Origin of the sequence: Streptococcus suis (genome assembly GCF_002964045.1) — a bacterium.
Classification (GTDB): domain Bacteria; phylum Bacillota; class Bacilli; order Lactobacillales; family Streptococcaceae; genus Streptococcus; species Streptococcus suis_U.
The window spans coordinates 1-55181 of sequence record NZ_POPB01000355.1 but is presented as its reverse complement, the minus strand read 5'-3'; the positions used below and the strand labels follow the sequence as shown (position 1 = coordinate 55181).

Genomic DNA, 55181 nt, shown 5'->3' with positions numbered 1-55181 from the left:
GCCACATAGTGCAGTACCTTATCCAAGATTATTTCCATTACTTCATGGTTGATAGATTGGAAAAATGTGACTTCCACCTTTCCGAGGCGAATTTTCATCAGAATATCGTTTCTACCTTTCTTCTCAAAGTGTCTAGTTTTGGGAACAGTCAATGGGACGATGGGCTGTGACATAATAAATCCTCCAGTTTTGTTTTTCTAACAGTATACTGGAGGAGGGAGTGAGTAGATAGATACCTTGTTATTGGGCGGTTACAGTCAATGGGACGATGGGTTGTGACATAAAAAAATCCTCCAGTTATGTTTTTCTCACAGTATACAGGAGGAGGGAGTGATTGGGGAGGTACCTTGTTATTGGGCGGTTACGATTTTGATTGCCTTGAACATAAAGAAAGAGAGAACGAATTTCGTCCTCTCTAGGTGTTAACTTTTCATCTACCCACTACAGTTGACAAAGAGCCATTTTTCAGTACAATTTCAATTCACTAAATAATAGCCAAAGTTCAATATTATAAATTTTTAAGAAGTTTTTTTATTTTTAAATCAGGCTCGGTGAAGACCACAGGTAATTCTTTCACAGATAATTGATTTTTGTGTACCCACACGTTAATCAAACGCTCTGAAACGAACCCTATCATCCTTTTATTATAGTTATCATACTTAGACAAATCAATGTTTTTTTCCAACTCAAACAATATATCAAATAACCATTTTGAATAATTGTCAAAAATTTCTCTGTTTGAGATTAACATGTTATAACAATAGCCTTCTTTTTCATTTTCAAACCATTCGAATGAACTTAAATACTCTGGGCAATTATTTCTAATTAGCTCTCTACAATTCTCCCATACATCGGGATCGTGAAAATTATAAAAAAATTCTTTAGCTGTTTGACCATCTTTGTAAAATTGTCTTTTGACTGGCAATATAATATCGTATTTTGACAAGAAATCTAGTATTTCTGTTTCTGAAGGTACGAATGATTTCGAAAAAAACTTACTATTTTTTGTGAAATATCGTCTATAATGACATAAACCAATTACATCGTCCTTACTAGATTTCCAAATCCAATATTGACCTGTCAATTCACAAAAGGATTCATTTTTATTTGAAATATTATCCTCTATTGAGTTGTCTTTTAGATAATGATCTGGTCCCGAATTTTTATTTGCACCAACAAGTAATGGTTTATAGATTGGTGTCTTTAAGTAGTCATTAAATTCCTTGTGAGTTATTACATAAATGCTCATTTCTATCTCCCTAAAATTTGGTATCTAGTTTTTCTGTAAAACGTTTTCAAATACAATAAGAATTTATTTGTAGGCCATTTCCCAAAAAGGGTATAGATGTTATCAAAGGAATTATATAAATTAGCTACATTACGTATAGTATCAAAATAATTTAAATTAAGAGATTTTCCCTCAGATAAGTGCCAAAGACCAATTGGTAATATTAATACTCGATTCCCTAAGGATAGCATTTTCAGGCTATAATCAGTACCGTAGAGATGCCAAGTATTTCCAAGATTAGAAAATTTATTTTTCTCAAATATATTCTTAGGAATTATTAATAAACATTCATCTAAACTTAGTGCATTAATTGGTTCAGTAAATTCATAATTTTTGGCAGAGTACTCTTTATGGCTTCCATGTCCAATCCTTGAAAATGATTCTAAATTCACTCCTATTCCAGCAACTCCAGCAATGCCAAACTCATACTCTTTTGAGTGCTTAGCAAGTTCTTCTAGAAAAAATTTAGAGGTTAGCTGAATATCTTGATGAACAAAAACAATGATTTCACCTTTAGCTTTCTCTCCTCCATAATTAAGCGCCTCAGCTGCAGAATTGAAAGCTCGTTGGGTAGTATCTACCAATATTAGCTCGTAATCTTTAAAAGATTGTTCCCTAAGAGTCTTTAAAAGATTCTTTTCCAATACTTCTTGATCATTATGTACACATATAATTGATAGCATTCTTTCCCTTTCTATTGTACAAGAGTCCCATTCCAACTAAAATAAGGAATGGGTTAAACCATAACAAGAATAATTGTGGATCTACTGAAGCTCGAATAGCCCAAATCCACAATACCAAAGTTAAAGCTTCATTATTAGACTTCTTGATTATGAATCCATAGATAGTATATCCTATAATGACAATTAAGAAAACGATTATCCCATACGAAACCAACATATTTATGTAAGAGAAATCTACATAATTGTAATTCGTTGCATCACTATTCCACGTGATACTAGTACCAAACAAGCTAATTCCCCAATTTTGGAGTCCTTGTTGGGCAAATCTAAGACGCTGACTTAGAATAAAATTTAACTTTACAAATATAGTATTGGTAGGCGAATATAATACGGTAGCCAAATATGTAATTACTGATAACAATATGAACGAGTATGGTACACTCTTGACAAATATATTAGAATAATTTCTCAATACTCTTTCAAAGACTATTATCATAAACACCAGAATAAAAGTTAGACGAGTTCCAGTTTGTTGATAAATATATATATTGAAAACAAAAATTAGAAGAACTTCTAACCACGAAACTTTTCGAAATCTTAAATAAACATATTCAATAACTATTGAACAAAAATAATTTGGTACAAAAGTCGGAAAAGTGTATCCTAAACTATATCTGTTCCTAAGAAACCCACCTGCAGATGATACAAACAAGTCATTTGGAATCATATGAAGAAGACTCATAGAAACAGTCAGTACTAGTGAAATAATTTGTAGATACATTGACCACTTTACTATTCTATCAAAATCTAAATCTACTGCTGCAAAAATAAGTAAAAAACTATAAAAAACAAATGATGCATTACCATTGTCTTTTGACACAAAAAATGAAATAATAATTGCCGTTGGGATTAGTACTAAACTTTTTAAATCAACTTTTTTACGGAAACAAAATTTCAAAATTATACAGAGTACTCCTATATACTCCCATATATTTATTATCCCATAGGGATGGAAAACATCTTTCAAATACGTTGATGTAAACATCCAAGAGAATATCCAGGGATAATAAGCCACAGAGAAAAGAAATTCATTTATTTTAATCTTCATATATTAGTCTTCCTTCCCTCTTACCATAAAAAAGTATATATCCGCAAGATAAGTTCTATATGAGTAATAGCACTTGATATATCTCACTAATTTTAATGCATCCAATATTTTTCTATTTTTGACTAATCTTACACGGAGCTCAATCCATTTTTTAAATTGATAGTACTTTTTTAAATCATCTGGATGTATTTTTTCTGATTCATTATTTACAAGTGAATCCATTCTCTGGATAAAATCATTATAATATAGAATGTTTTCTTTTTGTCGCCCTATGTTCAGTTGAGTTTTACGAGTTGCATTGCTAGAGTGCCTCCTGAAACGAATCGTAGAGGCATTATATAAATAGAGTGACCCAAGTAACATCGAAATTCGCCATAAAAAAGCATCGTGACCGTCTTCTGAACTAATATATTCTTGAAGATACTTTATCAATCCCTTTTTAAATCCATAGACACAACCTGGTCTCATAACATAAAAAAAATATTTATAGGTTTGTGGACGATAAATACTAAAATCGTTATTAGTTTCATCTTTTCTTAGGGACAACTTTTGACCATCTTCATCATAAAACGGAGTATAATTAGAAGCTAATAACTGTATTTGGGGATTATTATCCATTATTGAGGACATTTTCTCAATTTTATCTAATTCCCAAATATCATCTTGATCACATAAGAATACAATCTCTCCATTTGCAATCTTAATCAACTCAGAAAAATTAATTTTCCATCCCAAATTAATTTCATTTCTAAGAACTGTCCAATTCGATAGAGAATGTCGGGAAATATAGTCTTTTATGAGTTCAAAAGTTCCATCTGTTGAACAATCATCTCGGATGATTATTTCATCTGGTGTTAGTGTCTGTAATCGAATAGAATCCAATTGCTCAATTAGATACTTTGAACCATTATATGTTGACATTATTAAACTAATCATTTTACCTCCAGTCCAGTTTGATCAATCACTAATGATTTTACTATAATAATCATATAGTTGTTCACTGTTATTATGTAAATCATATCCTAGTGTTCGCATTAAATTTGGATTTTGACAACGAGCAAAATTCATTGTTGATATTTCATTACACCATTTGGAAACATCTAAAGGTAAAAAAGTTATTTTACCAAATAAATCAACTTCTTTTGTTACAAAATCACTAGACACAATAGGGAGTCCAGCTGCCTGAGCTTCAATAAGAACAAATGGTAGCCCTTCAAAATAGGATGGCAAAACAAAAATATCAATTGCTTGGAGATACTCTCCTACATTATCCAATGCTCCAAGTAAAGTAACACTTTTTGACAATCCATACGATTCAATCAAATTCTGAATAGTAGAAAATTCTTCCCCATCACCTATTAAAAGAAGGTGAAACTCTTCATCTTTATCTCTTATATAGAATTCTTTTATCAGTTCTATCAAAAATCGTTGATTTTTTTGATGATTGAAACCTCCAACATGGCCAAGTACAACCTTATTAGAGATGTTCAATTTTGTACGAATTGAATCACGAATAGTGATATCAAATTCATAATTCTCCAATCGAACTCCATTCCTAATAACTGTAAAATCTTGACTACCAAATAGCCACTTTCCAGCGTCATTACCACAAGCAATTCGATTGGTGGTCAATGTTTTAAATGGAAATTTAAGTAACTTATGAATAAATATGTGATCAGTGCTTGTATTATGACTATGAACAATCCTATGACGACAACCAGCTAATAAAGCCGGTAACAACTCCAATAACATCATATTACTGCTACCATGTACATGAATCGCGTCATACTTTCGTTTTTTTATTATGTTATATAATCGAATCATGTAGCCAATAGGGTTTCTTTTCCTAGTCTTAAAAATAAAGTATTCCCCATCCGTAGAGTCAATATACTTTCTAAATTCATGGTCCTCAAAACTAGGTGCAATTAAATCTATTTTGATATCTTGTTTACGAGATAGTGCACAATAATAATTTTTTATCCAAGTATGTATTCCATTTTTTTCCAATCCTACGGTACTAACCATAAGTATTTTAAACTGTTGATTCATTTAACCCCTTGAATTTTATTCATTTAAAGTAAAGTATTCAAAATTAGCATTATTGCATTAATTTATTTATCTCAGCCGAGAATCTTTCACAAAAATATTTATTATTTCCACCCTTATTTGAATATTTTGATTTATTCTGTAGAGCAATATCTAATTCTGCAATATTCTCAATGACAATTAAACTATATTCTTTGTCAACAATTTTTTTAACAAATTCTAACTGATGATTGTTCACATGTTCCCCAAATTTCTCTAATCTAGGAACCACAATTGGAACTTTTCCTTTTGACAATGCAGCCATAAAAGTCGCAGGACCTCCATGTGAAACTACAGTATCTGCCTGGGAAAAATATTCTTCCATTTCTTCATACGACAACATTCTTTTCCAATCACAATATTCTGGTTCATATGTTGAAAAACCTATTTGGATGAATACATCATCTTTAATGATTTTGTTCTTTTTTAAGTTATCTATTCTTTCGATTAGACGATTAAACGATTGTTCATGGGTCCCCACAGTCACGAAAATCATTAAAAAATCCCCCCTATATTAATAGATTTAGGATATACTTTTTTCATTTCTTCCCATTGTACAAAAAATTTATCTGTTATTGGGTATACTAATTTTCCAGTAAGTGTCGGACTATCAACCCTGTCAAACACTTCTATATAAACAGTCTTTGCTCCATAAAGTTTACCGATGTAGAAGAAGGGAACTGCAACTGCTGCTCCTGAAGATACTATTATATCCGGTCGTTCTCGATGTATTATTTTAAAGGCTAAAAAAATATTGCGAAGTAAATTAATTATATTTCGGTTAGTAGGGTAATAACATGAATACATCCGTTCATATTTCAGTACACTTCTTGCATCCTCTTTATCAAATGTTACCCAAAATCTCTCTTTATCTCTCCAAAACGGCTCCAATAACTTTAAATGTGTCAAATGTCCGCCAGAAGATCCTACTAAGCAGATTTTCATACTAGAATTACCTCCTTACATCTCATTAATATGGACCAAAATCAATTTTAATGCGATTGTGGTGATTCCTATTATTTTCCTTCGGTGGAATCATATAATCTCCATAAAAATATGATAAATATTCATCACAAGCTTCAATTCCTGGAAATTCAGATTTTTCAAATTTATATACAGTCGTATTGTCAACCCATTTTGCTTCTATTGTTTCTTTTTCCAATCCATATGTTCCATCACTTACAATTACTTTTTTACTAATTTCTGAATTAGCACATTTTATTACAGTCTCTTTCATATATTTTAAAAATTGAACAGAAAATAGACTAGCAACTATTCGCCCAAATGTATAGAATTTTTTTGTTTTTTCTCCGTACCCTAGCTTAATTAACAAGAGGTTTCTAAAAAGCCAAAATAATCTCATTTGAAAAAATGCTTTAATATTATTATCTGAAACATTATCAACTGGAAAAATATCTATAAAAATTCCGTTATTTTTCAACTTCCCCTTTGAAAATTCTTCTATAATTGATGTACCTTTTAGAGTAATTTTAACAAAATTAAATGGATATTCTTTTTCTGTATACATAGTTTGAAGTTGAAATTTTTCTGAATTTAATTCATATGAGCAAACTTCAACGAATCGTTCAAATTCAACACGTCTCATACCAAAATCCATATCATCATCCCAAGGAATAAATCCCCTATGTCTCACAGCGCCTAATAATGTACCCGCTATCATGAAGTATTTAATTTTGTGTTTTTCGCAAATTCTTTTTAGCTCTTCAGCAAGAAGGATATCTAAAGTGTGTAGTTTCGATAATTCTGTATCCATGTAAACTACTCCTTTAATTCTTTTTTTATTTGAGTTGTGCTAATTTCTGGTGTGCGTTCTAAATAAACTACTTCAACACCTTCGTCAGCTAAAAAATCAAAATGACCTTTCCAATCATCTCCCATCACGAATGTATCAATGTGGTATTCGTGGACATCCGATTTCTTTTGTTCCCAATTTTCTTCTGGAATAACTAAATCTACATATCGAACAGCTTCAACTAATGCTTTTCTCTGCTCAAATGTAAAAAAACATTTCTTTTGTTTTTCCTTCCAATTAAATTCATCCGTAGAAATGACAACAACTAAATAATCTCCTAATGCTTTTGCTCTTTTTAACAAATTAATATGTCCATAATGAAGTAAATCGAAAGTCCCATAAGTTATTACTCTTTTCATGCTATTCCCCCATTTCATTTCTGACACACTGCAAGGCAGCGCCGATAACCTGGTGCATATCGTAGTAACGATAGTGACCCAGACGGCCGCCGAAAATAACATTTTCTTGTTGTTCTGCAAGGCGTTTGTAGGCAGTATAGAGCTTATTATTACGGTCATTGTTAACTGGATAGTAAGGCTCGTCGCCACGCTTCCAAGTCTTCGAATACTCGCGTGTAATAATGGTTTTTGGTTGTGTACCAAACTCAAAATGCTTGTGTTCAATGATACGAGTATAAGGTGTTTCGCTATCAGTGTAGTTAACAACCGCATTACCTTGGTAGTTTTCCATATCCAAGACTTCCGTTTCAAAACGAAGGCTACGGTATTCCAATTCACCCAGTTCGTAATCAAAGAACTCATCAATCATACCTGTAAAGACAACTTTTGGATAGGTTGCCAAGTATTCTTCTTTATTGGCAAAGAAGTCAACATTAGTCTCTACATCGATGTTTTCATGATCCAACATTTTTTCAACAATCTGCGTGTATCCACCGATTGGAATACCTTGATAGGTATCATTGAAATAGTTGTTGTCATAAGTCAAACGCACTGGTAAACGACGGATGATAAAGGCTGGCAACTCCGTACATGGTTTTTCCCATTGTTTCTCGGTGTATGATTTGATCAATTTTTCATAGATGTCTGTACCTACAAGGGAAATAGCTTGCTCTTCCAAGTTCTCAGGTGTTTTTCCACCCAACACAGCACGCTGCTCTGCAATTTTAGCTTCAGCTTCAGCAGGAGTCACAACTCCCCAGAGCTTGTTAAAGGTATTCATATTGAATGGAAGATTGTAAATCTCACCCTTGTAGTTGGCAACTGGTGTGTTTGTGTAGCGGTTGAATTCTGCAAATTGGTTAACATAATCCCAAATTTCCTTTTCAGAAGTGTGGAAGATATGTGCACCATACTCATGGACCTGGATGCCTTCTACTTCTTTGGTATAGATATTACCGGCGATGTGGTCACGTTTTTCAATCACTTTCACCTTTTTACCTTTTTTGGCTGCTTCGTGGGCAAAAACTGCACCAAACAAACCAGCACCAACTACTAGATAGTCGTAAGTTTTCATTTTAATCTCCTATTTTCTTACTTTTGATAAAACCATTTGCGCTATTTCCGTCACAAATTCTTCTTTTTGGAGGAAAAGACTAATGCCATAAAGGGCAAAATACAAGCTAGCTGAAATTGCTAAAGTCCAAAAAACATTGATTTGTAGGACCGTAAGCAGACCAAGTGTCGCGATTGTTGCGAGTAATAAACTAATTACCATCTTGCTAAAATGAATCTTTTTCAAGATTGGCAAGATGAATTCTTTCAAGAAATAAAATTGGACGATGGTTACTGAACATTCCGCAATTGTACCTGCTATTGCTGCACCACTTGCTCCAAGAAGTGGAATGGCAAAACTATTGACAAGTATATCAACCACTGCTCCAGCAATTGTAGAATAGACAACCAATTTTTCCCTGTTTGTAGGAACTAGTATCTGAATTCCCATTAGGTTTGATAGTCCTATAAACAAAACAGTAGGCATAATCAGCTGCATTGGTAAAACAGCTGGTAAAAAACTCTCTCCTGATAAGAACAGAATCGCCTGCTCACTGACTAAGATAAAGTATGTAACCAAGGGAAGTGAAATCAGAAAGACGAAATTAAGTGCTTTCTGTGTCAGTCTTTCAAATTCCTCCATTTTACCCTGTTCGTAGTAATACGATAATCTTGGTAGTAAAACAGCACCAAGCGAAGTTACGACGCTGACTAAGATTTGTTTCACTTTTACAGCTGCTGAGTAGTATCCAACTTCTTCACTTCCCTTGATAAAGCCTAGCATTGTTGTATCAACATTCAAGTAAATAGTTGTTGATACTGTAAGAAGAAAGAATGTCAAGGTCGGTTTTAAATGTTGGAAAATATCCAGTTCCTTCAAAGGTCTCCAAGAAACGATTTTTCTCAAGTTGATAAAGTTCAGCAAATTTGAGCCAACTGCGGCAAAGACACTGATTGCTCCATAGATAACGTAGTCATCAGATGTCTTGACTAGTAAAAACATCAATATTACTGATAAGAACTTGAATACAATAGAACGAATCGTAATATAAGAATATCTTTCTAAGGAACGATATAACCAATCCACACCTAATACATTAAAAATTAATGTAGATGATAAGACAAGATAAAGTATTTTTTCACTATACAGTTTATCGATAGTCATGACACAAATGAATAGTAGTACCAAGGAAATTCCCATTACTAAACTATTCAAAAGCATGATTTCCATAACGGTTTTATCTAGTTTTTCCTTATCATCACGAACTTTGGCACAAGCTCTAATTCCATATGTTGGAATACCAAGCATTCCAATCATTGAAAAATAAGTGACAATTGATGTTGCAAAGTTTATGGTACCAATCCCATCTGCCTGCAATACCCTGGAAACATACGGAAATGTAATCAGTGGAAAAATAAAGTTTGATATCGTTAAGATAAAATTCATAATGAAATTTATCTTAACGGAACTTACTTTTTTCATATTTTATCATTTGTGTAAATTTTCAATTTTATGCCCTGAAAACCTACTTACTTCCCTCTCTCTTAATAACAACTTGAACAGTTTTTAACAAAATCTTGATATCTGACCAAATGTTCCAATTATCAATATATTCAACATCAAGTTTGACAACTTCGTCAAAATCAGTAATATTGCTTCGACCACTGACTTGCCATAATCCTGTGATGCCTGGTTTAAAACTTAAACGGCGTTTTTGACTTGGTGTGTATTTTTCAAATTCATCAACAGTTGGCGGACGAGTGCCAACTAAACTCATATCTCCAATTAAAACATTGTAAAACTGAGGTAGCTCATCCAAGCTAGTCTTTCTAATGAAATGACCAATTGGAGTTATGCGAGGATCGTTATCCATTTTGAACATACCACCTTGCATCTGATTTTGAGCCATTAATTCTTTTTTACGCTCCTCAGCATCAATATACATCGAGCGGAATTTATAGAATTTGAAAATGCGACCATTTTTTCCTACACGTTTTTGGACAAAAATAGCAGGGCCGCCATCACGTCTGATAAGTGGTACCAAAACTATTGAAGCCAATCCACACATAAGCAAGCCCACAATAGCTCCTACAATATCCAAAATTCGTTTCATAAGGATATGACTAGGCTTATAGAAATTGGTAGAAAACGTTACAATACTATGGTCACCTAACAGTTGAATTTTTTTATTTTTCAAAGCACGGAAACCAAATGAATTTACATCAACACTCACATCGATGCCTAGAATCTCAAATTCTGAAACAATTTGATTTAAATCAAAGTGTTCACTTGGTAAGTTAATGAAAACCTGGTCAACAACTTCTCGAGTTGCAAACTCAATTGCCTCTTCTTCTGTTTTGAAAAATGGGATTGAAATTCCAAAATAATCCTTTTTTGAATCTAAAATAACAAGAGCTACTAAATTATTTTTAAAAACTTGCTCAGTTTTCAATAACTTCTTCATACTCGCCCAGCGTTCTTCAGTTGTAATGAGAACGGTTTTTCTGTTGATATTAGAAGTAAATAAAAGAACATGTTTAAATTGACGTATAAAGCAATTAATCAAATAAATAAACACTGAATTTAAAAGTGTGAAATAGATTAATCCTCTCCTAGAAAATTCAAAATTATCTTCTAAGAAAAATGAAAAAACAGTCAATAATACGCCGAAAACTAAACTATACCAAAATGTCTTTTCAAATTCTTTGATAAAACCCCGATTTTCGAATTCATAATCCATTCTAGATAAATAAAAGGCAAAAAAATGTACCATTAAAATGATAAATATACCTGAACGACTTAAATCACTATTTGGAATTTGACTGGTTATAGTTGCAGCTAAAAAAACTGAAAGTAATTCTAACAAAACGAGGCTAACTTGACGATATCCTGTTTCAAAATTCATAACATCTCCTGTACTTTCTCAAATTTGTTAATACAATGACATTGGAAATTTAGTCGTAATTACCAAACTTCTTTATCAGAATTTACCATATAAATATCCTATAAATTTTATTGGCATTAGTTTATATTATAGTAAATTCTAAATAAATGATTGAAATCTAACTTTTAGTATTGAAAGGCTATTTTATTCATTAAAAAATGTAGATGCTGTTAGATTTTTTGTCATTCTCACAGCTGATGCATTTCAACCTTCCAAGAATCTAAAAGATATTTTAAACTCTTGGAAAGTAAAAATAACTTTTACTTTCGTTGCTTAAAGATCACTACTCCAATAGTTGGTTCTTCAAGATCGATAGAGGATTTTTCTTAAACAAAGCTTTTGCTCTATCTTCTCCATATTCCTCTTTAACAATAGCATATGCTTCCTTCAAAAATGGAGGGCGTGTTGTTGTGTTATGCATATCACTAGCCACACAATGAACCAAGTCATTCTCAAGGAAGAACTGTACTCTTTTCTTAAATTCTTTCGAACGGTCACCAATCAAAGTAGGCTTCAAGACATGACTACTATTTACTTGGGTCAGACAACCTTTTTCAATAAGTTCTTCCACACGAGTTGCATCAAAAGCAAGCGAATCATAGCGTTCAATGTGAGCAATTAATGGAGTTAGTCCCAAAAGGCTAACCTCATTAACTGCTTTTTGAATCTCTTTCCAAGGAGTATTCATACTGAATTCCAAAAGAATATACCGAGAGCCATTGATTGTCGGAACCTTTTTCTTTTCCAATTTTTCCATCAAACTTTTACTATAGTAAAGTTCCCCACCATAACACAGTCTCAGTTCAGGAAAAGATTGTTTTACAGCTTCTTTTAACTGGCTAAAATGACTTGCAATAACTTTTTCAGGAGTTTCGAACATCCCTTTTCGTCTATGTGATGTCGCAACAATCATTCGAATCCCTTGACTTCGTGCTAGTTTGATGAGCTCTAAACTTTCTTCTATCGTTTTCGGACCATCATCGACCCCAAAAATGATATGGGAATGTATATCAATCATAGTACACCTTGATTATATTTTTTTTGTTTTCATGCTTGAACTAGGCTTTTTTACCATAGTTCCCATAATTACCGTAGTTACCATAGTCTCCATAATTTGCCGCTGTGACATCATATTTGTTTAGAATCACACCCAAGAATGGAGTACCAGTTTGTTCCAACTGCTCTTTTACTTTTTTAACAGCAGAGCGTTTTACAGTTCCAGCTTCCACTACAGTGACCATCGCATCACATTTTTGAGCAATAATCGCAGCGTCAATAACCATCCCGAGTGGAGGACAGTCAACAATGACATAATCATAATAGCGACGCAGCGTTGCTAGAAGATTTTCAAAGTTTTTACTTTGTAATAGGGCAGTAGGGTTTGGAGAAACTTTACCAGACTCAATAACTGTCAAATTTGGAATATCCGTGTCACACAATCCTTGAGAAAGGTCTGTTGTACCAGATAGATAGTCCGTCAAGCCCGTAATTTTTGCCGTTGGTTTGAAGAAACCGGACATAACAGAATTACGAATATCAGAGTCAACCAAAACTGTCTTATAACCTGTACGAGCATAGGCCATGGCAAGGCTGGCAGCTGTCGTACTCTTCCCTTCGTTAGATTGTACTGAAGTAATACCAACAACTTTAATATCTGATCCACTCAACTGAATGTTTGTTCGAATAGCATTAAAGTATTCTTCTGTCTTACTTACTAATTCCAATTTAGTACGTGCAATTTCTAATGTTGCCATTTTTCACTCCTATTTCAATTTTTTCGAATCTGGTACTACACCTAGCAAGGTCAAGCCCATTACTTCTTCGATATCTTGAGGTCGTTTTACTCGATCGTCCAATACTTCAAATACCAATACAAGTCCGACCGCTAGTAAACCTCCAGCTAAGAAACCAATAGCTAGATTTCTTTTGGTACGTGGTGTAGAAGGCTCATCTGCTGGAACTGCTTCTTCTAATGTTGTTACATCATTAACTTTTGTCACTTCAATAATTTTCTGTGCTGCAGCTGTTCGAAGACTATTAGCAATTCGAGCCGCCTCATTTGGATCTGCATCTCTTACAGTGATCGAAACAATACGTGTATCAACAGGAATCGAAACAGAAATTTTATCAGTGATACTATCTAAAATTCCAAGCTCCGTTTGAACTTTAGTCAATACGTCTTGAGAAAGGATGATTTCCTTGTAGTCTTTAACAAGATAAGTACCAGCCTGAAGTTCTTGGTTGGTCAAACCCGCACCAGCTTCAACATTTTGACTAACTACATAGATACGTGTCGTTGCATCATACTGTGGTGTAACGAGAAATACGCTATAAATAAAGGCAATCCCCGCACCGAGTAAAGCTGTAATGATGATGACTAACTTTTTTCTCCAAAGTGATTTCAACAATGACAATACATCAATTTCGATTGTATTTACTTCTTGATTATTCATAATCTCTCCTTTTATTTACCGTCCAATACAGACTGAATGGCTGATTTTACATTTGTTAAACTGTTTTGATCAATTTCCATCATGTAAAGCTGTGAACTTGGCATAGCATATGAAGGTAAATCCATACGTCCTGAACCAGTTAGGGCTTGGGATTCCACTGTAAACTGGGTGCCTGATTCTAATTGTGAATTGACCAAACTCATTATTGTTTCCAAACTAAGGTCTGTTTGAATAGAACCTTCAAGACCAGATAAAATAGCTTGGTAGTTTTTAAGATTTTCTGGCGAACTCAATTTTTTAATTAAGGCTGCAATGACCTTCTCTTGGTTCTTACCACGATCATTATCACCATTTGCTAAGGAATATCTTTCTCTTACAAATGCAAGTGCCAACTCTGAATTTAAATGCAGATTTCCAATTGGAAATTGATGACTACCAATATGACTCGTAAATTCCTGATCATTGTAGACATCTATTCCTCCAACCAAATCAATCAACTGTAAGAAGGAGGTAAAGTTCAATCGGACATAGTTGCTAATATCAATCCCATAAAGATTTTCTAGGGTATGGATAGAGGCATCTACTCCGTATATCCCTGCGTGAGTCAGTTTGTCATATTGATTTTGACCACCATCAGCAATTGCGACGTAAGAGTCACGAGGAGTGGTCGTCAGCAAGATTTTATGGGTTGCACGATTGACTGTCATAATGATATTGACATCAGAACGAGAAACGGAAGAAATTGGTCCATAGGTATCAATCCCGCTAATATAGATATTAAAACTATCTCCACTTGCCTGCTCTACGGTTGTCTCCACTTGCTTTGTGACTTTAAATGTATAGAGCTTTCTGACTTTATTGGAAAAATCAGGATCTTCTGATTCTAGAATATTGGTAAAGACACCATTAAATACCATAGCTTGAGTCTCACCATTCATCATGGATTGATAAGCTGTTAGGTATGAACTAGTTGGAGTCTTCGATAACTGAACCGATTTCATCTTCGAAACGTCATCTAGTAATGCAGTAACATTTTCTTGGTCATAATCAGATGGTGCCATGACAGAGGATAATTGACTAATATCTGTAATGTCACTGGTTGCGGGAACGATGATGCTCATTTCATACTCAGCAAATGCTGAATTCGAATTTAAGCGACTTGAAAAATTAACGACTTCCCTCATCCCATAAACGCCCACAGAGGTTGCAATCAGGGATAGAACAAGTAAGACCGTCGTCAACACACGCGCCTTTCTCCTCCACATTAGCAGCACCGACAGAATGACAATACTAATCGATATAACTGTAATAATATGATTTAAGAACCGAAAATCTAAAATGTTATATCGGTACATTGTAAATAAGAAAAGAGCAAGAACTATGACATAGAGTATCCATAAAGCCCAGTTTATAAACTTAAGCTTTGAAGCCCTTCTACGTCCATTTCTATTTTTCATAACGAACCTTCCTTAAAATGATAACCCTTCTATTTTACCACATAAAAATCTTTATAGCTAGCTTTTATACTTTCTTCGGTCAATATTATGTGTAATTCGTCACAAATTTGTCATAATTTTAAACCTTACGCACAAAAACAAACACCTTTTCTGTTGACTCTGAAGAAAAGAATTGGAATCCGTCGACATCAAACTCTTTTAATTCTAGTATGTTTTTGACTTCATTATTAACCAGCCAAGAAAGCATTCGCCCACGCCCTTTTTTAGATATGGTAGAATGAACCTTCAACTGATCAGCTTTTTCTTCCTTAAAGACCACTCGAATTAGTTTCGACTGAATCTCTGGAGAAAAGACTTGTTCAAATTCCGAGGAAGCCAGGGACAAAATCCAATCTTCTCCAGCTACTTCCTGGTCAAAGAAGGGCCGCCAATATTGCTTTAAGGATTGCCCACCAATCTTCAAACTTCCTTGAAAATCCAGACGATGAGGCGAAATCTGTTCTAGGGGTTGAATCAGACCGTACAGTCCAGTTGCCAATCGGACATGCTGCTGCAGATAGGCTACCTGTTTCTCATTCAGGTCTCGCCTGTCCATGTAACGATACATCAAGCCGTCGTACAATTGCCAAGCTGGATAGGATTTGGCTTGACCGGTCTTTATCCTCTGCCAACGGTCCCATTCCAACTGAGCCTTTTCCTCAGACAGTTTATAAAAACTTGCAAGCTCTTTTTGAGATTTTGTTCCAATCGCTTCCAAGACAAGCTTACTGTTTTGGGGTAATTCCTGAAAAGGCTGATTATCGAAATGTGTGTTTAATTCTTTCGCATTCGGAATAATGATTCTCATTCTTTCATTATATCATATTATGCATCAAACAAACTTTTGGAACTCGAATGTTAAACTTGTTTTTATGGGATAAATTCATTATACTTATAGCATCAATTCTGTGGGGGGACAGTTTCTATGAACAAATACCAGGTCATCATCAGAGATATTTTAGAAGCCATCGAAAACAACAGCTATAAACGGGGCCAAAAACTGCCATCCATTCGCAAACTCAGTCAAGAATATAATTGTAGTAAAGATACGGTTCAAAAGGCCTTGCTAGAATTAAAATACCAAAATAAGATTTACGCCGTTGAAAAAAGTGGTTACTATGTCTTAGAAGATCAGGCTTTTAAGGAAGAGGCTCTTGAATTAAACCCTGCTGATTTTCAAGAATTACCCTACGAAGATTTTCGAATCTGTCTTCATGAGAGTCTGATTGGTCGAGAAAACTACTTGTTTAACTACTACCATCAGCAGGAAGGGCTGGCAGAATTGATTGCATCTGTACAAGAACTCTTGATGAATTATCATGTCTATACAAAAAAAGACCAGCTAGTTATTACTGCTGGTAGCCAACAAGCCCTCTATATCTTGACCCAGATGGATTTTGGACCTGGAAAAACAGACATTTTACTGGAAAACCCGACCTATTCGAGGATGGTGGACCTGATTCAGCACCAACATATTCCTCACCAGACCATCGAACGCGACTTTTCAGGTATTGATCTAGAAAAACTGGAAAAAATCTTTCAAACAGGACGGATTAAATTTTTTTATACCATTCCTCGTTTGCACAATCCACTCGGAACCACCTACGATACCAATACAAAGGCTGCGATAGTCAAGTTAGCCCAGAAATATAAGGTCTATATCGTAGAAGATGACTACCTGGCAGATTTTGACTCCAGTCACAGTCTTCCCCTACATTATCTTGATACGGATCAACGTATTATCTATATCAAATCATTTACACCGACGCTGTTTCCAGCCCTTCGTATCGGTGCGATTAGTCTTCCTAGCCAGTTAAAAAACGCCTTTATCACGCACAAGAGCCTGATTGACTACGATACCAATTTAATCATGCAAAAGGCTCTCTCGCTCTATATCGATAGCGGGATGTTTACTCGAAACACACAGAATCTTCATAATGCCCACCATGTCCAATGGTCTGACATGCAGGAACTGGTTAAAAATGCGAGTCTGCCACTAGCCTACGCAATTTCAAAAGGCAGTGTCACCTTTCAGCTGGCCAAGGGACGACTCCGTCCTTCTATCACAAAGCAAATCACAGCAAGTTCATTCTTCCAAGGTGAAGAATTCGACTTCCTACAGCTACAATATGATTCACATTTTTCAACAAAATTGAAAGTTTTGAAAGACATTTTTGTAAAAGAAAATCTGTGAAGACCTACCCTCACAGATTCGGATAATCAAATAAATACAAGTTGCAACTTCAGCCCACTGTCAATTTCCAAGCGGTTCTTGATTGTGGTCTGATTTTTATTTTTAATGCGTATTAGTTTTTAATCTCATAGCCCATCAAGAGTCCGCCATCTTCTGCGTAGAAACTACAAAGTCCAGATGTTGCGACTTGGTCAACAATTGCATTTGGGAAAGTAGATTTAACCAGTTCCGAAAATTGTTGGAAAAATTTGTCATTATTGCGGTGGGCCATGACGATACGACCTCCGTTATAGCCTGCCTTTTTCATTTCTTCAAATGTCGCTACAACGGATTTCTTATGACCACGCGCCTTTTGGAGCAATTCCAACTTGCCTTCAGAACTTGCTTCACCAACCATACGGATATTAAGTAGCCCGACAACTGTTCCAACAAGTTTGCTGAGACGGCAGTTCTTGACTAGATTATCTACCTTTGCCAAGACAAAAAGCAGTTTGCTATTTTCTTGATAGGTGGTAATAGCTTGTACCAATCCCTCAAATTCTAATCCTGTCGCAATTAGACGATTGATTTCATCCACGATCAAGTCCATCTCCCCACCAGCTGACAGGCTATCAATCAAATGGATATTGACTTCTGGATGCTCCTCGACATACATGTCACGGGCTACTCGCGCCGCATTAAAACTACCAGACAAACCACCGGTAATGGTCATCACGATAATATTTGCTGCACCTTCAAAGGCTGCTTGATAGGCTTGTGGACTTGGGCAGGCTGATCCCGCTGCGGATTTGGACGCTTCCATGACTTCCATCATGTGGTCAATGTCCAAATTCGCATCATCCACAAAGGCCTGGCCCCCCACTTGAATGGTCAATGGTACACTGATAAACTCTGTATCTGGTGCAAGATTCTTCAACTGACGGTAGTCACAACCTGAGTCAACAACAATTTTCCATTTAGGCATAGGATTCTCATTTCTACTTGTTTATTCTACTGTTTTATTTGACAATAAATCTCTATTTACTTACAATTATATCATTAAACTATATCATCTGAAAACATTTACTTTCCGATGTGACACATGTGAGAGGAAATCTATGGCAGAACGGAAGATTTCACCAAAATCATTAAAAAATCTCTACCAATCCAACAAGGAAGCCAATCAATTAACCAAGGAATCCATCGAAACAGCTCTGCTATTTCTCCTAGAAAAAAAAGACATCAAGCAAATTTCCGTTTCTGAATTGGTCCGAAAAGCTGGAGTATCGCGTAATGCCTTCTACCGCAATTACAAGTCCAAGGAAGAAATTCTTGAGGACTACTACGAACGGACTTCCAGCAACCTCAAGAAAAAATGGCAAGATCTGCAGGATAAGGTCCAGAAAGACGGTGTCAAGCAGAGTTTTGCGGAATTTGTCCACGAACAAAAACGCAAGGCCGGACAAAGCAAGGCCCTGTCCAACGTCAGCCAATGGATCAAAGAAAAAACAAAACGGGATTAAAAGTCCCGTTTTTTGCTGTCTTCTATTTTTTCCCTAATTTCTTTGTCTTTTTGAGGGCTGCGGCGACCGCCTTGATAATAGCGTAACGGAAGCCTTCTTTTTCCAGTGCCACCACGCCTGCGATGGTTGAGCCGCCTGGCGAGGTCACTTCCTGTCGGAGTTGGGCTGGGTGCTTGTCGCTCTCCAAGACCATCTGAGCAGTACCTGTTAGGGTCTGAGCCGCCAGAATCTTGGCATCCTGAGCCGTCAGCCCGTTCTGCACACCGGCATCGGTCAGGGCCTCGATCATCTGATAGACGAAGGCAGGGCCGCAGCCTGCGATAGCCGTTGCTGCATCGATCAGGCTCTCTGGCACTTGCTGAACCTTGCCTGATTTTTCTAGGATTTGTTCCAATAGCGGAGCGAAGTCTTGATTGACCAAGCTATAGGTTGTCATGCCTTGGCCGATAGCGACTGGTGTATTGGGCATGATCCGAATGAGTTTGTCTGCCGACACAAATTCTGCTAGGCTATCAAGAGTCACTCCTGCTGCCATGGAAATCCAAATGGCCGACGGATTCTGGCTAATCTGGGCCTGTAAGGTTGACAAAACGGACTCAATCAGGTGAGGTTTGACCCCAAGGAAAATGACCTCGGCCTGCTCTGCTATTTCCCCATTAGAAAAAAGTTGACCGCCTACCTTCTCTTGAAGAGCCTGGGCTTTTGCTGGGTTGTGGTTGCTGAGTAGGAGCTGGGTGTCTGGCTGCTGGCTGACCGCTTGGGCCAGGGCCGCTCCCATGTTGCCCAGTCCGATAAATCCAATCTTCATCTTGTCCTCCTAACGAATGTGACCGTCGCCTGTGATGATGTACTTGTAGGTGGTCATCTCACGCAGACCCATAGGACCACGAGCGTGCATCTTCTGGGTGGAAATGCCCAACTCGCAGCCCAGACCGAACTCGCCACCGTCTGTGAAACGGGTCGAGGCATTGACATAGACTGCTGCCGAGTCCACATGGAGTGTAAAAAGTTCTGCCGTTTGGCTGTTTTCCGTCACAATAGCCTCGCTGTGCCCTGTCGAGTGTTGAGCGATGTGGCTGATAGCCTCTTCTACGTTTGAAACGACCTTGACAGCCAAGATATAGTCCAAAAATTCTGTATCAAAATCTTGGTCGCTTGCTGGTGTGGATTGGTTTAGAATAGCCTGGGCCTGACCGTCAGCACGTAATTCCACCTGACCAGAAAGAGCTTCTTCCAAGCGAGGTAGGAATTGGCTGGCAATAGCTTCATGGATCAACAAGACCTCTGCCGAATTACAAGCTGAAGGACGGTTGACTTTGGCATTGACTGCAATTTGTAAAGCCTTGTCCAAGTCCGCATCCTTGTCCACATAGACATGGCAGATGCCCGTACCTGTTTCGATAACAGGAACTGTTGCATTTTCTACAACGGCTTGAATCAAGCCCGCACCACCACGAGGCACCAATAAGTCAATCTTACCTTTTGCCGTCATCAGCTCTGTCGCAGAGGCTCGGCTGGTATCTTGAACCAATTCGATAACCTTGGGTGACAAGCCGACCTCTTCCAGTCCAGCTTTTAATGCCGAAACAATGGCCTGAGAAGAATGAAAGGCTTCCTTTCCTCCACGCAAGATGACCGCATTACCACTCTTGATGGCCAAGGCTGCGGCGTCTGAGGTCACGTTTGGTCGGCTTTCGTAAATCATTCCCACTAAGCCAAAGGGAATGGATTTCTTGCGAATATGTAAGCCGTCTGCCCGAGTAGATTCTTCCAAGACTAAACCGACAGGATCTGGCAAGCCAATCAAGGCCCGAATGCCATCCGCCATGGCTTCAATCCGTTCCTCTGTCAGCAGCAAACGGTCCTGCATCACCTGGCTAATCTTGCCTTGGGCATGTTCCATGTCGATGGCATTGCCTGCTAGGATTGCCTCCGTCTGAGCAATCAACTGGTTTGCCATAGCCGATAGGGCCTGGTTTTTCTGGTCTGTTGTTGCAAGGTTGATAGAAGCCTTGTGGGCCAATAAACTATCTAATAATGCTTGTGTTGTTGTCATAATTTTCTCCTATGTTAGTCTTTCAGTTTGCTCGTTCGTTACAATAATAAAAGAAAAACTGAATGACTATAAGCTCACCCAATCGTTGCGGTGAATAAGCACGCCCTCTGCTCTGCCATTTGCCAACTGGTCCTGCAAGTCCTTGGAGGACAGTTTGACCCGCCCTTTACCAATCAAACGGTGGTCCGCCTGGCTGTAAACTTCCACAACCTGCCCCACTTCAAAGTCGCCTTCAAGGGCTTTGACACCCGCAGCTAACAGACTACGACCTTGGTGCAACATAGCCTCAACCGCACCAGCATCCACTTCAACCGCTGCGTCTGTCCGAGCGTAGAAGGCCATCCACTGCTTGCGCTGGTTCATGGCATGGTCATCTGCTAAAAAGAGAGTGCCACGATTGGCCTGGGTGACTGCCTGTAAGAGAGCGGTATCCTCTTTTGAAGAGCAGATAAAGACAGGTACCCCTGACTTGGTCGCAATCTGTGCCGCCTGCAATTTGGTGGTCATGCCACCCGTTCCGTTGGACGAGCCTGCTCCTGCTGCCATTGCAAACAAATCTTCCGTAATTTCCTTGATTTGAGGCAAATGCTGGGCAGTCGGATCACTGTTGGGATTGGCCGTGTAAAGTCCATCCACATCCGTTAAAAGCACCAAGAGGTCTGCTTTCAAGAGAGAAGCCACCTGGGCAGATAAGGTGTCATTATCCCCCACCTTGATTTCCTCAATGGCAATGGTATCATTTTCATTGATAATGGGAATGGCCCGTTGCTTGAGCAAGACCTGCATGGCCTGAGAAGCATTCTGATAACGTCTGGCATCCGCAAAATCATCCTGGGTCAGCAAAATCTGAGCCGATACGATGCCGTCTTTCATCAGATTCTGCGTATATTCCTCAATCAGCAAGCCCTGACCCACAGCCGCAGATGCTTGCTTTTCCGCAATCTTGGTCGGTCGCTTGTCAAATCCCAATCTCCGAAAACCAGCAGCAATCGAGCCCGAAGTCACCAACACAATCTGGTAGCCCTTCTGATGCAACTGAGCTAGCTGATTGGTAATCCGAGCAATCTTAATCCGATCCAAACTCCCGTTTTCTTGTGTCAGTGAGCTGGTGCCCACCTTAAATACGATCGTTTCTTCTGTCATAATCTCTTCTCACAAAAACTAATATTTGGAAAATTATACCATATTTTAGGTATAAAGAAAATCAATGTTATTCGATAAGGAGTGAGAGAATCTGAGTAGCATTAAAAAAAGCTCGAAACAAAAGGAAGCCTAGCCGCTTCCTTTTTATCTATTCAAAAAATTCCTGTGCGATTGCTACCATCTCACTTTCACTAGGTTGCAATACTTGATAGTCTTTCTCAAAGAAGGACAGAATTTGCTGTCCATAGCGTTTGGTATGGATGCGAGGATCTAATACCAAAACTAGAGAATCTTGGTTGTCATGCCGATTAGTTCGACCGATGGCTTGTTTGAGCTTAATCATCATCATAGGCAGGCTGTAATCGTAAAATGGATTTTTTTCTTGCTCGCGTAGATGATGATTGATTTTCTGGACAAAACGGTCCTTGGGATTATCGAATGGCAGTCTCGTAATGACCTGAATCAGTTGGTGCTGACTGGCAAAATCAACTCCCTCCCAAAAGACACCTGTACCCAGCAAAATCTGACATTCCCCTCGTTCAAATTTGCGTTTGAGAGTCATTTCCTGGCCATGCTTGTGCTGGGCTAGGTGGGGAATATCACTTTCATCTAACAAATCCGACACCTGCAAGAGCAGAGAAATAGAGGTAAACAAGACCAAAATCGGTCGTCTCAGCTCTGCTATTTCTCCTAAAGTAGTAGCCAAATAAGCTGCATGCTCCTCCTTGGTCCAAGCGAGGATATCAGGGAGGTGGGTTGGAAAGAATAGCTGCTGGTTGGTCACTGCCTGCGTTGGAAGCAAGTCCATGGTGACCTGCTCAAATCCAAGCAAATCTGCTAGGCTAACCTTTTTACTGATGGTCAAGGTAGCGCTGATGCAGAAAATCTTGGTGTCTGGCAAGTAGTTGGTCACATTCAAAAGGCTGTCCTTGGAACCACGCAGATAAGCAATCCGCTTGTCCTCAAGATTCTTCTCCTCCAACCAAAAATGATCATACCTATCAAGGAGATGGTCCAGGTCCTGTAGGTCAATATCCTGTAACTCAGCCAGATTCTGCTTGACTTGGCCAAGTTCTTCTTTTGAAATTTCCCGCTGCCCATGCTGTCGAAAACGGGTCAAGAGATGGTTAAGCTCAAACTGGCAGGATTCATAAAGGCGCTGGTCTAAGAGCTTATCGGCCTTGTCTTTCTTGCTCTGCAATGCTTGCAAAAGAGCCGTTATATCCTGTGAATCCGTCGCGAGATTTTCAGCAGCCAAAAGAAATTTCTGGGCCTCGTCGATGACCACCAAGCGATTGTTCATCAGTGGATCTTGGTCCTTGAGATGACTGAGGAAATAGGCATGGTTGGTGACGAGCAACTTGCTGGTTAAGGCTTGCTTGTTCAAACGTTGCCAAAAATCCCAGCCCCAGAAAAGACTTTCTGGCTCCAAATTGCCATCATGGGCAATCTCATCAAAGTAGGCTTGATAGCGTTGTTTCTGCTTGAGTTCGTCCAAATCGCCTGTTTGAGTTTCCATCAACCAGACAAGGATATGCATCTTGAATTGATTGACTAGGCGATTGTCATCCTGTCTTTGCAGGGTTTTCCAATACTTATCCAATTTGATAAAATGCTTGGGCGACTTGAGGGATGCCATGGAAATATGGAAAATCTCTCGCAGCTTGCTTCCCTCTTTTTCCATAATTTGCTCTTGAAGGAGCTTGGTCGGTACCGTAACTAGTAGGGGTTGGTCCGACTTTGCAAGTAAGGGCAGTAGATAACCATAGGTCTTGCCCAAACCTGCCTGTGCCTGTATAAAATGCACTTTTTCTGCTTCTGCCAAGCGTTTTTCGACAACTTGAGCGAAGGCTGTTTGTTTTTTGCGTTCGTGTAGACCGAGTAGGGCAAGATTGGTCACAAAATCTTCCGATAGATGGTAGGCTGGCTGGTCTTTTACTGGCTTTTTCAAGACCAAGCCATGAATACTTTCTAGACTGGTCGACAAGGTTTCGGATAGATAGGGCACCAGCTCATCAATGACCAAACGGGATTCAAAGAGTAGATTATCCGCCAAATCAAGAATCTTTTCAACAATAGACCTGGGTAAGCTCTTTATTTTCTCTTGAATTTTGATGAGGAGACGAGCCGTTGCCATGGCATCTGATATGGCTGTGTGAGCCTGGTCCAAGCCAAGTTCCAAATGCTCTGCAAGATTTCCCAGACTATATTTGTCAAAGGTTGGGAAGAATAATTGAGATAGCTCCACCGTATCTACACGTGGCGTCAACAGTTCATAGCCTTCAAAAAAGAGGGCTTCCGCCAAGAGATTGGCATCAAACTTGACATTATGGGCGACGAAAATAGCATCACCAATCATGTCATAAATGGTACTTGCTACTTGACCAAAATCAGGTGCCTTACTTAGCTGTTGGTCTGTGATACCTGTCAGATTCTTGATATGGTCATCCAGTAGCTCATAGGGATTGATGTCCGTTGCGTAACTGTCAATGATTTCTCCGTTTTCAACCAGAACAATCCCGATTTGAATGATTTTTGCATCGGCTCCTGTACCAGTTGCTTCCAAATCCACAACGGCATACCGATTGCTTGTTCTTGTGTCTTTCATACTGTTCATTATAGCACATTCGCTCCCACTGAAAAAGCCTCAAACAAAATCCATGAATTCACTGGATTTTTTTGTTAGACTACTTGTATAAAAACTGTTTCTGGTAAGGAGAAGTATGATGTTCATCCATAAATCTGTCAACCCTGTTGCCTTTCAAAATACCTACTACATTGAAAACGATAGCCACCTGCTTGTCGTTGACCCAGGAAGTGACTGGACCAAAATTCAAGCAATGATTGAAAAAATTGGCAAGCCCATTTCAGCCATTCTCTTGACCCATACCCACTACGACCATATTATGAGCTTGGACATCCTGCGTGAGACCTACAATTTCCCGCCAGTCTATGTGGCTGAAAGCGAAGCCAGCTGGCTATTTACACCTGAGATGAACTTGTCTGGCCTACCTCGTCACGATGATATGGAAAATGTAGTCTGCCGACCCGCTGAAAAAATCTTCCAATACCAAGAGGACTACCAGTTTGACGGTTTTCGTTTCAAGGTTGTGCCAACACCCGGCCACTCCATCGGTGGGGTATCCTTTATTTTCCCAGAAGCTGAAGCGGTCATTACAGGTGATGCTCTCTTCCGTGAAACGATTGGGCGTACAGACCTGCCAACCAGCAATTTTGACGACTTGATTGCAGGTATCAGAGAACACATTTTTACCCTACCAAACCACTACACTATCCATCCCGGTCATGGTCAAAATACCAGCGTTGGACATGAGAAAAATTTCAATCCATTTTTTAGAATGTAAAACAAGTACTGCCCAGTTCTGATTGAACCAGGCAGTTTTTTATTATGATTCATCCAATGTATATTCGGCTATGACGATTGTTTTTCCAGCCAACTCTTTGACCTCACCAGTTGGGCAAAATCTGACCTTGGACCAAAAATGACTGGACTGGGGATTGCTTTCTACATAGCCAAGACGCACCTTTTTGAAGCTTGTTGCTAACTGGGGCAGAAGCTCTGCTATAATCTTTGAACCAAGACCTTGTCCAGAAAAATGAGCATCTACCATAAAAAGTCCGATATAGTAGGTATCTTCTGTCGGATAACCGTCAATTAGGTCTAAGATGGCAACTAATCGCTCTTTGTCCCAAAATCCTAGAAAATACTTATCTGATAGCTCCTTACCTGGTGGACAATCTATCAGGTCATTGGCCAAACTTTCCAGACTAGGTAGGGACGGAAAATGTTCAAAATAGAGAGGATTAGTCTGGTAGAGGGCCAAAACCTGCTCCAAATCAGCTTCAGTTAGCTTTCGAACTTGAAAGCGGGTGGATAAATTGGAAATTATCATAAAATCATCCTGCATTCTCAACATTCATTTTGGAATAGGTAAGTCCATCATAGATTGCTACCTTTCCTTTACCAAATAACCATTCTTTCTTCGGGTGCCCTATACATGGGGTCTCCCTTTTGAATAGTGTAAACTTCATAAAAATCATCCATCTGCTGTAACTGGATATTGACCCGAAATTCCTCCGGAGAATGCGTATCTACCTGAAGTTGATAACGGCCATAATCAACCGCAACCATTTCACGACGGCTACGGGCATAATTCTCAAAAAATTCTTTTAGGTTAGCTGACGGTTCTTCTTTTTTGAGCGTAGCCAAAGCAATCTGTATTCCTCCCAAATCCGCAAGATTTTCAGACAAGGTTAGGTGACCATCTACTCTACCACCATAGACTTCCTGACCATCAAATAAGTCTACTAGTGCTTGATTTTTTTCTTCAAACGCTAGTCTATCTTGCTCTGTCCACCAGTCTTTTAGACTACCAGTCTCATCAAAATTTGCTCCTATAGCATCAAAAGCATGAACAAATTCATGAGCAATAATTTTGCCAATCCCGCCATAATTCTCGGCCACAGATTGATTTTTGTCATAATACGGAGCTTGTAAAATAGCCGCCGGAATATAAATCGCATTCTGACTAGGAGCGTAGGCGGCTGTTACTTCACTTGCCGATACATTGCTAGCCCAAGTCTGTCTATCTATTGGCTGGCTATAACGCTCGAAAACTCCTGTTCTAGCTTGAATCGTAATTGCCAAAATATTTTCAATATAAGACAAGTCTTCACGAACCTTTAATGACTTGGTCCAGTCGCTCAACTCCCTTGGATAGCCGATATGATATGTGATATTTTCTAATTTTTTAATTGCAGCTTGCTTGGTGGTTTGACTAAGCCAATCATTGGCTAGAATCCTTTCCTGATAGGTCCTAGAGATTGCCTTAGCCATCTCCTGAATGGCAAGTAAGTCCGTTTCATCGGCATAGTTTCGACCATAATAAACACCCAAACTTTCCTTGAACATTCCAGTCACATCTAGATAAGTCATGTAATCATTCGGATAGGAGGCTGAAAGTCCTTGGACTTCTGCATGAAATCTCCCTGCTGTCTGCATGATTTCCCCAGTCAAATAGGGGGCTAACTTCATTGCTTGACTAACTAAAGCCCATGAACGATATTCTGAGAAATTTTCTTCCTTGACAATGTGGGATAATTGTTCAAAGTAGCTTGGATTAGAAACATAAACTTCCTCCGGTTCCAAGCCCACCAATCCTACCAATTGTTCTCCAATTGATAAAGTTGGAGAGTAGTTTTTGACCTCTGAGAATGTTCTAAGTTCTTCTGCGTTCACAGGTCCCAAATCATTATTCACATTCTCACTAGCTGGTAGAGTGTCAACGAGTCGATTGTCAAAAGTAATGGCTCCTTCAACCAAAGCAGTGGCCTCCTGGTCTGAGTAGCCACATTTTTCCAAAATATGGCTCGCAGATATACGGTAAGAATTCATGAGTTTCTCACGAACAGTCCTGTCTTCATAGTAGGACTTATCTGGTAGAATCGTCTGAGGTGGCAGCAAAATCAGCATTCTTTCAGATGTATTTCGTGGATTGGCAATCACATCAAGACCATAGGGCAATGGATAGTCCTTACGAATCCAATCTTGACTAAGCGATTTCAGCTCGGAAAACGAAGCAATTCCCAACATTTCATCCAGTATCATTCTAGCTACTCTGACACCATCTTCTTCCCTTTTGGTAAAATCAAGACCCTGCTGATACAACTTGATAAATTCTACTAAATCCTCAGACTGAGGCTCTAGCTGACCAGCTACCATTTTGTCAAAATCCGATTTTAATTGCTCATCGACATCCATTTGCAATCTTGTAAACTCATTGTAGAAAGGTGTGCCACTTGATAACCAGCTGCCATTTAACCAATCCCTATTTATAGCTTGATAAAAATTAGTTTGGATAGTCGGTTCTGCTTTTTCAACTTGTGTTTGGTCATCTCCCATTTTCTGACCACCACAGGCAGCTAAGAGACAGACAAAACCAAGCAAAACCAATCTAAGTAGACCTTGTTTTATCACTCGTCACTCCCTCACTTGTTTTTCCACAAACTATTTCGACAGGCAAAGAAGCAGAAAATAATTACTCCTCCGACTCTTGCTCTTTCTTCAGCTCCCCAATCGTTTCAAAACTTGCTCGACTATCCGCAGCCAGAGCCTCCTGCTCGTAGGCATTGATTATCTGGGCAACAACTGGGTGACGAACCACATCCTTGGCTGAAAAATGCACGAAATCAATCTGCGGTATTTTGCTTAGTTTCTCTGTCGCATCAATCAAACCTGACTTAACCTTGCGCGTCAGGTCAATCTGGCTAATGTCCCCATTGACAATCATCTTGGAATTAAAGCCCAGACGGGTCAGGAACATCTTCATCTGCATAATGGTGGTATTTTGCGCCTCATCCAAGATGACAAAGGCATCTTCCAAGGTCCGACCTCGCATATAGGCCAGTGGTGCAATCTCGATAATCTCGCGCTCCATTAGGCGCGTGGTCTGCTCCTTGCCCAAAATCTGATAGAGGGCATCATAGACAGGACGCAGATAGGGGTCTACTTTTTCTTTCAAATCCCCTGGTAAAAATCCTAAACTTTCGCCTGCCTCGACCGCAGGACGTGTCAGGACAATCCGCTTGACCTGTCCTCGCTTGAGAGCTGTTACCGCAAGAGTAACCGCTAAAAAGGTCTTCCCTGTACCAGCAGGACCGATTCCAAACACGATATCATGACGCTTTACGCTGTCCACATAGAGTTTTTGTCCAAGGGTCTTTACGCGAATGGGTTTGCCGTAGTTGTCCTTGATAATCTCTTCTTCGTAGAGGGCAACAAATTTTTCAATCTCATCATTTTTGACCATGGAAATGGCCGTGACCACATCTGGCGTATTGATGACTAAACCACGACTCACCAAAACAAGAAGAGACTGGATAACAAGACGCGCCTGTTCAACATGGTCTTCCTGGCCAATGACCTGAACTTTTTCCGTACGGGCATGAATAACAACACCTAGTTCCTGTTCCATCAGGCGCAGATGGCGTTCATTGGACCCAAAGAGGCTAAATAGGTCATCTGGGTGTTTTAATTGAATATCAATCGAATGTTCTTTCAAGTCTTTCTCCTTTGGTGCTTTTCTATTATTATACCAAAAATACTTGAAAACTGGCTTTTAAAGGCAAAAAGAAACCAGTGAACATGCACAATTCACTGGTAAAGGAGACCATTTTGGAATGTCTATTCAGAACAAATAGGAAGGGAGGTCTGGTCTCCCGCTCTCAGGCTACTTTGATTTATATCTAGTCAGTCACTTGGACCAAGTATCTACATCAAAAGCGTACCTAACAGGAAAATAGTTTCCTGTGTACATATTATACCCCCCCGAAAAATACAAGGTTTCAGGCTTCTTTATCAACCATTGTTCGGAATAATACACATTTGAGAATAGACGCCAATCAAAAAAAGAGCCAGGCTGGACAGAAAGTCCAGCCTCGCTTCTCAGAGTTCGTGTCAACATCTCAGCGCAGTGGTTGATTGGCTTTAACAGTCCAGTGGACTGTTAAAGGTTGGAGATAAGATTTGCAAAGCAAATCTCAGCAATTCGTGTTTCACACTCCAAATCTGACCTTACGACTGTTGCGAACAGGAGTTCGCCTTATTTCCAACCTCAAACTGTCTCCCAGACAGTTTGAGCTATGCGGGGGTGGGAGTAAAATAGTCCAGTGGACTATTTTAGCCCGAACCTACTGTTTGGAAGTGAGGGGAACTCTTTTTTGACCAGTCGAGTTCTTTCCCACTCCCACTCTTTCTATAATCAATAATCAATGCGCCAAATACTCTTCCCAAATCGCATCAAAATCAGACATGGAAAAAGCAAAACTGGCCGATTCCTCCAAAAATCGACTGACTTCATCAAAATTATCTGACTGCTTGGGAAAATCAGACTCACCAAAGGCATAATCCGCCAAGATAGCAACAGGTTCATTACTTTTTGGATTACGTTGGGTCATTAACCAAGAATAAAAACTTCTTCTCACAGCTCCTACTTTCTAATATGATGTTCTTCATAAAGCTCAATGTAGCGCTCCATCGACATCCTTGTCACCAATTCACCAATCAATTCATATGGAATATTTTTAGGATTTTTCATACGGATACAGGACTTACCCATATCCAACTTGGTCGGAACTTGTTCTTGATAAGCCGCTACAAACCAGTCATGCAATTCCTTATCCATATAGATTCCCATATGATAGAGGGCAATATGGGCCTTTTGAGAAGCCAAGGCTAAAAATGGCAAGGGCTCCCCTGGCGTACAATGATAGCCATTTGGATAGGCTGTCAGGGGGACATAGTAATTTATCATGCCTCCCAATACACCTACCTCAAATCCATCAGGTAAATGCTCCAAAATAGCTCGGTGAAGGCGTTCAACCGCATCTTTTCTGTTATCTGGCAAGATAGAAAAGTAGGCTTCAATACTTTCTACATCATAAATCATACTTTCTCCTTAAAGATTACAAAATGAGATTCAATAACGATTCCTACGAGAACGCTCTTCCATTCTCATCTTAATATATCTACTACGTTTTCGCTCATTATGAACAATGAAAGTTAAGATAAGTACAATAAAAATTCCAATGAGGAGAAATGGCACAATTTTTGAAAAAATAGTGAATAAGTTACTTTGTTCAGAGTGATCAGAAACCGAAATAAAATCTAGAAATCCAGAAGTAGCCTTCTCAACAGACATCGTATTATTTATTGATGGGCTTACCTCTTCAAGTCCATTATCAATCGTAAGTAGGTTATTCACTACGGAAAACTTAGGCTCAGTCCCCATTGCGATTGTTCCGTAGAAATCATTCTTCAATTCAAAGACTTGACCATTGATATCATGTTTCCCAGCGGAAAGCAATTTTTTATATTCAAAATCCTGATACGATTTCTCAATCAGTGCATTTCCAAAAGGATGACGGTAGTATTCACCATTTTGATCTGACCAATCTCCAACCCCCATAATAACAGCAATATGTCGTTGTTCCCCTCGTTTGATAGTAGCAATATAATTAAAAGCACCACGAGGACTTGACCCAGTTTTTAGACCATCAACTCCATCAATACCATAATAAGCACCTGGCAATGAATAATTGTAGGTTTCAAAGGTTTCTTCATAGGGGGTCCCAGCTTTAACAGTAACAACTGGATCTTTTGTATGCTCTAAAATGCCAGGGTAATTCTTCAAAAAATGGTAGGTTAAAATAGCCAAATCACGTGCTGTTGTCTGGTTTGCACTATAAATATCATAGCGTAATGGATTATAATATCCCTCAAATGCTGAAGCGGCTGCTCCACTAGGATTAAACCAATATGTATTGGTCATCCCTAATTCCTGCGATTTTGCATTCATCCTATCAATAAAAGAATCCGGATCATAATTAGACAAATAATTTGCAAGCATGATTGTTGTAACATTGGAAGATGGAACTGCTGTCATTGTTATCAATTCGCGAACAGAATAATCAACACCAGCCACTATTTTATTGTTGGAAATAGCATAAATATCTGCAATTGCTTGATCAGTAGCAGTTGCTTGAATCAATGTATCTTCTGTCAATTCTCCGTTTGCTATCGCCTCATATACTAAATATAGGGTCATTAGCTTACTCATACTTGCAGGATCACGAATTTCGTCAATATTGTCCTGCCATAGAATATCACCGGTATTTCCATCAATTACTATGGTTGACTTGGGACGATTGATCTCACTGACTTCATAGCCTGCAGCACGAGTAATATCCATCAATTCATCTGCTCGCACTGGTACAACAATCATGGCTAGTAGAATCATTATCCCAAAAATAATACTCTTTTTCACCTTAATCTCCTAAATTATCCTATCTCAATCCAAGCATGGCTTCCTTGGCATGCACCATTTCCGTCATCATCTGGCAATAGGGTGTTGGGATGCCTGCACGCTTGCCCTTAAAAACAACAGCTCCATTCAAAAAATCAATCTCTGTCTTGCGACCATGTTGGACCAAATCCTGATGCATAGACGGATAGTGATTGGAAGCCTTTTTCGAGGTGTCCATGATGTATTTCCAAATCGCAGCCTCATCAATTCCCTCTGTCTCAGACTTGGCAACGGCGATAAATTCCTTGAAAATTCCCTCAACCAAATTCAAACCAGCCTCAGTCCCGAACAATTCACCAATGGTACAATTCAAAATAGTACAAGTCGGATTCATAGTCCCATTGACACAGGCTTTTTGCCAAATGGCATTGATAACATGATCATCGTAGGCCGCATTCAAACCAGCCTCATTAAGCATATCAATGATAGCAGCTACAGACTGACCATCACCGATCATATTCTGAACGGAGATTGAACCAGGTCCTTCCAGATGCACATGACCTGGCCCCTTTAGACCTGCCAACCAAATGGTCACCCCAACCATAATACTCTCATCGGGTACATAACGGCGCATGGTGGTCGCATGTCCCAGACCATTCAACAGACTGAGAACCTTGGTCTCTTGACCAATTATCCCCTTAATGTCCTGCAACATTTTTGGCAACTGATCCGCTTTAGTCAAGAGGATGATCAAGTCAGCCACTTGAGTTGCTTCGGTTGGCTTCATAATCGGTAAGTGGACCACATCATCAAAATCACCCGTCACCTTTAAGCCATTTTCACGAATGGCCTCAATATGAGCATCCCAATTATCCAGCAAAATCACTTCGTGCTTGGTTTTAGACAACTGGTAGCCAAACCGGCAGCCCATGGCACCACTTCCAGCAATATAGACCCTCATCAGCTAGATCAACTCCGTTCCAAATTCATCTTGCTTGACCTTACCAGCCTTCATCAAACCACCCAAGGCTTTTTTGAATTGTCCCTTGGAAATACCAAAGGTGGTCTTGATGTCTTCCGGAGCAGACTTGTCGTTCAAGGTCATAAAGCCTCCATTGCTTTCCAGATAAGTCAGAATCATCTGGGCATCATTTTCCAACATCTCAAATGAACGTGGTTTTAAAGACAAATTCAAGGTCCGATCGACAGCTCGATAGCCAATCACACGCGCCTCCAATACCTGCCCCAAACGCGGCTCAGTAAAGCGTTCGCTCGGATGAATAAACCCAAGCATATTATTGTCTGGCAGGTAAACAAAAGTCCCATTCATTTTCAAACGATAGACAATCGCTCGTAAGTTTTGGTTCTGCATATTGTCATAGGCAGGTCCAGCCATTTTCTGAAAATCTTCCTGAAAGGCTGGCAGAGCCCAAATACGGTCTTTCTTATCCACATCCAATTTGACATAGAGCTGGTCGCCTTTTTTAGGCCAGAGTTCCTTGATTTCAGGTAGAATGTCTAAGGAAACCACTACCTGCTTATCAGGCAAACCTGTATCTACAAAGACACCCAAGTCCTTGCGCACCTCTGTAACAGTTCCCCAACCAAAGCTGGTCCGAGTTGCCTCAACTTCCTTGGTCGTCAAGCGGAGTTTTTGTTTCATATCTGAGTAGGCAAAGCCCTTTACAGACTGCCCCAGTTTAAACTCTCCCTCATCTTTTGAAAGAGCAAAGGTCTGTCCCTCTTTTTGAACAAAGTAAAACTGAGCATTTTCATCGGTCACAAGACCAACCATATAGTGTGCTAATAAATCATTCATGATTTTTCTTCTTTCTGACTAAAAGAGGGGAGTCTTGTCTAACTCCCCTCCATTAGATTTCTTATTTGATTCACCATCTCAGTTAGACAGGTAGATAGTGAATTGCCTTGAATCCTGTAAAATCGAGCGATTAGACTTCCAACAATTCTTTTTCTTTGTCGGCAGTCATCTTATCGATTGTCTTAATGGCATCATCTGTCACTTTTTGAATATCTTTTTCAAGCGTCTTCAAATCATCTTCAGTGATTTCCTTAGCTTTTTCAGCTTTTTTCGCTTCATCCATGGCATCACGACGGATATTACGGATAGCAACCTTAGAGTTTTCACCCACTTTTTTCACATCTTTTGCCAAGTTCTTACGTGTTTCCTCTGTCAATGCTGGAATCACCAAGCGAATAACCGTACCGTCAGACTGAGGGGTCAAACCAAGGTCAGACGCATTCAAGGCACGCTCAATATCTTTCAAGATTGACTTATCAAACGGTGTGATCAAGAGAACACGAGCCTCTGGAACTGTAATACCAGCCAACTGGTTCAAGGGAGTTGGCGCACCGTAGTATTCTACTGAAATACGATCCAACAAGCTAGCGTTGGCACGACCAGCACGAATGTGGCTGAACTCACGAGCCAAACTCTGATGAGATTGGTTCATACGCTCTTGGGCTTTAGCAATAATTTCTTTAGACATAAGACTTCCTTCTTTAATTTTTTATGTTTTATTTTTCTTCAGTAGAGTTAGAAACCGTTGTACCGATTTGTTCACCAAAGACAACACGCTTGATATTTCCAGGCTCGTTCATATTGAAGACTACCAAGTCAATATCGTTGTCCATTGAAAGCGTAGATGCTGTTGCATCCATGATTTTCAAACCACGGCTGATGACTTCGCGGTGGGTCAATTCATTGAATTTAACCGCATTGGCATCTTTCTTCGGATCAGCATTGTAGACGCCATCCACACCATTTTTAGCCATCAAAATCGCATCTGCTTCAATTTCTGCCGCACGAAGGGCTGCTGTTGTATCTGTTGAGAAGTATGGTGAACCAATACCAGCACCAAAGATGACAATGCGACCTTTTTCAAGGTGACGAAGGGCACGACCACGGATATAAGGTTCTGCAACAGATTGCATGGCAATAGCTGTTTGAACACGTGTATCCACACCCAGTTGTTTAAGGGAATCAGCCATTACAAGAGCGTTCATCACCGTACCAAGCATACCAGTATAGTCTGCCTGAACACGATCCATTCCAGCTTCAGCAGCTGGCTCACCACGCCATAGGTTTCCTCCGCCGATAACAAGCGCAATTTGAACACCAGATTCTGCTACTTCTTGAATTTCCATAGCCATTTCTTGAACTGTCTGGATATCAATACCCACACCACGCTCACCCGCCAAGGCTTCACCAGATAGTTTGATTAGAATACGTTCGTATTTAGGTTTCATCGTCTCTCTCCTCTATTTCATCCCTACTATTTTATCATAAATTCAGATTTTTTTATAGAAAAATCTCCAAGAAAAAAGGAATTTCAATCACTTGAATTTCCTTTGAATTTCCTGTTACTCAATCATCAATTTAAGTCTTTTTCGCAGCTTCTGTGCTCGACTTCCAATCAATCGATCTATTTGTCGTGTTATCAAGGTTAAAAATACGAAAATGACAATTCCTAAACCACCTGAAATCAACAAATGAATAAAACTCGATACATAACCAGTAACAGGTATGAATAGATTTAAGATTAGCTCACTAAGTAAAACAACTATTCCCATAATGACTGAAATCCAGCTAATGGTAACGATGTCTTTAATAACTACTTTTTTATCTATATCTAACACATAATCAACTCTTCTATAAAAAAGATAAATCATTGTCCCCAATCCAATGATAGTGGAAATAAACGTTCCATATACTTTAAACATATAAATCATTGGTATTTGCAAAATTATTTTAATGAGCATACCAACAATAAAATAATAAATACCACGTCTATTCTCAAAAATAGATTGGAGGACAACGCTAACAACTGAATAAAGTCCCAGAGGTAAAATTAAAAATAAGTTCCAAATAAACAAAGTAATGGCTATATTTTCAGATGCTCCATAAAAAACAGAATACAGTGGTCGAGCCAATAGTACTGTCCCCACTATAGCCGGGATCATAAAAATAAATAGTATTTGAAGATTGTCAGCAACTAATTTGGAGGCTGATTTTAGATCTCTTTGAACAAATTTTTCTGTAATCAGAGGAATTGCTACACTCGCTAAACTTTGTGAAATTCCAATTATCAACATTGTAATCTTATTCGGATTAGCTGCCATGTAAGAATATAACTCTAACAATTCAGAGTTACTATGGTTAGTAATTTTTTCCATTACTTTAATAAAAGTAACTTGATCAATAAACTGAAGCAATTGAATCGTTAAGCCTAAAATAATAATTGGAATAGCATCTTTTATCGTTTCCATTATCAATTGACTTGTATTGATGGATATTTTATGTTTCCGAGCATGAATTAACTTGACCAAAAATCCTTGTTTCCAAAGCGCCCAAACTAAAACTGCAACACTAGCAATCATACCAATAAAAGCTGCAAATGTAGATTGAACTACTGCATCTAGATAATTGCCACTTCCCAAGTTCATGATGATGTATGTTGAAGCAAGAATCCATATTACACGAACCAATTGCTCAGCAAGTTGACTAATTGCATAAGGCTTCATATCGTGATGACCTTGAAAAAATCCTCGCAAGATACTCATGGCAGGAAAGATAAACAATGGAGGGACAAGACTATACATAACTGGTATTAGTTTTTCCTTTGATCCAGAAGCCTCTGCCAACCACGGTGCACTAAAATACATAATTCCTGCAAAAACAGCTCCAAATACCAACATGAGCTTAAAGAATTCTCTCACTATGTAGAGCGAAACATCTTCTTTACCCAATACATTGTATTTTGCAACTTGTTTAGCAATGGCAACTGGCAATCCAGCTGTAGAAATTAAGAGAAAATTAGCGTAAATCTGATACCCCATACTAAACAAAGCATTGGCTTCTGCTCGATGTTCTCCTAACCAGATATACCAGGGGATAATATAGGCAACCCCTAATAAGCGGCTTAAAAAATTTCCGGCTGTTAGCCAAGCCATTCCCCGAACCATTGTTTCCTGTTCACGGGTTTGACCTGTATTTATACTCTCTGACATGACCTAACTTCTTTCTTTTTGATTAACTCTTTTATTATAAACTTTTATGATGCCATTGTAAAATTACAGCCAATTAAAAGAGGCTGGCAGAAAGTCCAGCCTCGCTTCTCAGATTTCGTGTCAACATCTCAGCGCAGTGGTTGATTGGCTTTAACAGTCCAGTGGACTGTTAAAGGTTGGAGATAAGATTTGCAAAGCAAATCTCAGCAATTCGTGTTTTGCACTCCAAATCTAGCCTAACGACTGTTGTGAACAGTGTTCGCCTTATTTCCAACCTCCAACAGTCACTACTCTGACTGTTGGAGCTGTGCGGGGGTGGGAGTGAAACAGTCTGGGGATAGACTGTTTCAGGTCAACAACTTGAAACGAAAATTTGTTGACGAACTCTTTTGACCTAGTCGAGTTCTTTCCCACTCCCCAAAATACAATTAGATTGTATGGTATTCAACACCAAGTCCCTTCTGTACTGCTGGACGCTGAGCTATTCTTTCAACCCATGCTTTTAGAGATTGATAGGAATCTACATCCAGAAACTCTGCTGAACCTGGATATAGTTCTCCTTGCACCAATCGTCCATACCAAGACCAGATAGCAATATCTGCAATCGAATAGTCATTTCCTGCAATGTATTCTCGCGTCGCCAATAGTTGGTCCAAGAGATCTAGCTGACGTTTGGTCTCCATGGCATAGCGGTTGATTGGATACTCTTGAGCTGTTGGAGCGTAATGGAAGAAATGTCCAAAGCCACCACCGACAAAGGGAGCGGCGCCAGTTTGCCAAAAGAGCCAGTTTAGAACTTCGGTTCGTTCAGCCCAAGCTTTCGGCATCAATGCATCAAATTTTTCTGCTAAATATAGGAGAATATTTGCAGATTCAAAGACACGAACGGGCTCTTTTTCAGAATAATCTACAAGAGCAGGAATCTTAGAGTTTGGATTGATGCTTACAAAATCAGAACCAAATTGGTCACCCTGGCCGATATTAATGAGAAAAAGATCGTAATCTGCATCTGAAATACCAATTTCTCTTAGTTCTTCCAGCATGATAGCCACCTTAATGCCATTTGGAGTGCCCAGAGAATAGACTTGGAAGGGCTTGTCTCCTTTTGGTAAAGCTTGCTCAAAACGGCTGCCTGCTGTTGGACGGTTGCCTGCTCGATTGTCATTTTCGTCTTCCCACTTCCAAACGAGTGGTTTCGTGTATTCTGTCATTTTTTATTCTACCTTTCCTGGGATAAAACTTGCCATTCGATAATGTTTTTGAAGTTGTTGAATGTAAAGAGAAAGCTGAACCAACTCTTTTGGTGCATGGCAGGTCAAGGCTGTCAGCTCTGCATTGACATAGCGTCCCAATCGTTCAGCAAGTAAGTAGAGATTATCAGCTTGATCAAGCTCTTTAGCTGTTTCAAAAACCTTATCACGCAAAACGGATGTGATCACATCTTCTGGTAGCTGATAAACTGCCGAAAGATGACTATAAAATTCTTCACAGGTCGCCTTCATAGTTGCCTCCTCAATCACTTTTTACATATATTATAAAGTCGAATTGATTGAATGTCAACTAAAAAAGATTGCCCTAAGACAATCTTTCTATTGATTAAAGTGAGTTAGGATCAACTTTGATACCAACACCTTGTGTTGTAGTGATAGATACTGAAGTCATGTAAGTACCTTTAGCTGTAGCTGGTTTAGCTTTAGCCATTACATCGTGGAAAGCTTTGAAGTTTTCAACGAGTTTGTCAGCGTCAAATGATACTTTACCGATAAGCGCTTGTACGATACCTGCTTTGTCAGCACGGTAAGTGATTTTACCACCTTTAGACTCTTCAACTGCTTTAGCAACATCCATAGTTACTGTACCAGTTTTAGGGTTTGGCATCAAGTTACGTGGACCAAGTACACGACCAAGACGTCCAACAACAGCCATCATATCTGGAGTTGCGATAACAACGTCGAAGTCCAACCAACCACCGTTGATTTTTGCAACGAGGTCGTCTTCACCAACAAAGTCTGCACCAGCAGCTTTTGCTTCTTCTGCTTTAGCACCACGTGCGAAAACAAGAACGCGTGAAGTTTTACCAGTACCGTTTGGCAATACCATTGCACCACGGATTTGTTGATCAGCTTTACGTACGTCGATGTTCAAGTTGTAAGCAACTTCAACTGACGCATCAAATTTAGCGAAGTTAGTTTCTTTTGCAAGAGCAACAGCTTCTTCTACGCTGTACAATTTTGTGCTGTCGATTTTTTCAAGAGCAGCACGCAAGTTTTTGCTTTTTTTAGCCATTTTATATGTCTCCTTGTAATCAGATAATCTTGGGTGCTACTTAGTCAGTAACAGTGAATCCCATAGAACGAGCAGTACCTTCGATCATACGCATTGCAGCTTCAAGAGATGCAGCGTTCAAGTCAGGCATTTTAGTTTCAGCAATTTCTTGTACTTGTGCACGAGTAACTGTTGCAACTTTAGTTTTGTTTGGTGTACCTGAACCTTTTTCAACACCTGCAGCTTTTTTCAAAAGAACAGCAGCTGGTGGTGTTTTAGTGATGAAAGTGAATGATTTATCTTCATACACAGAGATAACGACAGGGATGATCATGCCAGCTTGGTCAGCTGTACGAGCGTTAAACTCTTTTGTGAATCCCATGATGTTGATACCTGCTTGACCAAGTGCTGGTCCGACTGGTGGAGCTGGAGTAGCTTTACCTGCAGGAATTTGAAGTTTTACGAGTTTTTCGACTTTTTTAGCCATGATATAAAATCCTCCTATTGTGGTTTTGGCGGTAATTAAAGATTTTTACCTCCCACAAATATGTGTTTTACACATACCTTTTCATTATACACGATTTTTAAAGAAATGCAAGCTTTATGTTTACTTTTTCAAGCTTTTTTTATAGAATGAAGGTATGTTTGAATCAATACTGTTTTTAAAAATCGCAGCCGTTCTTTTTGTCTTTCTTACACTGGCTATTTCAATTATTGTGGTCAAGGTTTTCAAGTTGCATAGATATGGGAGAAATTTTGCTGATATCGCCTTCCCACTCTATGCTTTGGAGTTTTATCTAATTTCAGATAGGATGTATTACAACAGTTTGTTACCTCACCTCATCCTTGCACTTTCTCTCCTATCCATCGGTCTCTGTATATTTTTATTACTGAGAAAAAGGAGTTTTTCATATAAACGATTTTTCAAAATCTTTTGGCGTTCTGGCTTTTTACTCACATTTTTCATGTACTTAGCTTTGGTAATCGCCCTCTTAACTCTCAAATCATAAAATAAGCCCCAAGTAGATTGAGACTACTCGGGGCTTATTTTATTCATGAATTTCAAGTGGGAGGCCATCTGGATCAAAGAAGAAGGCCATCTTCTTCCCATCAAAATCGTCTGTACGGAGGGCTTCATGGCGAATGCCCAATCTGTCAAACTCTTCTAAGCAAGCCTCCACATCTGCAACCTGAAAGGCGAGATGACGTAGACCTGTATGTTCAGGATGAGGCATGGCTGGGCGAAGTGGCGCATCTGGTTTGATGAAAATTTCCAAAACTATATTTCCCTTTCTGACATTGAAGAGAATGTCATTTTTTTCTGGTCGGATATGTTCATCTAACTGCTCAAAGCCCAATTTATCGACATAAAATTCTCTTGTTTGTTCATAATCACTGCCGATGATGGCAATATGATGGACTGCTTCAAATTTCATTACTGTGTTTCCAATACCTTTCTAGGTTTTGTTCCCTCTGCAGGACCAATCACTCCTGCGGCTTCCAACTCTTCCATCAATCTAGTTGCTCGGTTAAAGCCGACAGACAAGCGACGTTGGATCATAGAGGCACTAGCTTTCTGTGTTTCCACTACCAAAGCACGCGCTTCATTGAAGAGTGGATCCCCACCCTCATCACCAAAAGCAGATTCTCCGTCACCGTCTGCAACTTCTCCAGGGTCGAAGGTTTCATCATAATCAGCTTCAGCTTGTTCCTTGACAAAGTTGACAATTCGCTCAACGTCGTCATCTGAAATAAAGGAACCTTGTAATCGAACAGGTGCTGACTCCCCAATTGGATGGAAGAGCATATCTCCACGACCTAACAATTTCTCCGCACCATTTTCTCCCAGAATAGTCCGTGAATCGGTGCCAGAAGCGACCGCAAAGGCAACTCGAGATGGCACATTGGCCTTTATAAGACCAGAGATAACATCTACCGACGGACGCTGGGTGGCCAGAATCATGTGAATACCTGCTGCACGCGCCTTTTGCCCCAAACGAATAATGGCATCTTCCACTTCTTTGCTGGCCACCATCATCAGGTCTGCCAACTCATCGACAATAACGACAATGAGGGGAAGTGGAATTTGTTTTTCTTCTGAACGACTGTTAAACTCTTCTACCTTGGCATTGTAGCCTTCCAAATTGCGCACACCGATATGACTAAAGAGCTCGTAGCGTTTTTCCATTTCATCCACGACTTTTTGCAGGGCACGCGCCGCCTTGCGTGGATTGGTCACTACTGGAATAAGTAAATGGGGAATATCGTTATAGACGGACAATTCAACCATTTTAGGATCAATCATCATGAATTTGACTTGGTCTGGTCCTGCCTTCATCAAAATAGAAGAGATAATACCATTAACTGCAACGGATTTCCCTGAACCAGTTGAACCAGCAACCAAGAGATGGGGCATTTTGGTCAAATCAAAAGAACGGACTGTGCCATTGACTGCCTTACCAAGTGGAATTTCTAAGAGCTTGCTAGCATCTGTCTTGGATTGTTCCCAAAGTTCGCGGAAAGGAACCATGGCCACTTCTGAGTTTGGCACTTCGATACCAACCAAAGATTTACCAGGAATCGGTGCCTCAATCCGGACATCCTTAGCAGCCAGTGCCAAAGCCAAATCATCTGCCAGATTAGAAATCCGATTGACTCGCACACCGACAGCCGGTTTTAATTCATAACGGGTTACGGATGGACCGATCTCCGCACGCTCAACCACAACCTTTATACCAAAGCTCGCAAAAGTATCTTCTAATACCTTGATATTTTGACGAACAATCTTTTTCTCATTTCCTTGTCCTTTTGATTTGACCGGCGCAAAGAGGTCAATGGACGGTAGTTTGTAAACCAAATTCTTCTTGGGTTTGAAATCAATCTGAATATCTTGACCATCATCTTCAGCAACAGACTGGCTCTGAGGGAAAATTTCTTCCTCATCCTCCACCAGCATAACCGGAAATTCATCTTCTACCTGCTGGTCATAGCCAGAGATAATAGGAACTTGGAAAGTTTGTTCTTCCAGGATTTCACCAGTTTCCAAGTCAATCCGTCTATCATCTAACTCAATGGTTTGAGTGTTTTCCGTTTCCTCTAGTTGAAGTCGTTCTTCCTCAAGGCGAGCCAATTCTAGCTGACGTTTTTCTTCTCGTTCAGCCCGCTTGACCTCACGAAGCTCTGCCCGTTTTGCCTGTCCCTCAGCCAACTTATCCTTAGCTATAGCCAAGCCATCCGCCACATCATATACAGACCATGGACCTAACTTAAAAATCCCAAAGGCCAAGACCAAGAAACCAATGAAGAAGGCACCGGCATTGGCAAAGAGGACGGACACCGGCCAATAAAAGACACTACCCAGCAATCCTCCACCTACAAATTTGGTCACCTGAAACTTTGATAAATCGCTCAAGATAAGTTTGAAGGTCTGGTTGAATAAGTCACTTCCTTTATAACCTAAATCCAAATATGCCTGAAATTCGATCAGAAGGCCGATAAGAAGAAAACAAAACCCCGATATGGTCCCCTTGCGGCTTCGAATCCGAGTCGGTGCAAAGAGGAAGATAAACGCACCTACCAAGACTAGATAGGTGACACTACCGAACATCAAACGTAGTAAATTGTAGCTTGCTACCCCAAACGCTCCCAACCGAATAGCAGCAAAGAGGACAAAAAGTATACCAGCCACTCGTATTGTGACATTTTTCACCTTATCTTGCTGGGCCTGTTCTGCCTTGGTCGGCCTGCGGGTCGCCTTTCCTTTTTTACTTGTTTTTGCCATAAAATCCTCAACTTTCTCAATCTCTTTATTTTATCATAATTGAGAATATTTTTCATATCAGAAAAAGCCCTGCGTTCACAGGACTTCTCTTGGAGTGAGAGAATAATTTAGGGGGGACAATGTTATTTAATTGCTCGCTCGCTTTCTACATAGAAGGTTGAAGTCAAGCTTTCTTGACCGTCGTTAACAAGGATTTCCACACAGTTGGTGTCAACCAAGACCAGCAGGTCTGTCGCTTGGACAGTAACTGCTCGGCGAACCGTTGGCCACTCTTCTTCACCGGCTTGCTGGATTTTAAGGTGACTACGGTCAATATAGACTTCTTGACTTTCCTTATCGTAACCAAATTGCAGGTAATCTTGGTCAGTTCCAAGTTTTAGTTCCAAACTATCTTCCAGTTTAAGAGAGAGCTTGCTTGGACCTTGGATGCTTTGTCCAATTTCAATATCCTTGAAGGCTTCCAAGACACTTGTTGGCAGAACTTGGTGCAATCCGTTTTCAGTCTTCTTGAGAATGCGTGGAAGGGTCATCTGACCGTACCACTTATGGCCAAGGTCATTGGTCACCAATTTGCGTCCCCAAGTATGCATCCAGGCTACCATGACACGTTCGCCTTCTGGACCTTCTGTAGTCTGAGCTGCGTAGAAGTCATGTCCGTGGTCGATTTCCTTGAAGGAATCTGCCACAAAGACTTTCTTATCCCAGTCCACATGACCAGTCACAAAGATATTGGAGTTGATATTGATAAAGTCATTCCCGTCTTTTTGGTAACGCATTGGAGAGATAATCAGGTACTCTTGACCGTCCACTTCAAAGTAGTCAGGACATTCCCAGACAAAACCTTGGTTGGCCTCACCTTTCAAGAAGATAGACTCAAATTTCCATTCTGTCAGGTTGGGAGAGCTGAGTAAGACAATACAGCCGACATTGTCCTTGTGCTTGGTTGCGACAACAGAGTAGTAGTGACCATCTTTCTCAAAAATCTTCGGATCGCGGAAGTCATTGGCGATGACTTCTTCTGGCAGTCCATCTGCTGTTGCGACTGGATTCTGCTCGATTTTTTCAAAGTGAATACCGTCAGTCGAGAAAGCCATGTTCTGAACTTGGCTAACTGTCCCGTCTTCATTGACGATGTGACCTGTGTACATGAGCCAGAGGACATCATCTTTGACAATGGCAGAGCCCGAGAAACAGCCGTCTTTATCGTAAGCTTTATCAGGAGCTAGGGCAACTGGAAGCTGTTCCCAATTGACCAAGTCCTTACTTTTTGCGTGGCCCCAGTGCATCGGTCCCCAAACACTTTCGTAAGGGTTGAATTGATAGAACAAATGGTATTCTCCACGGAAGTAGATAAATCCATTGGGGTCATTGATCCAGCCTGTTTCTGGTGTCAGATGGGCTTGCGGTTTGAAAACCGGATTGACCGTTCCTTTTTCTGTCTGAATAAATTGATTGGCTTTTTCAACTGTTTTCACAGGCAGCCTCCTTTTGATTATTGATTTTCTTTGTATTGATCGTAGTATTTTTGCTTGATAGCTAACCAGTCAGAAAGGCCATAGCTTTCCAACTCTTTCAAGTAGCTATCCCACTCTTCTTCGATACCACCGTTCACAATCCATTCTGCACGTTTACGGTAGATGAAATCATTCATATCTGCTTCAACTTGGGCAATCTTGTCCAAATCTTCTTGTTCCATGAAGACACGAGGGTAGATGTCATCGTTGGTCACATAGTCAAGATAGGTCGCATGCATCAAATCCAAACGCCATTTAGCGTCATCTGGCATGGTTGTCACAGTTCCGTAGTATTCATCAAGAATAGCCAACGGTCCACCAACTTCTGTCTTCTGACGAAGTTCACCCGGTGCGGTACCATCCAATGGTAGGTGTTTCAAACTATTGGTTGCTGTGTCGAGTTCAAAAATATTTTGTTGGGTTTCATCACCATAGGTACCCCAGTTGTTTTGAACAGACTGGATTGGTTTATATTGGGCATCAATCCATTTAGCAGTCAATTCCAAGTTTTTGTTAGCAGATGTGATGACCATGCGGTCACGTTGGAAGCCCATACCGTTGGTACGTGTGATGTGCTTGGTGCCATCTGGTCCTGCTAATACTGGCAAGATGTCATAGGTCTCATTCATACCAGTGATGTTGGCCTTGTCCCATGTGAAGTACACACCATAGAGGTTTTCACTTCCTTTTGCCAAGTAGGTATTCCAGTCTTGCTCAAAGGCTTCTGGGTCAATAAGACCTTTTTCTTGAAGGGTACGCATGAACTCAACACCTTCTTTGTAGTCTTCATTGTCCGCTGTAAAGTCAACGGTACCGTCATTGTTTACGACGATATGGTCATCGTTATCACCGACACCAAAGGCACCAAAGAGAATCTTGAAGTCTTCGCCGCCGTTACCGTTGACAAAGGACATTGGGATTTCATCCGCCTTGCCGTTGCCGTTAGGGTCCTTGGTCTTGAAGGCTTCAAGGACCTTAATCAAGTCATCTGTTGTTTTTGGCATGTCAAGACCGAGTTTGTTCAACCATTCTTTGTTGATCCAAGCAATATCGTTAACAGTGTGGATAGATTCCTTACCTTCACCCAACTCTTCAATCCATGGGAATGAGTAGATATGACCGTCTGGTGCTGTGATCATAGAGCGGTATTCTGGATTTTCGTCCAAAATTTTCTTGAGGTTTGGCATATGCTTATCAATCAAGTCTTCAACTGGTACGATAACACCTTGTTTAGCCCAGTTCATCAATTCCACATCTGAAGCCCCGTCATTATGGATGGCATCTGGCAAATCACCTGAAGCAATGTCCAAGTTCCGCTTTTCACCAAAGTCAGACTGGTAGTTGGTCCATTCAATATGAACGCCAGTTTCTTCCTCTAAACGTTGGAAAATCAACTTGTCATTTGGATCAGCTGGAGCTAGGGGGGAGCTAGCTGTCATAAACTTAAGCGTAACTGATTTTTCAAGCGGGAATTGAACATCTTTCAATTCATAATCAGGGCTTGATGCAGTATTTTTTGAGCCACAAGCAGCCAACAAAACGGTACTTGCTAGAAGCGTAACAACTGTTTTTCCAAATTTGTGTTTCATCAGAAACAACCTCCTATATTTGTAAATTGATTTTTTAGAATATCTTTCAGCTTCCTTTTATTACTAGCTCTAAAGGTTTTGTGAACCTTTAGAGGTGGGGAATAGAGGGAACTAAGTTCCTATCAAAAAGCTGAAGGCTGTACTGAAGTACGGCAAAGTGAGTTAACGACGTAAGAAAAGAGAAAATGAAAGATATTTATTAACCTTTTAATGAACCAGCCATAATACCCTTGTCAAAGTATTTCTGGAAGAATGGATACATGACAATGAGTGGCAAGCTAGAGATGACAATGGTCGCATACTTAATCATTTCTGCGATGCGTTTCATTTCATTCATGGCAGCCTGGGCACCAATCATGTCCTTAGCAGGCTCGCTTTGAATGAGGATTTTACGAAGTACTAGTTGGAGTGGCTCTAAGTCTGGATCCTTGATGTAAATCATGGCATCAAAGTAAGAATTCCATTGACCGACAAAGGCATATAGGAAAAGTACAAACATGATTGGCTTAGCTAGTGGAATCATGATTTTCCAGAAAATCTGAAATTCATTGGCACCATCCATTACGGCTGCTTCTACCAACTCATCTGGCAAGCCTTGGAAATAGGTCCGTGCCAAGATGATATTCCAAACATTGACTGCACCAGGAATAATAATGGCCCAGACAGTGTTCAACATTCCCAAATCTTTGACCAAGAGATAGGTCGGAACAAGTCCACCACCGAAGAACATGGTGAAAACCAGAAAGGCGTTAATCCATTTTTTTCCGACTAAATCTTTTTTCGAGAGTGGGTAGGCAGTCATGACTGAGATCGCCACGGTCACGAAGGCAAAAGAGAAGGAATAAAAGAGGGAGTTGAAAATCCGCGTAGGATAGACTTGTCTGAAAATACCCGTTGGTAACCTTCTACTGTCCAGTCCTTTGGATCAAAGCTAATTCCCTTGCTGACCAAGGCCTGCGGATCCATGAAGGATGCGATTAGGATATAGACCATAGGCACAACTGTTATGAGAACAAGAAATGCCAGCAAGATTTTATTGACAATCAGCATTCGCTTGTCAAATTTTGTGTACATTTGTGTATTCATACGAACCTCCTATAAGCCTTGTCCGTCGTTAATGCGTTGGACAATCTTATTGACTGCAATCAGCAGGATAATATTGATAAAGGCATTGAACAAACCAACCGCTGTTGAGTAAGAGTAGTCCCCTGACACCAAACCGATTTTATAGACATAGGTTGAGATGATTTCAGAACTGGTGAGGTTGAGGGAAGTCTGCATCAGAAAGGCTTTTTCGTAACCAACGTTCATGATGCCCCCAGCTGCCAGGATAAACTGAATGACCATAACTGGTTTTAGTGCTGGTAAGTCAATATGCCAGATACGTTGGAAGATATTGGCACCATCCAGTTTCGCTGCTTCAATCAAGGCCGGATCGACATTGACCAAGGTAGCCGTGTAAAGTGTTGATGCCCAGCCCATTCCCTGCCAAATACCACTGAGGATGTAGAGTGGTCTAAAGAAGTCAGGATCTGTCAAGAAGTTTGCTTCAATACCAAACATTCCTAGGATGGAATTGACCGGTCCTCCAACTGAGAAGAAGAGGAAAATCATACCGACGATAACCACGACTGAGATAAAGTTTGGAGCGTAGAGTACCAACTGAATCCGCTTCTTAGCCTTATCGCTCAATAGTTGATTGAGCATGATGGCTAAAATTATCGGAGGAAGAAATCCTAGTAGCAGGCCGTAGACACTCAATTTCAAGGTATTGGCAAGCAAATTACCAAAGTTTGGAGATGAGAGAAACTTGGTAAATTCTGAAAATCCAATCCACTCACTTCCTAGTACACCTTTTAAAGGGTTGTAGTCTTTGAAGGCAATCAGCACCCCGTACATGGGAATGTAACGGAAGATGAAGGTCAGGGCCAAACCTGGCAACAACATCAACAATAAAAGTTTTTGTTGCTTGATTCTATCGAATAGACTAGCTTGTTGCAGTTTTGATGTTTTCATAAGAACTCTTTTTTGAAACGTTTCAAATTTATTGATTTTAGAAAGAGGAAAGATTCCTCTATTTATTTTTTGAAACGTTTCATTTTTCTTGTAAAAATAAAACCAACTGTTTATTGATGATTTTATTTTATCATTGTAACCGCTTTCTGTCAACTGCTTTTTTAAAAATTTTTTGTAGTTTTTCCGTCCACATAAGAAATTGGTAACGTTACTTGGAGAGGACGCTCCCTTTTCTCGATGACATCGACTAGACAGGCAACTGCTTCTTGGGCCATAGCCTCCAATGGCTGACGAATGGTGGAAAGTTCTAGAGAGCGTTCACTTGCTAACTGAATACCGTCATAGCCGATTAACTGCACGTCTTCTGGAACCCGTCGTCCCAATTTTTCCAATATTGCTATGGTCTCCAAGGCTACAAGGTCATTGATGGTGAAAATAGCATCAATTTTGGGGTGGGAGGTCAAAAATTTCTCGACTGCCCCAACAAAATCATCATAGGGTTCTTCCAAGTCCAAAACATGACAAGGAAAACCTGCCTCTAAAATCCGCTTTTCAAAATACAATCTACGCTTCTTGGTTTCATTGATTGTTTTATTGTGCCCACCGATAAAGGCAAAATGACGACCACCTTTTGCAATCAAGGTGTCCGCTGCCAGTTCCGCACCAGCTTGGTTGTCAGAACTGACACAGGCAATGGCCTTGTTTTCATAGGTGCGGTCGATACTGACAAAGGGAATATTTGATGATAGATAGTCATCAATAGGACTATAGGTGATGGCGATAATGCCGTCCACCTTATTTTGTTGCAGCATAGTCAGATAATCCAGTTCCCTTTTTGGACCAGAAATATTGCAAAGGAGCAACTTGTAATTTTTCTTACTCAGTTCCACTTCGACATGATAGGCAAATTCTCCAAAAAAGGGATGCCAAACTGTCGGAATAATCAAGGCAATGGTTTCTGTCTTGTTCTTTTTCATGCCACGGGCGTAAACATCTGGAATGTAATTCAATTCCTTAATGGCTGTATTGACTTTTTCAAGAGTAGCTTCCTTAACGCCTGGCTCATTGTTGATAACTCTTGAAACAGTCCCAACGCTTACACCAGCAACCCGCGCTACATCTTTCATGGTGATTGATTTTTGCTCTTCCATGGTTTACCCCTTTCTTTTGAAACGTTTCAATAGTTGATACTAGGATATCATTGATAGCGTTTTCTGTCAAGGAAAATTGATTTGTTAGCAAATTAAAACACCCAAAAAGCTAGAATGATTCCAACTTTTGGGTGCCGTTCAAAAATCTTTTCTATTTTATTTGTACATCTTCTTCATTGGGTGTTTTGCAAGCACTTCTGGGTGATTATCAAGTGCAGCTCTGCCTTTTTCCGTCAGGGCATAACCGCGGACAGCAAAGTAGGGAGCTAGTTTTTCTTCTGTCAAGTGGTCCTTGAGGGCAGTGTCGAGGTCGGCCGCCTTCATCTTGGAAAGACCGGTCACGCCTTCTGCCTTGAGGATATTCTTCTTGGCAGTGGAGGTGATGTGGTCCAACGAATCAAATGCTGACTCTAAATAAACATAGCCATCTGCCAACAACTTTTCCATGTGGGCAGGTCCGTTGATGCCGTAAATATACTCAAAATACTTGGAATAGGGTGTCGTGGTCTCAAAGGTGCCAAAGTTAATCCGCCAAAGGAGGATAATATCTCCTGGTAACAAGCCTTCTTCCAGACGAATCATATTGCGTTTTGGAACAGGCTTTGCCTCCAAAAGCCAGGCTGCCAAGTCACGTTCAGGGGAAATATAGGGCTTGGCCTCATGGTCTTTGTACATTTCTTCAATACGTTTTTCAATAGACATTTTTCAAACTTCTCCTATATAGCTCAGCCTGACGGGTTCAACTGTTCATCTACTACGGCTGGCAAACTCCTGCTATTATACACCATTTTGTTCATTTCTAACAGAAAAGAACGCTATCCCCTGTCAAAAGCTAGGAAGCGGGTCCCCTGAAAATGCAGGCTGCCCACATCTCCCTCTGCCAAAAGGGCATACTGGTCTGGTCGTACACGAAATTCTTGCCGTTTGCCTGCCCACTCAAATGTTACATAATAATTTGTCCGTGCCATTTCATTCCCAAAAACATGGGTCCGTTTGGTAACCAACTTGGCTCTGCATGTCTCTTTTGGAGATTGGTTATTACGAAACCATTCAGTCATATTTTTGACAATCTGAAAACAAACCGTTCCTAGTATAAGTGTCGCTATTGCATAGAAAAATAGCATAAACAAGCCTGAGCTATGAACCAAACCTTGCATTTTAGGCTCCTCCTTTTTTAATAATAGTATATCAAATTTTGCACAAAAATCCATAGAAATCTAGTCTTTCAGTAGAAAATTGAAAATTCTACTGAATCATGGTAAAATGAGCATAATTTTTACGTTCCCTAGAAAGGATTTTTCATGAAAAAACGACTTTTTCTTGCCTTGGCTTCCACAATCTTATTAACAGCCTGTGCGAGCAACTCCACTACAAGTACTAGCAGCTCAAGTTCTTCCAGTTCTAGTTCAACCTTGGCAACCACCACAGACACGACTGCTTCCAGCCAGTATGCCAAGGATTTGGCCTATGCCATTAATAATCCAAACGCTAGCTTTCCACAGTTATCTAGCGACATTACTGAAAATGAGGCTGCTGTAAAAATTAAGACAACCGAAGGCGACATTACCATCAAGCTCTTCCCTGAGCAAGCACCATTAACTGTGGAAAACTTCTTGACTCATGCCAAAGAAGGCTATTATAATGGAACTATTTTCCACAGGGTTATTAAGGATTTCATGATCCAAGGAGGAGATCCTCTTGGAAACGGTACAGGGGGCGAATCCATCTGGGCTGGCAAGGGAACCACTATCGACGCTGGCTATGGTTTTAAGGATGAAATCTCTGCCTTCCTCTACAATATCCGTGGTTCATTGTCCATGGCCAATGCTGGCGCTGGAACCAATGGTAGTCAGTTCTTTATTAACCAAAATACCACCGATATGTCCAGCCAACTATCGACCTCAAGTTATCCAGGAAAAATTATTGAAGCCTATAAAAACGGAGGGAATCCAAATCTAGATGGCAAACATACCGTCTTTGGTCAAGTCATCGAGGGAATGGATATTGTAGATAAAATTGCCTCTGTCGAGACAGACAGCAGTGACAAACCTAAAACAGATGTAAAAATCGAATCGATTGAAATTGTTAAAGATTACACTTTTGAGTAACTATCGTCCTTTCGTTGATATTTATTATAGTCTTTTAGTTTACTTTTAGTACTCGCTTCAAAGGTTTGGGGAACCTTTGAAGACTGGAGATAGTGCGAACCAAGTTCGCCTCAAAAGAGCCGCAGGCAGAACTCAATGCTTTCTTGTTTCTAGGGGACCAGCTGATGTACTTCGCTTTTTTGTTTTCAGGCTCAGGTACGAATAGTCCACCGGACTATTCGTATCCCCCAGACTGTTTCAATCAGGCAAGTTGAGTTCAAACAATCCTGTGGAGTGTTTGAAGTTGGAAATAAGGAAACGGAGTTTCCTCATTAGTCGACGTAATAAAAGATAAACTAAATGACAACAAAACCCAGCCACACGGCTGGGTTTTAAGCTTGTTCTAAAAATGCAATCAAAGTTTGGGCAGAACGCTCTCCTGCTTGGATGATAAATTCATCAAAGGTGATGTTGGCATCTCCTTGAGCTGTGTCACTCATAGCACGGATGACCAAGAAAGGTTTGCCTGTATTGACTGCTGCTTGGGCGATGGCTGCTCCTTCCATCTCCACGGCAAGGACTTCTGGAAAATGTTGTTTAATCTTTGCAATCTTGTCTTGACCTGCGATAAAACTGTCACCAGTCACAATCAGTCCCTGATGGCTGGTCATTTCCTGCTCTGCCAAAACGCTTGTCAACTTTTCTAAAAGGGCTTGGTCTGCTGGATAGTACAATTCCTGCCCTGCCATTTGCCCATAGGCGTAGCCAAAAGCCGTCACATCGACATCGTGGTAGGCCAAGTGAGTGGCTACAACTACGTCACCGATGGCGATTCCATCCGCCACTGCTCCTGCTGAACCAGTATTGACAATAGCATCCACTGCAAAGTGGTCTGCCAGGATGGCCACAGACATGGCTGACATGACCTTGCCAATGCCTGACTGGACTAGAACCACTTCGTGCTGACCAATTTGGCCCTGATAGTAGGTCCGTCCCAGGACATTACTCTCTACCTTGTCTTGGAGCTGTTCCACCAAAATCTTTAGCTCTTGAGGCATGGCAGCAATAATTCCAAACTTCATCTTTTCTCCTAAATAAATAATACTGCAATAATAAAGATAATCAATAGTACGATGACCCAGAAGAGAATTTTATTGACCTTGCCGCGAAATTCCTCACGTTTGATGGATTCGATTCTACGGCTTTTGACATGACTAGGTTTAACAGGAATACGAATGGTTTGACCTTCTTCGTAGCCTTCAAATTCTTCATCTAAAATGGGTTCAAAAATCTTTTCATCCATAGACACTTCCTGGTTTGGCCGATAGTGACCAAACTGATTTGAGGTGTCTGCTTCTTGCATCTTTTTTACTCTCTCTAAAATATCATCCGATAACAAGGGCTTGCCCATTGCTCGTTTCCTACTTTCTCATGAGTTGTAAATATTGGACAGCCATGATGGTCTTGGCATCACAAATATCTCCACTTGCGATAAGCTCCAAGGCTTCTTCCAAGGTCACCTGGCTGAGTTCAATGACCTCGTCCTCATCCATGGGACGGGGATTTTCAACTTTTACCATGTTATCCGCTAAGTAAAGGCGGATACGTTCATTGCAAAAGCCAATAGCGGAATAAAAGTCTGCCAACAAGGTCAATTTGTCACTGGTATAGCCCGTTTCTTCTTCCAATTCACGCAAGGCTGCATCTTCAAGTGTATCCTCTTCTCCCAACTCCAATTTGCCTGCTGGGATTTCGTAAATGGCACGTTCAATGGCCTTGCGGTATTGTTTGACCAGAATCATCTTACCTTCTGGCGTGACTGCTAAGACACAGACCGCTCCCTTGTGAAAAATCAGTTCGCGTTTTCCAGTGTTGCCATCTGGTAGTAGGACATCATCAACGACAACATCAAAGATATGTCCCTTGAAAATCTCTTTGCGCTCAATGGTTTTTTCTTCAAAATTCATGGTATCACCTATTTTTGACTTGGGTGGAAGGGGAAACGGGTCGCATAGCCCTCTTTGTTTTCCTGACGACCACGACCAATCCCGATAGCATCTTTTGGAATGTCTTTGGTAATAGCAGAGCCCGCAGCAAGCAAGGCATTGTCACCGATGGTTACTGGTGCAATGATGGTTGAGTTGGAACCGATAAAGGCGTTGTCGCCGATGGTCGTCTTGAATTTGTTCTTACCATCGTAGTTGACAGTAATGGTTCCTGCACCAACATTGACATTGCTGCCGATAGTTGCGTTACCCAAATAGGTCAAGTGACCTGACTTGGTTCCCTCACCCAGTGTTGAAGCCTTGACTTCCACAAAGTTTCCAACGTGAACATCTTTTTTCAGAAGGCTATCTGGACGGATATGAGCATAAGGGCCTACTGTCACACCCTCTTCGATAACCGATTCTTCAATATCTGAGTTACTAATGACTACATCTGCAGCGATTTTAGAATCACGTACACGGGTGCCATTTGTCAAGACAGTTCGCTCACCGATCACTGTCTGACCTTTCAAGACAACGTTGGCTTCAATGACTGCTTCAGCTCCAATTTCCACATCGATGTCAATATAAGTCGCTTCTGGATTAACAAAAGTCACTCCGTTAATCATGTGTTTCTCATTGATTCGCTTACGCATAACGGCTTCTGCAGTCGCAAGAGCTACACGGTCGTTAACACCTAGGCTTTCATCAAAGTCTTTGAGGACATAGGCTCCAACCTTCTCACCTGCCTGACGGAAAATAGAAATAACATCTGTCAGATAGTATTCACCTTGGGCATTGTCCGTGTTGATGTCCTTAAGGGCTTCAAACAGACGCTTGTTGTCAAAGAGATAAGTTCCTGTGTTGATTTCCTTGACCTGTTTTTCGAAATCGTTGGCATCTTTTTGCTCCACAATTTTCAAGACTTCGCCGTCAGCGTTGCGGATAATCCGACCGTAGCCGAAGGGATTATCAGCCTGAGCTGTCAAAATTGTCGCAACGTTTTTATGGCTGATATGGAAATTGATCAAGTTTTTCAAACTCTCGCCTGTAATCAGCGGAGTGTCACCTGCAATGACCAGGGTATGCCCCTCTAGACCAGCCAAAGCTGGCTCAGCCATCATAACGGCATGTCCTGTCCCCAACTGTTCTGACTGGAGGGCAAATTCTGACTGATCTTCTAAAACAGTCTGCACCAATTCAGCCTTGTGACCGACAATGGTTACAGTCTTAGCGGGTTCCATGGCATCCACCGCACGCTTCACATGCTCCAACATGGTAATTCCTGCCACTTTATGTAGGACCTTTGGCAAATCAGACTTCATGCGAGTACCCTTACCCGCCGCTAGAATAATTGCATAGTTATTGCTCATAAGTATCTCTCTTTTCAATAGTATAACCCTATTATAGCAAATTTTACTTTTTTTGGAAAATGGCAGAGCTCCAACTGTCTGGGAGACAGTTGGAGGTTGGAAATGAAGTGAACCCATTCGTAACATTAAGGATTGAGGAAAATTTGGAAGTTGGAAATTGCTCGAACATAATTCGCTTCAGTCGTAACAGACTATTTAGATATAAAAAAGGAGCCTGAGCTCCTTACAGACTGAAGACAAAGTCCTTAGAATTGATTTTCTAAGGGCTTTTCTTCGTATTTAGGAGTATAATATAAGAAAAAGGACTTATGAGGTTCTCCTATGCTACACAAAGAAAAACCTGACTATAAC

General features: G+C 40.1%; 53 protein-coding genes and 2 pseudogenes. 5 read left to right on the top strand and 50 right to left on the bottom strand.

Annotated features, from left to right (window positions below):
• Positions 1-508: 508 nt before the first annotated feature.
• From C1E99_RS08725 to yaaA, 17 genes are all read right to left on the bottom strand, one after another.
• Complete coding sequence (locus C1E99_RS08725) at positions 509-1249, bottom strand: DUF4422 domain-containing protein (protein WP_105207310.1); 741 nt, start codon at positions 1247-1249, stop codon at positions 509-511.
• Positions 1250-1251: 2 nt separating this feature from the next.
• Positions 1252-1971, bottom strand: coding sequence for a glycosyltransferase family 2 protein (locus C1E99_RS08720; protein WP_105207309.1), 720 nt, complete (start codon positions 1969-1971; stop codon positions 1252-1254).
• A complete protein-coding gene (locus C1E99_RS08715; protein WP_105207308.1) occupies positions 1946-3079 on the bottom strand; it encodes a hypothetical protein in 1134 nt (377 codons plus the stop codon). The genes C1E99_RS08720 and C1E99_RS08715 overlap by 26 nt, the downstream gene beginning before the upstream one ends.
• Before the next feature lie 3 nt (positions 3080-3082).
• Positions 3083-4015 (bottom strand): glycosyltransferase, encoded by a 933-nt coding sequence (locus C1E99_RS08710; RefSeq protein ID WP_105207307.1) that lies wholly within the window; start codon positions 4013-4015, stop codon positions 3083-3085.
• A gap of 21 nt (positions 4016-4036) precedes the next feature.
• Positions 4037-5128 carry a glycosyltransferase gene (locus C1E99_RS08705; protein ID WP_105207306.1) on the bottom strand — a complete coding sequence of 364 codons (1092 nt, stop codon included), beginning with the start codon at positions 5126-5128 and terminating at the stop codon, positions 4037-4039.
• Positions 5129-5177: 49 nt separating this feature from the next.
• Complete coding sequence (locus C1E99_RS08700; RefSeq protein WP_105207305.1) at positions 5178-5660, bottom strand: glycosyltransferase; 483 nt, start codon at positions 5658-5660, stop codon at positions 5178-5180.
• Positions 5660-6109 (bottom strand): PssD/Cps14F family polysaccharide biosynthesis glycosyltransferase, encoded by a 450-nt coding sequence (pssD, locus tag C1E99_RS08695; RefSeq protein WP_105207304.1) that lies wholly within the window; start codon positions 6107-6109, stop codon positions 5660-5662. The genes C1E99_RS08700 and pssD overlap by 1 nt, the downstream gene beginning before the upstream one ends.
• 25 nt (positions 6110-6134) lie before the next feature.
• Positions 6135-6938 (bottom strand): LicD family protein, encoded by an 804-nt coding sequence (locus C1E99_RS08690; RefSeq protein ID WP_105207303.1) that lies wholly within the window; start codon positions 6936-6938, stop codon positions 6135-6137.
• 5 nt (positions 6939-6943) lie between these two features.
• Entirely contained in the window at positions 6944-7336 is a 393-nt protein-coding gene (gene tagD, locus C1E99_RS08685; RefSeq protein WP_105207302.1) for a glycerol-3-phosphate cytidylyltransferase, read from the bottom strand.
• A 1-nt stretch (position 7337) separates the two neighbouring features.
• Entirely contained in the window at positions 7338-8450 is a 1113-nt protein-coding gene (gene glf / locus C1E99_RS08680) for a UDP-galactopyranose mutase (protein ID WP_105207301.1), read from the bottom strand.
• A gap of 9 nt (positions 8451-8459) precedes the next feature.
• Complete coding sequence (locus tag C1E99_RS08675; RefSeq protein ID WP_105207300.1) at positions 8460-9911, bottom strand: flippase; 1452 nt, start codon at positions 9909-9911, stop codon at positions 8460-8462.
• A 43-nt stretch (positions 9912-9954) separates the two neighbouring features.
• Positions 9955-11334, bottom strand: a complete 1380-nt coding sequence (locus C1E99_RS08670; RefSeq protein ID WP_105207299.1) for a sugar transferase — start codon at positions 11332-11334, stop codon at positions 9955-9957.
• Positions 11335-11656: 322 nt separating this feature from the next.
• A complete protein-coding gene (locus tag C1E99_RS08665) occupies positions 11657-12391 on the bottom strand; it encodes a CpsB/CapC family capsule biosynthesis tyrosine phosphatase (RefSeq protein WP_105207298.1) in 735 nt (244 codons plus the stop codon).
• Positions 12392-12431: 40 nt separating this feature from the next.
• Entirely contained in the window at positions 12432-13127 is a 696-nt protein-coding gene (locus tag C1E99_RS08660) for a tyrosine-protein kinase (protein ID WP_105207297.1), read from the bottom strand.
• A 9-nt stretch (positions 13128-13136) separates the two neighbouring features.
• The gene (locus tag C1E99_RS08655; protein WP_105207296.1) at positions 13137-13826 is read right to left on the bottom strand and encodes a YveK family protein; all 690 of its coding nucleotides are present in this window, start codon (positions 13824-13826) and stop codon (positions 13137-13139) included.
• An 11-nt stretch (positions 13827-13837) separates the two neighbouring features.
• Entirely contained in the window at positions 13838-15283 is a 1446-nt protein-coding gene (locus C1E99_RS08650; RefSeq protein WP_105207295.1) for an LCP family protein, read from the bottom strand.
• 118 nt (positions 15284-15401) lie between these two features.
• Positions 15402-16130, bottom strand: coding sequence for a peroxide stress protein YaaA (yaaA, locus tag C1E99_RS08645; RefSeq protein WP_105207294.1), 729 nt, complete (start codon positions 16128-16130; stop codon positions 15402-15404).
• A 117-nt stretch (positions 16131-16247) separates the two neighbouring features.
• On the opposite strand from yaaA, the gene C1E99_RS08640 reads away from it, so the two are divergent.
• Positions 16248-17516, top strand: a complete 1269-nt coding sequence (locus tag C1E99_RS08640; RefSeq protein WP_105207293.1) for a PLP-dependent aminotransferase family protein — start codon at positions 16248-16250, stop codon at positions 17514-17516.
• Positions 17517-17628: 112 nt separating this feature from the next.
• Here the strand turns inward: C1E99_RS08640 and C1E99_RS08635 are convergent, their stop codons facing one another.
• Positions 17629-18480, bottom strand: coding sequence for a DegV family protein (locus tag C1E99_RS08635; RefSeq protein ID WP_105207292.1), 852 nt, complete (start codon positions 18478-18480; stop codon positions 17629-17631).
• Between the two features lie 133 nt (positions 18481-18613).
• Here C1E99_RS08635 and C1E99_RS15505 point away from each other — a divergent pair.
• A pseudogene (locus C1E99_RS15505) lies at positions 18614-18871 on the top strand (TetR/AcrR family transcriptional regulator); the annotation flags it as partial.
• A gap of 169 nt (positions 18872-19040) precedes the next feature.
• Here C1E99_RS15505 and proC read toward each other — a convergent pair.
• The 4 genes from proC to C1E99_RS08610 all read right to left on the bottom strand — a co-directional run bounded on the left by proC (position 19041) and on the right by C1E99_RS08610 (position 24834).
• Entirely contained in the window at positions 19041-19826 is a 786-nt protein-coding gene (gene proC / locus C1E99_RS08625; protein WP_105207290.1) for a pyrroline-5-carboxylate reductase, read from the bottom strand.
• A 9-nt stretch (positions 19827-19835) separates the two neighbouring features.
• Positions 19836-21074, bottom strand: a complete 1239-nt coding sequence (locus C1E99_RS08620; RefSeq protein ID WP_105207289.1) for a glutamate-5-semialdehyde dehydrogenase — start codon at positions 21072-21074, stop codon at positions 19836-19838.
• Between the two features lie 66 nt (positions 21075-21140).
• Complete coding sequence (gene proB, locus C1E99_RS08615; RefSeq protein ID WP_105207288.1) at positions 21141-22217, bottom strand: glutamate 5-kinase; 1077 nt, start codon at positions 22215-22217, stop codon at positions 21141-21143.
• A 148-nt stretch (positions 22218-22365) separates the two neighbouring features.
• Positions 22366-24834, bottom strand: coding sequence for a bifunctional DnaQ family exonuclease/ATP-dependent helicase (locus C1E99_RS08610; RefSeq protein WP_105207287.1), 2469 nt, complete (start codon positions 24832-24834; stop codon positions 22366-22368).
• Positions 24835-24943: 109 nt separating this feature from the next.
• On the opposite strand from C1E99_RS08610, the gene C1E99_RS08605 reads away from it, so the two are divergent.
• On the top strand, positions 24944-25582 hold the full coding sequence (locus C1E99_RS08605) for an MBL fold metallo-hydrolase (protein WP_105207286.1): 639 nt from the start codon (positions 24944-24946) through the stop codon (positions 25580-25582).
• A 42-nt stretch (positions 25583-25624) separates the two neighbouring features.
• Here C1E99_RS08605 and C1E99_RS08600 read toward each other — a convergent pair whose 3' ends face one another.
• From C1E99_RS08600 to rplK, 15 genes are all read right to left on the bottom strand, one after another.
• Positions 25625-26131 carry a GNAT family N-acetyltransferase gene (locus C1E99_RS08600; RefSeq protein WP_105207285.1) on the bottom strand — a complete coding sequence of 169 codons (507 nt, stop codon included), beginning with the start codon at positions 26129-26131 and terminating at the stop codon, positions 25625-25627.
• A 68-nt stretch (positions 26132-26199) separates the two neighbouring features.
• Positions 26200-28215: a M13 family metallopeptidase gene (locus tag C1E99_RS08595; RefSeq protein ID WP_105207284.1), complete on the bottom strand. Its 2016-nt coding sequence runs from the start codon at positions 28213-28215 to the stop codon at positions 26200-26202.
• 61 nt (positions 28216-28276) lie between these two features.
• Positions 28277-29299 (bottom strand): PhoH family protein, encoded by a 1023-nt coding sequence (locus C1E99_RS08590; protein ID WP_105207283.1) that lies wholly within the window; start codon positions 29297-29299, stop codon positions 28277-28279.
• 706 nt (positions 29300-30005) lie between these two features.
• Complete coding sequence (locus C1E99_RS08585) at positions 30006-30221, bottom strand: YozE family protein (RefSeq protein ID WP_105207282.1); 216 nt, start codon at positions 30219-30221, stop codon at positions 30006-30008.
• A 5-nt stretch (positions 30222-30226) separates the two neighbouring features.
• Positions 30227-30685, bottom strand: a complete 459-nt coding sequence (locus C1E99_RS08580) for a DUF1801 domain-containing protein (protein WP_105207281.1) — start codon at positions 30683-30685, stop codon at positions 30227-30229.
• A gap of 30 nt (positions 30686-30715) precedes the next feature.
• The gene (locus C1E99_RS08575; RefSeq protein ID WP_416367542.1) at positions 30716-32062 is read right to left on the bottom strand and encodes a DUF1958 domain-containing protein; all 1347 of its coding nucleotides are present in this window, start codon (positions 32060-32062) and stop codon (positions 30716-30718) included.
• A 19-nt stretch (positions 32063-32081) separates the two neighbouring features.
• Entirely contained in the window at positions 32082-33002 is a 921-nt protein-coding gene (locus tag C1E99_RS08570; RefSeq protein WP_105207280.1) for a 2-dehydropantoate 2-reductase, read from the bottom strand.
• Between the two features lie 3 nt (positions 33003-33005).
• On the bottom strand, positions 33006-33860 hold the full coding sequence (cvfB, locus tag C1E99_RS08565; protein ID WP_105207279.1) for an RNA-binding virulence regulatory protein CvfB: 855 nt from the start codon (positions 33858-33860) through the stop codon (positions 33006-33008).
• Between the two features lie 130 nt (positions 33861-33990).
• Positions 33991-34548, bottom strand: a complete 558-nt coding sequence (frr, locus tag C1E99_RS08560; RefSeq protein ID WP_044690115.1) for a ribosome recycling factor — start codon at positions 34546-34548, stop codon at positions 33991-33993.
• Between the two features lie 28 nt (positions 34549-34576).
• Positions 34577-35308, bottom strand: a complete 732-nt coding sequence (gene pyrH / locus C1E99_RS08555) for a UMP kinase (RefSeq protein WP_105107814.1) — start codon at positions 35306-35308, stop codon at positions 34577-34579.
• A 114-nt stretch (positions 35309-35422) separates the two neighbouring features.
• The gene (locus C1E99_RS08550; protein ID WP_105207278.1) at positions 35423-37069 is read right to left on the bottom strand and encodes a putative polysaccharide biosynthesis protein; all 1647 of its coding nucleotides are present in this window, start codon (positions 37067-37069) and stop codon (positions 35423-35425) included.
• 428 nt (positions 37070-37497) lie between these two features.
• Positions 37498-38280, bottom strand: coding sequence for a glutathione-dependent disulfide-bond oxidoreductase (yghU, locus tag C1E99_RS08540; protein WP_105207277.1), 783 nt, complete (start codon positions 38278-38280; stop codon positions 37498-37500).
• A 3-nt stretch (positions 38281-38283) separates the two neighbouring features.
• Positions 38284-38571 carry a hypothetical protein gene (locus C1E99_RS08535; RefSeq protein WP_105207276.1) on the bottom strand — a complete coding sequence of 96 codons (288 nt, stop codon included), beginning with the start codon at positions 38569-38571 and terminating at the stop codon, positions 38284-38286.
• Between the two features lie 94 nt (positions 38572-38665).
• Entirely contained in the window at positions 38666-39355 is a 690-nt protein-coding gene (rplA, locus tag C1E99_RS08530) for a 50S ribosomal protein L1 (protein WP_004194879.1), read from the bottom strand.
• Positions 39356-39395: 40 nt separating this feature from the next.
• Entirely contained in the window at positions 39396-39821 is a 426-nt protein-coding gene (gene rplK, locus C1E99_RS08525) for a 50S ribosomal protein L11 (RefSeq protein WP_002935890.1), read from the bottom strand.
• A gap of 154 nt (positions 39822-39975) precedes the next feature.
• Here rplK and C1E99_RS08520 point away from each other — a divergent pair, with 154 nt between their 5' ends.
• On the top strand, positions 39976-40344 hold the full coding sequence (locus C1E99_RS08520) for a DUF3397 domain-containing protein (RefSeq protein ID WP_105107809.1): 369 nt from the start codon (positions 39976-39978) through the stop codon (positions 40342-40344).
• Positions 40345-40383: 39 nt separating this feature from the next.
• Here C1E99_RS08520 and C1E99_RS08515 read toward each other — a convergent pair whose 3' ends face one another.
• The 9 genes and pseudogenes from C1E99_RS08515 to C1E99_RS08475 all read right to left on the bottom strand — a co-directional run bounded on the left by C1E99_RS08515 (position 40384) and on the right by C1E99_RS08475 (position 50542).
• Positions 40384-40770: a VOC family protein gene (locus C1E99_RS08515; protein WP_105207275.1), complete on the bottom strand. Its 387-nt coding sequence runs from the start codon at positions 40768-40770 to the stop codon at positions 40384-40386.
• Positions 40770-43115, bottom strand: a complete 2346-nt coding sequence (locus C1E99_RS08510; RefSeq protein WP_105207274.1) for a DNA translocase FtsK — start codon at positions 43113-43115, stop codon at positions 40770-40772. Before C1E99_RS08510 ends, C1E99_RS08515 begins: the two co-directional genes overlap by 1 nt.
• 122 nt (positions 43116-43237) lie before the next feature.
• A complete protein-coding gene (locus C1E99_RS08505; protein WP_105207273.1) occupies positions 43238-44590 on the bottom strand; it encodes a glycoside hydrolase family 32 protein in 1353 nt (450 codons plus the stop codon).
• A 17-nt stretch (positions 44591-44607) separates the two neighbouring features.
• Positions 44608-46218, bottom strand: a complete 1611-nt coding sequence (locus C1E99_RS08500; RefSeq protein ID WP_105207272.1) for an ABC transporter substrate-binding protein — start codon at positions 46216-46218, stop codon at positions 44608-44610.
• Positions 46219-46417: 199 nt separating this feature from the next.
• Positions 46418-47304: pseudogene (locus tag C1E99_RS08495) on the bottom strand (carbohydrate ABC transporter permease).
• Positions 47305-47313: 9 nt separating this feature from the next.
• Positions 47314-48234: an ABC transporter permease gene (locus C1E99_RS08490; protein WP_105207271.1), complete on the bottom strand. Its 921-nt coding sequence runs from the start codon at positions 48232-48234 to the stop codon at positions 47314-47316.
• A 161-nt stretch (positions 48235-48395) separates the two neighbouring features.
• A complete protein-coding gene (locus tag C1E99_RS08485; RefSeq protein ID WP_105207270.1) occupies positions 48396-49385 on the bottom strand; it encodes a LacI family DNA-binding transcriptional regulator in 990 nt (329 codons plus the stop codon).
• A 156-nt stretch (positions 49386-49541) separates the two neighbouring features.
• Positions 49542-50087 (bottom strand): hypothetical protein, encoded by a 546-nt coding sequence (locus C1E99_RS08480; protein WP_105207269.1) that lies wholly within the window; start codon positions 50085-50087, stop codon positions 49542-49544.
• A 113-nt stretch (positions 50088-50200) separates the two neighbouring features.
• Entirely contained in the window at positions 50201-50542 is a 342-nt protein-coding gene (locus C1E99_RS08475; protein ID WP_105107099.1) for a DUF2500 domain-containing protein, read from the bottom strand.
• Between the two features lie 144 nt (positions 50543-50686).
• Here C1E99_RS08475 and C1E99_RS08470 point away from each other — a divergent pair, with 144 nt between their 5' ends.
• Complete coding sequence (locus tag C1E99_RS08470; protein ID WP_105207268.1) at positions 50687-51493, top strand: peptidylprolyl isomerase; 807 nt, start codon at positions 50687-50689, stop codon at positions 51491-51493.
• Positions 51494-51864: 371 nt separating this feature from the next.
• Here the strand turns inward: C1E99_RS08470 and C1E99_RS08465 are convergent, their stop codons facing one another.
• Genes C1E99_RS08465 through glmU form a run of 4 tightly spaced genes read right to left on the bottom strand, consistent with a single transcriptional unit; the run spans position 51865 to position 54830 of the window.
• Positions 51865-52554 carry a 5'-methylthioadenosine/adenosylhomocysteine nucleosidase gene (locus C1E99_RS08465; RefSeq protein ID WP_105107097.1) on the bottom strand — a complete coding sequence of 230 codons (690 nt, stop codon included), beginning with the start codon at positions 52552-52554 and terminating at the stop codon, positions 51865-51867.
• Positions 52555-52562: 8 nt separating this feature from the next.
• Positions 52563-52883, bottom strand: a complete 321-nt coding sequence (macP, locus tag C1E99_RS08460; RefSeq protein ID WP_105107096.1) for a cell wall synthase accessory phosphoprotein MacP — start codon at positions 52881-52883, stop codon at positions 52563-52565.
• A gap of 10 nt (positions 52884-52893) precedes the next feature.
• Positions 52894-53439, bottom strand: coding sequence for an NUDIX hydrolase (locus C1E99_RS08455; RefSeq protein WP_105207267.1), 546 nt, complete (start codon positions 53437-53439; stop codon positions 52894-52896).
• An 8-nt stretch (positions 53440-53447) separates the two neighbouring features.
• Positions 53448-54830 (bottom strand): bifunctional UDP-N-acetylglucosamine diphosphorylase/glucosamine-1-phosphate N-acetyltransferase GlmU, encoded by a 1383-nt coding sequence (glmU, locus tag C1E99_RS08450; protein ID WP_105207266.1) that lies wholly within the window; start codon positions 54828-54830, stop codon positions 53448-53450.
• Positions 54831-55181: the final 351 nt, after the last annotated feature.

What these genes read in the sequence shown, in the direction of transcription:
- C1E99_RS08725 (WP_105207310.1), bottom strand. Translation starts at nt 1,249, where the DNA reads ATGAGCATTTATGTAATAACTCACAAGGAATTTAATGACTACTTAAAG.
- C1E99_RS08720 (WP_105207309.1), bottom strand. Translation starts at nt 1,971, where the DNA reads ATGCTATCAATTATATGTGTACATAATGATCAAGAAGTATTGGAAAAG.
- C1E99_RS08715 (WP_105207308.1), bottom strand. Translation starts at nt 3,079, where the DNA reads ATGAAGATTAAAATAAATGAATTTCTTTTCTCTGTGGCTTATTATCCC.
- C1E99_RS08710 (WP_105207307.1), bottom strand. Translation starts at nt 4,015, where the DNA reads ATGATTAGTTTAATAATGTCAACATATAATGGTTCAAAGTATCTAATT.
- C1E99_RS08705 (WP_105207306.1), bottom strand. Translation starts at nt 5,128, where the DNA reads ATGAATCAACAGTTTAAAATACTTATGGTTAGTACCGTAGGATTGGAA.
- C1E99_RS08700 (WP_105207305.1), bottom strand. Translation starts at nt 5,660, where the DNA reads ATGATTTTCGTGACTGTGGGGACCCATGAACAATCGTTTAATCGTCTA.
- pssD (WP_105207304.1), bottom strand. Translation starts at nt 6,109, where the DNA reads ATGAAAATCTGCTTAGTAGGATCTTCTGGCGGACATTTGACACATTTA.
- C1E99_RS08690 (WP_105207303.1), bottom strand. Translation starts at nt 6,938, where the DNA reads ATGGATACAGAATTATCGAAACTACACACTTTAGATATCCTTCTTGCT.
- tagD (WP_105207302.1), bottom strand. Translation starts at nt 7,336, where the DNA reads ATGAAAAGAGTAATAACTTATGGGACTTTCGATTTACTTCATTATGGA.
- glf (WP_105207301.1), bottom strand. Translation starts at nt 8,450, where the DNA reads ATGAAAACTTACGACTATCTAGTAGTTGGTGCTGGTTTGTTTGGTGCA.
- C1E99_RS08675 (WP_105207300.1), bottom strand. Translation starts at nt 9,911, where the DNA reads ATGAAAAAAGTAAGTTCCGTTAAGATAAATTTCATTATGAATTTTATC.
- C1E99_RS08670 (WP_105207299.1), bottom strand. Translation starts at nt 11,334, where the DNA reads ATGAATTTTGAAACAGGATATCGTCAAGTTAGCCTCGTTTTGTTAGAA.
- C1E99_RS08665 (WP_105207298.1), bottom strand. Translation starts at nt 12,391, where the DNA reads ATGATTGATATACATTCCCATATCATTTTTGGGGTCGATGATGGTCCG.
- C1E99_RS08660 (WP_105207297.1), bottom strand. Translation starts at nt 13,127, where the DNA reads ATGGCAACATTAGAAATTGCACGTACTAAATTGGAATTAGTAAGTAAG.
- C1E99_RS08655 (WP_105207296.1), bottom strand. Translation starts at nt 13,826, where the DNA reads ATGAATAATCAAGAAGTAAATACAATCGAAATTGATGTATTGTCATTG.
- C1E99_RS08650 (WP_105207295.1), bottom strand. Translation starts at nt 15,283, where the DNA reads ATGAAAAATAGAAATGGACGTAGAAGGGCTTCAAAGCTTAAGTTTATA.
- yaaA (WP_105207294.1), bottom strand. Translation starts at nt 16,130, where the DNA reads ATGAGAATCATTATTCCGAATGCGAAAGAATTAAACACACATTTCGAT.
- C1E99_RS08640 (WP_105207293.1), top strand. Translation starts at nt 16,248, where the DNA reads ATGAACAAATACCAGGTCATCATCAGAGATATTTTAGAAGCCATCGAA.
- C1E99_RS08635 (WP_105207292.1), bottom strand. Translation starts at nt 18,480, where the DNA reads ATGCCTAAATGGAAAATTGTTGTTGACTCAGGTTGTGACTACCGTCAG.
- proC (WP_105207290.1), bottom strand. Translation starts at nt 19,826, where the DNA reads ATGAAGATTGGATTTATCGGACTGGGCAACATGGGAGCGGCCCTGGCC.
- C1E99_RS08620 (WP_105207289.1), bottom strand. Translation starts at nt 21,074, where the DNA reads ATGACAACAACACAAGCATTATTAGATAGTTTATTGGCCCACAAGGCT.
- proB (WP_105207288.1), bottom strand. Translation starts at nt 22,217, where the DNA reads ATGACAGAAGAAACGATCGTATTTAAGGTGGGCACCAGCTCACTGACA.
- C1E99_RS08610 (WP_105207287.1), bottom strand. Translation starts at nt 24,834, where the DNA reads ATGAACAGTATGAAAGACACAAGAACAAGCAATCGGTATGCCGTTGTG.
- C1E99_RS08605 (WP_105207286.1), top strand. Translation starts at nt 24,944, where the DNA reads ATGTTCATCCATAAATCTGTCAACCCTGTTGCCTTTCAAAATACCTAC.
- C1E99_RS08600 (WP_105207285.1), bottom strand. Translation starts at nt 26,131, where the DNA reads ATGATAATTTCCAATTTATCCACCCGCTTTCAAGTTCGAAAGCTAACT.
- C1E99_RS08580 (WP_105207281.1), bottom strand. Translation starts at nt 30,685, where the DNA reads ATGATTTATGATGTAGAAAGTATTGAAGCCTACTTTTCTATCTTGCCA.
- C1E99_RS08570 (WP_105207280.1), bottom strand. Translation starts at nt 33,002, where the DNA reads ATGAGGGTCTATATTGCTGGAAGTGGTGCCATGGGCTGCCGGTTTGGC.
- cvfB (WP_105207279.1), bottom strand. Translation starts at nt 33,860, where the DNA reads ATGAATGATTTATTAGCACACTATATGGTTGGTCTTGTGACCGATGAA.
- frr (WP_044690115.1), bottom strand. Translation starts at nt 34,548, where the DNA reads ATGTCTAAAGAAATTATTGCTAAAGCCCAAGAGCGTATGAACCAATCT.
- pyrH (WP_105107814.1), bottom strand. Translation starts at nt 35,308, where the DNA reads ATGAAACCTAAATACGAACGTATTCTAATCAAACTATCTGGTGAAGCC.
- C1E99_RS08550 (WP_105207278.1), bottom strand. Translation starts at nt 37,069, where the DNA reads ATGTCAGAGAGTATAAATACAGGTCAAACCCGTGAACAGGAAACAATG.
- yghU (WP_105207277.1), bottom strand. Translation starts at nt 38,280, where the DNA reads ATGACAGAATACACGAAACCACTCGTTTGGAAGTGGGAAGACGAAAAT.
- C1E99_RS08535 (WP_105207276.1), bottom strand. Translation starts at nt 38,571, where the DNA reads ATGAAGGCGACCTGTGAAGAATTTTATAGTCATCTTTCGGCAGTTTAT.
- rplA (WP_004194879.1), bottom strand. Translation starts at nt 39,355, where the DNA reads ATGGCTAAAAAAAGCAAAAACTTGCGTGCTGCTCTTGAAAAAATCGAC.
- rplK (WP_002935890.1), bottom strand. Translation starts at nt 39,821, where the DNA reads ATGGCTAAAAAAGTCGAAAAACTCGTAAAACTTCAAATTCCTGCAGGT.
- C1E99_RS08520 (WP_105107809.1), top strand. Translation starts at nt 39,976, where the DNA reads ATGTTTGAATCAATACTGTTTTTAAAAATCGCAGCCGTTCTTTTTGTC.
- C1E99_RS08515 (WP_105207275.1), bottom strand. Translation starts at nt 40,770, where the DNA reads ATGAAATTTGAAGCAGTCCATCATATTGCCATCATCGGCAGTGATTAT.
- C1E99_RS08510 (WP_105207274.1), bottom strand. Translation starts at nt 43,115, where the DNA reads ATGGCAAAAACAAGTAAAAAAGGAAAGGCGACCCGCAGGCCGACCAAG.
- C1E99_RS08500 (WP_105207272.1), bottom strand. Translation starts at nt 46,218, where the DNA reads ATGAAACACAAATTTGGAAAAACAGTTGTTACGCTTCTAGCAAGTACC.
- C1E99_RS08490 (WP_105207271.1), bottom strand. Translation starts at nt 48,234, where the DNA reads ATGAAAACATCAAAACTGCAACAAGCTAGTCTATTCGATAGAATCAAG.
- C1E99_RS08485 (WP_105207270.1), bottom strand. Translation starts at nt 49,385, where the DNA reads ATGGAAGAGCAAAAATCAATCACCATGAAAGATGTAGCGCGGGTTGCT.
- C1E99_RS08480 (WP_105207269.1), bottom strand. Translation starts at nt 50,087, where the DNA reads ATGTCTATTGAAAAACGTATTGAAGAAATGTACAAAGACCATGAGGCC.
- C1E99_RS08475 (WP_105107099.1), bottom strand. Translation starts at nt 50,542, where the DNA reads ATGCAAGGTTTGGTTCATAGCTCAGGCTTGTTTATGCTATTTTTCTAT.
- C1E99_RS08470 (WP_105207268.1), top strand. Translation starts at nt 50,687, where the DNA reads ATGAAAAAACGACTTTTTCTTGCCTTGGCTTCCACAATCTTATTAACA.
- C1E99_RS08465 (WP_105107097.1), bottom strand. Translation starts at nt 52,554, where the DNA reads ATGAAGTTTGGAATTATTGCTGCCATGCCTCAAGAGCTAAAGATTTTG.
- macP (WP_105107096.1), bottom strand. Translation starts at nt 52,883, where the DNA reads ATGGGCAAGCCCTTGTTATCGGATGATATTTTAGAGAGAGTAAAAAAG.
- C1E99_RS08455 (WP_105207267.1), bottom strand. Translation starts at nt 53,439, where the DNA reads ATGAATTTTGAAGAAAAAACCATTGAGCGCAAAGAGATTTTCAAGGGA.
- glmU (WP_105207266.1), bottom strand. Translation starts at nt 54,830, where the DNA reads ATGAGCAATAACTATGCAATTATTCTAGCGGCGGGTAAGGGTACTCGC.